Raw genomic sequence first — 56,262 nt, 5'->3', positions numbered from 1 at the left:
GCACGCACGAGGTGACCAACCAGCCGCCGGAGCGGGTGGACGTCAACGAGTACCTCGACTTCCCGGTGCTGCGCGACGCCGCGCACGCCTTCGGCGGCGGCTGGGGCGAGGAGCGGCTCGTCGAGGCGGGGGCGCACGTGGGGAGCGCGGCGTTCCAGCGGGCCGCGGAGCTCGCGAACACCCACGAGCCGGTGCTGCGCACCCACGACCGGCGGGGACGGCGGATCGACGAGGTCGAGTACCACCCCGCCTACCACGAGGTGATCTCCGCGGCCGTGGCCCGCGGCGCGCACACGAGCGCGTGGGCCGACCCGCGGCCGGGGGCGAACGTCGTCCGCGGCGCCCTGTTCTCCCTGTTCGGCCAGGTCGAGGCCGGCCACGCGTGCCCGGTGTCGATGACGCACGCCGCCGTGCCCAGCCTGCGGCACGCCCCTGACCTGGCCGCGCTCTGGGAGCCGCGCCTGCTCGCCACCGGGTACGACGGCGCCCTCGCCGCGCCCGGCGCCAAGCCCGGCGCGCTCGTGGGCATGGCGATGACGGAGAAGCAGGGCGGCAGCGACGTGCGGGCCAACACGACCCGCGCCGTGCCGGCCGGGGACGGCACGCACGTCCTCACCGGACACAAGTGGTTCTGCTCGGCGCCGATGTCGGACGCGTTCCTCGTGCTCGCCCAGGCCCCGGACGGCCAGTCCTGCTTCCTCGTGCCGCGCGTCCTCGAGGACGGCACCCGCAACGTCTTCCGCCTCCAGCGGCTGAAGGACAAGCTCGGCAACCGGTCCAACGCGTCCGCCGAGGTCGAGCTGGACGGCACGGTCGGGCACCTGGTGGGGGAGCCGGGCCGAGGCGTGCGCACGATCATCGAGATGGTGCAGCGCACCCGGCTGGACTGCGTGCACGGCAGCGCGGCAGGGATGCGCCAGGGCGTCGCCGAGGCGCTGTGGCACGCGCGGCACCGGACGGCGTTCGGCGCCGCCCTCGTCGACCAGCCCGCGATGACGGCGGTGCTCGCCGACCTGGCGCTGGAGTCCGAGGCCGCGACGCTCACCTCGATGCGCCTCGCCGCCGCGCACGACGCGGACGACGAGGGCGAGCGGGCGTTCCGCCGCCTGGCCACCGCCGTCGCGAAGTACTGGGTGTGCAAGCGTGGCCCGCACCACGCCTACGAGGCGATGGAGTGCCTCGGCGGCAACGGGTACACCGAGGCGTTCCCGCTGGCCCGGCGCTACCGCGAGCAGCCGGTCATGGCGATCTGGGAGGGCTCGGGCAACGTCGTCGCGCTGGACGTGCTGCGGGCCATGACGCGCGAGCCGGCGTCGCTGGCCGCCGTCGACGCCGAGCTCGCGCTCGGCGCCGGCGCCCACCGCGACCTCGACGCGCACCTCGCCGCGACCCGCGCGGTGCTCACCGGGCTCGCCGGCGCGGACCCCGCCGAGCAGCAGGCCTCCGCGCGCCGCGTCGTCGAGGCCCTCGCCGTCGGGCTGCAGGCGTCGCTCATGGTGCGGTACGCCCCGGCGGCGTCGGCGGACGCGTTCGTGGCCGCCCGGCTGGGCGCCGACCGCGGCCACGGGTACGGCGTCCTGCCGCGCGGCATCGACGCCGCCGCGATCCTGCGACGGCACGCCGGGCCGTGACCGTGCGCGATGACCGCGCGCCGCGGGGGCCGCGTCAGTAGCCCCCGCCGCCGCCCGAACCGGGCATCGTGGTGATCTCGGAGCCGTCAGGCGCCACCACCCACCAGATGTCCTGGAGGCCCTGGCCCGCGACGTCCCCGGGCGCCGCGTCCCCCGCGTACAGGTACACGGGGCGGCCGTCGAGCGTCACCTGGGACACCCCGTCGTTGCCGGTGATCGTGCCGACCTCGGCCGTCACGCCCTGCACCTCCGGCGTCGCGCTGCCGGCATGCACCGGCGGCCACGCGGCCAGGCACTCGCCGGTGCACTCGCTCTTGCCCGACCCGGCCTCGTCGGGCGTGTAGTAGTAGACGGTCATGCCCTGGCCGTCGACGACGATCGTGCCCAGGTCGCTGTCGGCGGTGGACAGCGCGCCGGCGCTCCCCGACCCGCCGCCGGAGGACGAGCCCGACATGGTGTCGGTCGGGGTGCTCGCCCCGCCGCCGTAGCCGCCGCCCCCACCGCCGCCGCACGCGGCCAGGGTGGTGGCGAGCGCCGCCGCCGCGGCGAGGGCGGCCAGTCGTGACCTCGTGGTGCGCATGATGACTCCTCCGGCTCGGACTCTCCGCTCGGGTGCTGCTGTGAGGGACGACGAGATCGCGGCGCCGGCGGTTCACCTGAACCTTCGGGCGCGCTGCCTCGTCGTGCGGGATGGAGCCGCGCGGGCGGGCGCGGCCCGGGGCGGGAGGAGCGGTCGTGCGGTCACGGACGAAGGTGCTGGTGGGGGCGGGAGCCGGGCTGGTCCTGCTCGGCGGCGCCGCCGTGCTCGTCGGCCCCGGCCTGTACGCCGACCACGCCAACCGCGCCGCGGCGGAGCCCCCGACGCTCTCCACGTCGGGGGCTCCGCTCGCCGACCCCGCGGGCCTCGACGGCACGTGGACGGTGGCACCCGGGTCGGAGGCGGGCTACCGCGTGCACGAGGTGCTGCGGGGCGAGGACGTGACCGTGACCGGGCGGACCGACCAGGTGACCGGCACCGTGACCGTCGAGGACGGTGCGCTGACGTCGGGCGAGGTGACGGTCGACGTCGCGAGCATTCACACCGACGAACCGCCGCGGGACGCGTACTTCCGTGGCAGCGTGATGGAGGTGGGGACGTTCCCGACCGCGCTCTTCACGGTCACCGAGCCCGTGCCGCTCGCCGCCGGCGCCACCGAGGTGGACCTGCCGGGCGAGCTGACCGTGCACGGCGTGACGCGCGACGTCGTGGCCGCGGCCCAGGTCGCGGCCGTCGGGGAGGGCGTGCAGGTCGTCGCCGAGGTGCCGGTGACGTTCGCGGACTACGACATCGCTGCGCCGTCGCTCGGCTTCGTCCGCGTGGACCACGACGGTGCCGTCGAGATCTCGCTGGCGCTGGAGCGCTCATGAGGCCGCGCTCCCGCGCCGACGAGCAGCTCCTCGAGGCCATCCACGCCGCACACGCCCCGGACCTGCAGCGCTTCGTCGCGCGGCTGGTGCCCGCCGACGCCGACGCGCAGGACGTGGTGCAGGAGTCGCTGCTGCGCCTGTGGCGACACCCCGAGGTGCTGGATCGGCCGGAGGAGTCCGTGCGCGCCTGGCTGTTCACGGTGGCGCGCCACCTCGTGGTCGACCAGCTCCGCAGCGCGCGGCACGCCCGCGAGCGCGCCACCGGGCGCCTGCCCGAGCAGCCCGAGCCGGACCGGACCCAGGCCGTCCTGGACGCCTGGCTCGTCGCCGACGCGCTCGCCGACCTGTCGGCCGAGCACCGCGCCGTCGTCGTGGGCGCCTACTTCCGCGGGCGGTCCGTCGCCGAGCTGTCCGCCGAGCTCGACGTCCCGCCCGGGACCGTGAAGTCCCGCATGCACTACGCCCTGCGCGCCCTGCGGCTCGCCCTGCAGGAGAAGGGAGTGACGCCATGACCGCGCCGACCGACCCGTACCGCGAGTGGGACGCCGCGTACGTCCTGGGCGCGCTGAGCCCGGCCGACCGGCGTGACTACGAGGAGCACCTGGTCGGCTGCGACGCGTGCCGTGCGGCGGTCGCGGAGCTCGCGGGCCTGCCCGGGCTGCTCGCCTCCGTGCCCGCGGAGCACGCCCTCGCGTCGGACCCCCGGGGCACGGTCGCGGGCACGGCCGCGGGCGGGGTTGCGGGGGCGGGGGTGGGCGGGGGCGACGACGGCGACCTGGCGGACGTCGTGCCCCTCGCGGCGCTGGCGGGCGCGGCCCGGCGCTCGCGGCGCCGGCGCCGTTCGCTGGTCGCGGTCGCGGCATCGGCGCTGCTGGTGGGCGGGGTCGGCGCGGGGCTGGCGCTCGGCGGCGCGGGGGAGGGCCCGGGCCCGGCGCCCTCGTCGCCGGTCGCGCAGTCCACGGCCGTGGACCTCGAGCCGGTGGGCGCGGTCGACGTGCGGGCGTCGCTCACCGCGACCCCCCGCGCGTGGGGGACCAGCCTGGAGTGGAGCTGCACGTACCCGCCGCGCTCGGGCGGCTACGACGCTGCGGGGGCGCCGACCTACGAGCTCGTCCTCGTCGACCACGACGGCGGGCGCACGGTCGCCGCGACGTGGACCGGGTCGGGCACGGCCTCCACCGGCCTCGGCGCGGCGTCGTCGGTGCCGCTGGACCGGATCGCGCGCGTCGAGATCGCGCACGCGGGCGGCGGGACGCTGGCCGCCGCGGCCCTGTGACGCAGGTCAGGCGACGACGGCGGCCGTCGAGTCGCGCACCACGAGCTCCGGCCGGAACAGCAGCGAGGAGCCCTGGGACGCCGGGCCCTCGTCGGGGCCGTGCAGCGCCCGGAAGGCGGCGGCCGCCATCTCCTTCATCGGCTGGCGCACGGTGGTGAGGCGCGGCGAGTAGAGCTCGGCCAGCACGATGTCGTCGAAGCCCGCGACGGACACGTCCCGGCCGACCTCCATGCCCGCGTCGCGCACGGCGCGGCAGACGCCGATGGCGGTCATGTCGTTGACGGCGAAGATCGCGGTGGGCGGGTTCGGCCCGGCGAGCAGCTCGGTGGCGGCGACGCGACCGAGCTCGGCGGCCTCGACGTCGCCGAACGCGCCGTCGGCGCCGCTGCTGCCCGGCCAGGTGACGACGTCGGGCCGCGCGATGCCCGCCCGCTCCAGCGCGCGCAGGAAGCCCTCGAACCGCTCGGTGCGGTTGACCGACCGGATCGCCCCGGAGAGGAACGCGATGCGCCGGTGGCCCAGCGACACCAGGTGCTCGCCCATCAGCTCCGCGCCGACGGCGTTGTCGACGCTGACGTTCACGAGGCCGACCGGGTCGTCGGCCTGCGCGGTGCGGTCGAACGCGACGAGCCGGAGGCCGTCGTCGAGCAGGCCCGAGACGTGCTCCAGGGACGGCAGCGAGGAGCAGAGCACGATGCCGCGGATGCCGTCGGAGACCAGCTCGTCGACGTACTGGCGCTCGCGGGCGGGGTCGCGCTCGGAGTTGCACAGGAGCACGTGATAGCCCTCGGTGAGCGCGGCGGCCTCGAGGTACCGGGCGAGCGCGCCCCAGTACGGGTTGCCCACCGACGGCACGACGAGGCCGATGACCTGCGGCTTGCCCGTGCGCAGCTGGCGCGCGGCGCGGTTGGGGCGGTAGCCGAGCTCCTTGATGGTGCTCTCCACGCGCTCGCGGGTCTCGGGCAGCATGCGGCCGGTGCGCCCGTTCAGCAGGTTCGAGACGGTGCTCGTGGACACTCCTGCCGCACGCGCGACGTCCAGGATCGTGATGCCAGCCATGCGCTCGTGCGGCCTCCTCGGTTCCGGGCTCTTGCCCACCTCGCCAGTGCATCGATGGACTGTCTGGCGCCGATCATAGGGCATCAAAGGACCGCTTGACGGAGGTGAAGTCCCACTCTATGGTCAGTGCATCGTTACACCGGGAGCCGCCGTCGGCTCCCCCTCGCCTTCGTGAGATCAACGCCGATCGAAAGGGCTTGTCATGGAATTCAGCCGTCGCAGCTTCCTCACGGCCATGGGCCTCGGGACCGCGGCCGCCGTGGCGGGCTGCGCCACGACGAGCCCCAGCGGCTCGTCCGCCGCCGACCCCACCGGCCCGGTGGAGGGCGACATCACCTTCCTGTGCGCGCTGTTCGAGGGCGCCACGGGCAAGGAGACGCTCGAGGGCAAGCTGATCAAGCAGTTCAACGAGAAGTACCCGGACGTGAACGTCACCGTCGACTACACCGACTACGGCTCGCTGAACGAGAAGATCACCACCGGCCTGGCCAGCGGGCTCATGCCCGACGTCGTCACGCTCGGCGTCGGCTGGGTCCCGCCGTTCGCCTTCAAGAACGCGATCGCCCCGCTGCCCGAGTCGCTCGCCACGCGCTACACGTACGAGGAGCGCGTGCTGGAGCCGTCGCGGTTCGACGGCAAGCTCTACGCCCTGCCGATGGTGCTCGACACGCGCATCGTCGCGTACCGCAAGGACTTCTTCGAGGAGGCCGGCCTCACGGGCACCCCGAAGAACTGGGACGAGCTGCGCGACTACGCGAAGCAGCTCACGGTCAAGGAGGGCGGGAAGACCACGCGCGTCGGCTTCGACCCGTTCTCCATCGACCTGCGCCAGTGCTGGGAGACGTTCCTGTTCGGCAACTCCGGCGAGCTCTTCTCCGCGGACGGACGCGAGGTGCTCTTCGACAGCCCCGAGGGGGTCGCGTCGCTGCAGCTCTTCCTCGACATGATGGCTGACGGCTCGGCCGACTTCGCCCTCACCACCGAGGCGGGGCAGCCGACCACCCTCCAGCAGGGCACCTCGGCGATCATGATGACCAACAACTCGTTGTACGTGCAGCTGCAGCAGCAGTCGCCCGAGCTGGTCGACAAGATCGGCACCTTCGTGCTGGGCAACACGAACCCCGCGATGCTGCAGGGCGGCACGATGGTGTCGCAGTCGGCCACCACGAAGTACCCCGCCGCGGCGCGCGCCTTCGTCGAGTACATGGGCTCGCCCGACGCCGTCCTGGTCGCGAGCGAGCAGCGCGGCTCCGTCCCGGCGATCTCGGACCTCAAGGACAGCGACTACGTCAAGGGCAACCCGATGGTCGAGTTCGCCATCACCAACCTCGACAAGGCGCGGTCCGAGGGCGGCACCCCGGCCTGGATGGAGATCCGGGAGAAGATCAAGCCGACCCTCGAGACGGCGATCGTCGGGCAGCAGTCCGCGCAGGCGGCCATCGACCAGCTCGCCGGCATCGCGAACGACGCGATCGCCCGGCTGTGACCCGGTCCGTCCCATGACCTGGCATGACCCGACACACCGATCGATGAAGAGGGGGTCGTCGTGGCCGTCGTCTCCGCGCCGCGCGACGTGAGCGCACCACCCGTCGTCCCGCCCCGCTCGCCCGCGCCCCGGCGCCGGCGGGCGGGGGCGGCCCGCCGCCGCGCCGGCATGCTCATGGTGGCGCCGGCATTCCTGCACGCGCTGATCTGGATCGGCATCCCGGTGATCGCGGCGTTCGTGCTGTCGTTCACCAACTACGACGTGCTCACGCAGCCGCGCTTCAACGGGATCCAGAACTACGTGGACGCGCTGACCGACCCGGTGTTCCGCCGGGGCATGCTCAACACGCTGGTCTACGCGTTCTTCACCGTGCCGGTCGCGATGGGCATCGCGCTGCTCATCGCGCTGATGCTCGACACGCAGCTGCGCGCCCGGGCGCTGTTCCGCACCGCCGTGTTCATCCCGCAGGTGACGGCGACCATCGCCGTCGCGCTGGTGTGGCTGTGGATCTACGACCCGCGCAACGGCCTGCTCAACGCCGTGCTCGGCTTCTTCGGGATCCCGGCGCAGAACTGGCTGTCGTCGACCACGTGGGCGATGCCGTCGGTGATCGTCGTCGGCATCTGGCAGGGCATCGGCCTGAAGATGCTCATCTACCTGGCGGCGCTGCAGTCCCTGCCGAAGGACGTCTACGAGGCGGCGTCGGTGGACGGGGCGTCGAAGACGCGGCAGTTCTTCAGCATCACGCTGCCGCTGCTCAAGCCCGCGACGTTCTTCGTGTTCGTCACCTCGGTCATCTCCGCCTTCCAGGCGTTCGACCTCATCTACATCCTCACCGACGGCGGGCCGGCGAACACGACCACGATGATGACGTACGAGATCTACAAGTCGGCGTTCCGGGAGTTCCGCGTCGGCTACGCGTGCGCGCAGTCGATCATCCTGTTCGTCTTCCTGCTGCTCCTGACCCTCGCGAACCGACGGCTCAACGGAGGCGACAGTGGCCGGCATTGATCTCGCGGCGACCTCGCCGCGCACCACGCTCGACGTCGTCGGGCGCTCCCCGGCGACGCGCCGGCGGCTCTCGCGGACCGCCCTCTACGTGGCGCTGGGCGTCATCGCCGTCGTGATGGTGGTGCCGTTCGTGTGGATGGTGCTGACGTCGCTCAAGACGCCGGCGGACATCGCGGCGAGCCCGCCCACCTTCCTGCCCACCGAGTGGGCGTGGGGCAACTACGCCGACGCGCTGGCCGCGGCGCCGTTCCTCACCTACGCGCGCAACAGCCTGATCATCGCGGTGAGCCACACGACCATCAACCTCGTGGTCGCGTCGATGGCGGGCTACGCGCTGGCGCGGCTCCGGTTCCGCGGGTCCGAGCTGGTGTTCCTCGGGTTCGTCGCGGCGCTGATGATCCCCACCTACACGAAGATCATCCCCGAGTTCCTCATCGTGCGGTTCATGCCGCTGTTCGGGGGCAACGACATCCTCGGGCAGGGCGGCACCGGCTGGCTCGACACCTGGTGGGCGCTCATCGTCCCGGGCGCCGTGACGCCGTTCGCCGTCTTCCTGTTCCGGCAGTTCTACCTGGACCTGCCGGTCGAGCTGGAGGAGGCCGCCCGGCTCGACGGCGTGAGCGAGCTCGGCATCTGGGCGCGGATCATGACGCCCCTGGTGAAGCCGGCGTTCATCACCGTGGCGCTGCTGACCTTCGAGAGCTCCTGGAACAACTTCCTGTGGCCGCTGCTCGTGACGCGCACCGACTCGATGCGCGTGATCCAGGTGGGCCTGTCGGTGTTCCGCACCGAGAACGACACCCAGTGGGCCTTCCTCATGGCCGGCACCACCCTGGCGACCCTGCCGATGGTGGCGCTCTTCCTGCTGGGGCAGAAGTACTTCGTCCGCGGCTTCGCGAACGCGGGCATCAAGTGACGGGCGGCGACCGGTCGCCCGTCGGACAGAGAGGCAAGCGAATGGCGATGGACATGACGGACGCGAAGGTGCTCGTCACGGGCGCGGGGCACGGGATCGGGCGCGGCGTCGCGCTCGGGCTGGCCGCCGCGGGGGCGGACGTCGTGGTGCACTACGGCAGCTCGGCCGACGCCGCCGCGCGGACCGTGGCGGACATCGAGGCGCTCGGCCGCAAGGCGGTCGCGCTGCAGGCCGACGTCACCTCGACCGAGGACGTGGACCGGCTCGTCGCCGACGCGGTCGCCTTCCTCGGCGGGCTCGACGTCGTGGTGTGCAACGCGGGGCACCTGGTGGGTCGCGTGCCCGTGGCGGAGATGAGCGACGACCACTACGAGTCCGTGGTCGACGTCAACCTCGGGTCCACGTTCCGCACCTGCCGTGCCGCGATCCCGCACCTGCTCGAGTCGGACCGGGCGCGCATCGTGGCGATGTCGTCGCTGGCCGCGCACAACGGCGGCGGGCCGGGGTCGGTCGTCTACGCGGCATCGAAGGCCGCGGTGCGCGGCTTCGTCAAGGGCCTGGCCAAGGAGCTCGGGCCGCAGGGCGTCACCGTCAACGCGGTGGCCCCCGGGTACATCGCCGACACGGCGTTCCACGGCACCTTCAGCACCGACGAGGCGCAGCAGAAGATGGTCGCGGGCACGCCGGTCGGGCGGCCCGGCACCGTGGAGGACGTCGCGGCGGCGGTGCAGTACCTGGCCTCGCGCGAGGCGTCGTACATCACGGGCACCACCCTCGACATCGACGGGGGGACCTGGCCGCGATGACCTCCCTCGCCCCCGTCACCTCGGACGCCGTCCCCGCCGCCGACACCGTCGCGGCCGGCCTCCCGCGCGAGCGCGGGGGCTGGTGGCACGACCTCGTCTGCCCGACGCACGGCACGGAGCTCTCCCACGCGGGGATCCCCGGGCCGGTGCCGCCGGCGGGCGGCGTGCGCTGCCCGCACGGCTGCGCGGTCGACACGGAGCCGGTGCGCGGCGCCTGGCTGGTGCTCAGCCACCAGGCGTGGGCACGGCGGGCCCGGGTGCTCGCGCACCGGGCTGCCCGCACGGGGGACGAGGCGACGCGGGCGGAGGCGGTGCGCCTGCTCGTGGCCTACGCCGACGTCTACGCCGAGGTGACGGGCGGCGGCGAGCACGAGCGCGCGCAGGACTGGATGCTCCGCGGGCGGCTGTTCCACCAGGCGCTCACCGACGCCATCTGGGCGGTGTCGGTCGGGCACGCGGTGTGGTCGCTCGCGGAGGCGGACCCGGGGCGGGCGGGCGACCTCGCCCCCGTGCTGGGGATGCTCGACGCCACCGCCGAGGCGGCCCGCGCCGCGCGGGGGCGCCTCGTGGCCGACGGGAAGTTCACCTCCAACTACACGGCCTGGCTCAACGCCGCCGGCCGTGTGTGCAGCCGGGCCGCCGCGCTGGTGCGCGGCGAGGGGGCCGCACCCGCCGTCGCCGACGACGAGTGGCTGGCGGGGGAGCACGGGCAGCTCGCCCACGCGCTCGCCGCCAGCACCCGCGGCGGGTGGGAGTGGGAGGCGAGCACGTACTACCACGGCTTCGTGGTGCGGGCCTATCTCCTGTCGCTGCGCGGCACCGCCCCGGCGGAGCTCCCCGCGGCCGCCCGCGACCGGCTGGTCGCGATGGTCGACGTGCTCGCGGGCCTCGCGACCGACGGCGGCGTCCTGCCGTCGGTGCACGACGGCCCGTACTCGCGCCCGGCCCTCGCGCTGGAGTGGACGGAGCTGGCCGCGCTGGCAGACGGGTTCGTCGCCGACGCGGGGCTGGCCGCGGTCGCCGCGCACGCCCGCACGGAGGCCGCCGCCGGGGACGGCGACGACGAGCCCACGGACGGCCTCGAGGACGAGCTGCGCCGGACGGTTCCGGGCTGGTTCGCCGGGCCGCCCCTGGCCGTGGCGCGCGCGCCGCGCCCGGCGGTGACCGTGGACGAGGAGGTGGGGATCGCCGTCCTGCGCGGCGCGGGGATCCACGCCGTGCTCGACCACGGCCCGCACGGCGCGGGGCACGGCCATCACGACAAGCTCGCGCTCGCCCTGTTCGGGCGCAGCACCCCGTGGCAGCCCGACCCCGGCCAGGTGCCGTACGGGCACCCGGCCTGGCGGGCGCACTACGCGTCGGCGGCCGCGCACCCGGTGGTGCGGGTCGACGACGCCGACCCCGCCGAGGCGACCGGCCGTCTGCTGGCCCGCACCGACCGGTCCCTGACCGTCGAGGTCCGGGGCGACGCGACGTCCTGGTACGACGGCGCCCGCGCCGTGCGGCACGTCGTCCTCGGCGACGGGTACCTGCTCGACGTCGCGCACGCGCGCGCCGACCGGCCGCGGCGGCTCACGCTGGGGCTGCGGCCCGACGTGCCGCTCGGGGTGCGCGCGGACGCCGACGTCGTGCGCACGGCCTGGCGCGGCGCCGAGGCGCTCGACGGGGTGCACGCCGCCCGCGCGGCCGGGCGGGACGGGGCGGTGCCCGTGCGCGCCGTCGTCGTCCCGGGCCCCGGGCCGGCGGACGACCCGCAGCGCGAGCGCGCGCACGTGGACTGGGCGGCCGAGGCCGCGACGTCGGCGACGTGGGTGTCGGTGTTCCAGGCCGACGCCGAGGCGCGCGACGGCGGCGCGGACGTCACGCGCGTCGAGCTCGACGCGGCGGAGGTGCGGGTGCACCGCGCCGACGGCGCGGTCGACGTCCACCCGCTGCCGGCGGAGCTGGCCGGCTCGACGACGGACGAGGGGGCGACGGCGTGACCGGGACGATCGCGCCCGGGCGGATGCTGCTGCTCGGCGAGGCACGGCTCGCGGACCTGCGCGCGAGGCTGGACGGCGACCTGGCGCCGCAGTGGCGCCGGCTCGCCGAGCAGTGCGACCTGTACCGGCGCACCGCGCCCCCCGCGGAGCACCCGCTCGCGAGCATCACGTACCTGGGCCCGGCGGCCGCGAACCTCGCCCTCGCGTACCGGCTCACGGGCCAGCGGCACTACCTCGAGGAGGCGTGGCGCTGGATCTCCGCGGCCGTCTCGTTCGACCACTGGGGCCGCGCGCACCTGCCCGACCACGACCTCGACGCGGGCTGGATCCTGCACGGGCTGTCGCTGGCGTACTCGTGGCTGGGCGACGACCTCGACCCCGGGCGCCGGGAGGCGCTGCGCGCCAAGCTCGCGCTGCAGGGGGAGCGGCTGCACGACTTCGCCGTCGCGAGCGAGGGCGGCTGGTGGTCCAGCTCGTACTGGCAGAACCACCACTGGATCTGCCACACCGGCCTCGCGACCGTCGGGTACGCGCTGGGCGTGCCCGCCTGGACGGAGCGGGCCAAGGCGGCGATGGGCACCGTCGTCGACGTGCTGCCCGCCGACGGCTCCGACATGGAGGGCGTCGTCTACTGGCGCTACGGCGTGCCGTGGCTCGCGACGTACCTCGACCTGCTGCACGACGCCGAGGGACTGGACTGGTGGGACCGGTGCCGGTTCCTCGCGCGCACGTTCTTCTACCGGCTGCACCAGGCCGCGCCCGGCTACGAGGAGATCGTCGACCACGGCGACTGCCACGACCGGCGCAGCGGCCACAGCGTGGCGCTGTACCGGATCCTCGCCGCGCGGTACGGGATCGGCGAGGCGCAGTGGCTGGCCGACACCGTCGCGGACCGGTTCTTCTGGCGCGAGGCGTACGAGAGCGGCGTGAAGCCCGGCGTCCTGCCCGAGGCGTGGGCCGAGCTGCTCTGGTACGACGCGTCCGTCGCGCCGGTCGACCCGGCCGCGTCCGTGCCCGCGCAGGCGGCGTTCGAGGACCTGGGGCTGCTGGTGCACCGCACGTCGTGGGACGACGACGCCACGCTCGTGTCGTTCAAGTCCTCGCCGGGCGGCGGGCACACCGCGTGGGACACCTCGCGGCGGATCGACGCCGAGCGCGGCTGGGACACGCTCAGCGCGGGACACCACCACCCGGACGCGGGGTCGTTCGTGCTCGCGTCGCGCGGCGCGTGGCTGCTGGTCGACGAGGGGTACTCCAACCAGAAGCGCGCGGGCCACCACAACCTCGTCCTCGTCGACGGCCACGGCTTCGCGGGGGAGGGGCGGTACCACGTCTACGCGGACGCCCCGCCCGACCGCACCGCCGACATGGTCGACGTCCTCGCCGAGGGCGGGTTCCTGCACGGCCGCGCCCGCACCGGGCGGATGTACCCGGTCGAGCTGGGCGTCGAGCGGCTGGAGCGCACGCTCGTGGTCATGCCGTCCGGCCGCACCGTCGTCGTCGACCGGGGGCGCGCCACCGCGCCGCGCGAGTGGACCGTGCTGCTGCACGCGGACCACCCGTCCGACGCGGTGGACCGTGACGTCCCGCACGACGGGACCGGCGGCGAGGACGACGGCGGTGCCGGTGAGGGGACCGTGCGCCGCGTGCTGCGCAACGGCCGCGCGGGCGCGTGGCTCACGACCCACGCCGCGGGCGGCGCCCACGCCGAGCAGGTCGTCACCGACGTCGCGGCCAACCCGACGTCGAGCACCCCGTCGCTGGTCGTGACGCGGCGGCTGCACACGCTGCGCGTCACCCCGCCGGCGTCCCGCGACCTGCTCGCCGTCACGACGATCGAGCCGTTCGACGCCTTCCGCCCGACGCCGTCCACCGCCCGGGTTCGTTGTGGGTGGGATCGTGGCCCCGATTCGGCGCACGAAGGGGCCACGAGCGCACCCGCAGCGGGGGTGGGGGCGGACCTGGGCGGCGGGGAGCGGGTGTACCTCGCCGGGCCGGACGGCGCGATCGAGGCCGACGGCGTGACGGCGCTGGCGCGCGCGGTGCTGGTCGCGGGCGACAGGGTCGCCGTCGTCGGGGCGCGGCGCGTCGAGCTCGACGGCCGCACCGTCCTCGACACCACGGGCCGCGACGGCGACGCCGAGGTCACCGCCGTGCTCCCGCTCGCGGGGCGGCGATGACGGCCGCGCCGGCGCCCGAGCGGCAGGACCGCTCGCGCCGCTGGTCGCAGACCTTCCTCGGCTGGCTGGAGTGGCTCGCCCACCCGGTGGCCGCGGGCGCGGCGTTCGCGGTCCTGTGCCTCGGCGTCGTCACGTGGCTCCCGGCGCTCGCCGCCGTCGGCAGCACGCTGCGGGCCTGGCGCACCGACGGCGACGGCCGTTCGTTCACGGGCGTCTTCCGGGCGTTCGGCACGTACTGGCGGCCGCTGCTGGGGCACGCGGTCGCCTCGACGGCGGGGCTGGTGCTGCTGCTGGTCGACGTCGTGTTCCTCGTCGGGCGGTCCGGCCCGGCCGCCGTCGTCCTCGTGATGCTGGCGCTCGGCCTGCTCGTGGCGTCCGTGCCGTACCACCTGGCGCTCGCGGTGGTCGCGGCCGCGCGGCCCGACGGGTCGGTGCGCACCTGGGTGCCCGGCGCCCTGTGGTTCGCCTTCGGCTCGGTGCCCCGCGGCACCGCCCTGCTGGGCGCCGCCGTCGCGACGCCCGTGTTCTCGCTCGTGGTCCCCGCGGGCCCCCTGCTGCTGTGCGCGAGCGTCCCTGTCCTGGTGGGGCTCGTGATCCTCGACCAGACGGAGGACGACGCATGACCGGCACCACCGCCCAGGCCCTTCCGCGCACGAGCGCGGTCGCCCGGCGCTCCCTGCTCGCCGGTGCCCTCGCCACCACCGGCGCGCTGCTCCTCGCGCCGCGGGCCACGGCCCTCGACGGTGTCGCCGCGCTCGCGGGCACCGCCGCGGCCCGGACCCGCACGACGACCTGGGTGCCGTCGTGGACCACCGCCCACACCCGGCCCACCGCCACCGACCCGCTGGTGCTCGGCGGCGTCGCCGACCGCACGGTGCGGCACGTGCTGCGCCTCAGCGCCGGCACGGCCCACGGGGGAGCGCTGCGCGTGCGCCTCGCCGGCACGTTCTCCGCAGCGCCGGTGCGGGTGGGCGCGGTGACGGTCGCGCGCCGCGCGCCGGGACTGTCCGGCGCGGGCGCAGCCGTCGACCCGGCCACCGTCACGACCGTCACGTTCGGCGGCGAGCGCGGCGCGCTCCTCGCGTCGGGCGCGACGCTCGTCAGCGACCCGGCGGGGCTCGACGTGCCCGACGGCGGCGACCTCGTCGTCAGCCTCCACCTCCCGGGACCTACGGGCGCACTGAGCTTCCACCGCAACACGCACGCCACCGGCTACGTCGGTGCGGGCGACCTCACCGCCGACGCCGGGCCCGGCTTCGAGGGCGCGGAGACCACGCGGTCGGCGGTGCTGCTGGTCGGCGTGGACGTCGAGCGTCCCGGCGTGCCCGGCGTCGCCGTGCTGGGCGACTCGATCACCGAGGGCGTCGGCACGCCCGACGACGCCGACCAGCGGTTCGCCGACCACCTCGCCCGCCGTCTCGCGGAGCGCGGCGGCCCGGTCGGCGTCGCGAACCTCGGCGTCAGCGGCAACCGCGTGCTGCTCGACGACGAGCGGTTCGGCCCCAGCGGCCAGGCCCGCCTCGACCGCGACGCGCTGGCCCTGCCCGGGATCGACACGCTGCTCGTGGTGCTCGGCGTCAACGACCTGCAGCAGCCGCCCAGCCAGACCGACCCCGCCGTGCTGCTCGCCGGGTACCGCCAGCTCGTGCTGCGCGCCCGCGACCGCGGGCTGCGCGTGGTCGGCACCACGATCACGCCGTTCGGCGGCTGGCAGCGCTGGACGCCGGCGCTCGAGGAGGAGCGCCGCGTCGTCAACGCCACGCTGCTCGCGGAGGCGGGCCGCGGGGCGGGCGCCTTCGACGCCGTCGCGGACGTGGCCTCCGCGCTGGCCGACCCCGCCGACCCGGCGCGGCTGGCTCCCGCCTTCGACAGCGGCGACGGCCTGCACCCCACGCCCGCCGGCGCGGCGGCGATGGCCGCCGCCGTCCCGCGGCGCGCGCTCCTGGGCTGACCCTTCCCACCGCACCACCGCTCCACCCACCTGCTCGACGACGAGAGGGATCGTGATGGACATCGACACACCGGGTTCGACAGCACTGAGCATGCCCGCAGACCGCCCAGGCGCCCCCGCGCCCACCCGCCGCAGCGTGCTGCGCGGCTTCGGCGCCCTCGCCGGCGCCGCCGCGCTGGCGCCCGCGCTGAGCCTGCCCGCCCGGGCGGTGCCCGCCTCGACCACGGCCGAGCTGGTGGAGCGCTGGGCGGTGCTCCAGACCGGAGGCCCTGGTCTGGACCTGGCCGACGCGCACGTCAAGGCCGCCGTGCGGCGCGTCGACAGGGCGGCCACGACCGTCCTCGCGACGCTCGACCGCGCCTCCGGCCGCACGTCCCTCTGGCCCGACCTGGCCGACTGGACGAGGTCCAACACCGTCACCACGACGTTCAAGCGGCTGCGCTCGATCGCCGTCGCGTGGGCGACGCCGGGCACGTCGGTCGCGGGCGACGCCGCGGTGGCGGACGCCGTCGCCGACGGCATCACCTGGATGCACGACCACGTCTACGGGCCGGGCATCCCGCGCTTCGACAACGACTGGGACTGGGAGATCGGCTCGGCGTCGGCCCTCGCGGACACGCTGGTCGTGCTGCGCGCGCACCTGGGCGACGCCCTCGCCCGCAGCACGGCCGCCATCGACCACTACACGCCGGACCCGAACCTGTGGCGCGCCGACCGGCAGATCGCCACGGGCGCCAACCGGGTGTGGATCGCGACCGTCGTCGCCGTGCGCGCGTCGCTCGACGGCGACGAGGCCGCGCTGCTGCGCGTGCGCGACGCGCTCAGCGACGTCGAGGGCGGGGGCGCGAACAGCGTGCTGGCGTTCGTCGACGGCGGCACCGCCGAGGGCGAGGGCACGGGGGAGGGCTTCTTCCGCGACGGCTCGTTCCTGCAGCACTGGAAGCACCCGTACAACGGCGGCTACGGCAAGGAGCTGCTCGGCACGCTGTCGTCGCTGCTGCACCTGCTCGGCGACTCGCCGTGGCAGGTCACGGACCCGGCGCTGGCGAACGTCTACGCGTGGGTCACCGACGCCTTCGACCCGCTCATGGCGCGCGGCGACATGGTCGCGTCGGTGTGCGGGCGCGAGATCGCGCGGCCCAGCAAGCAGGGGCACGCGCCCACGCAGACGGTCGTCGAGGGCACGCTCCGGCTCATCCCGTCGGCTCCGGAGTCGCAGGCCGCGACCCTGACCTCGCTGGTGGCGCAGTGGATCGTGGAGGACACCTACCGCGACTTCCTCGCGGCGACGACGCCCGCGTCCGTCGTCGCGGCGAACGCGCTGCTGGCGACGTCGCCGACGCCGCGCGGCGCGCTCGTCGCGCACCGGCAGTACCCGGCGATGGACAAGGCGGTGCACCACCGCCCGGGGTTCGCGGTGAGCGTCAGCGCGTACTCGGCCCGCGTGTACAACTACGAGTCGATCCAGAACGAGAACCTGCACGGCTGGCACCTGTCGGACGGCATGGTGCTGCTGTACACCGACGACCTCGGCCACTACAGCGAGGACTACTGGCCCACGGTCGACCCGTACCGCCTGCCCGGCACCACGGTCGACACCGCGCGCCTCGCGGACAGCGCGCACTTCCGCGAGACGAACGGCGCGACCTGGGTGGGCGGGGCCGCCGTGCCCGGCGCCACGGTCGGCGCGTACGGGCAGGACCTGCGCGCCCGCGGCTCCGACCTGCGGGCCCTCAAGAGCTGGTTCCTCGTCGACGACGCCGTGGTCTGCGTCGGCTCCGGGATCACGGCGCCCGCTGCCGGCGGCGTCGAGACGGTCGTGGAGAACCGCAAGGTGCGCGACGGCGCCGCGCTCGTCGTCGACGGCGTCGCGCAGGGGATCGGCGACGGCTGGTCGGCCGCGCTCGACGACGTGCGCTGGTGCCACCTGTCCGGCACGGCGGGCTACGTGTTCCCCGGCGGCGCGCGGCTGCACGCCCTGCGCGAGGACCGCACGCACACCTGGCGCGAGATCAACGTCAAGTACGGCACGGACACCCCGGTGACCCGCCCCTACGTCACGGCGTGGCTCGACCACGGGCCAGCGCCCGCCGGGGCCACGTACGCCTACGTCATGCTCCCGGCGGCCGACACCGCGGGCACCCGCGCGTTCGCGGAGGCGTGCGGCACCGCGCCGGGGCTGCGGGTCCTCGGGCAGGACGACGACGTCCACGCCGTCGCGCTCGGCGGCACCCTCGCCGCCAACTTCTGGGCGGCGGCGTCCGTCCCCGTCGGCGCGGGCGAGCCCGGGGAGGGCGGGTCGCTGCACGCCGACGGCCCGGCGTCCGTCGTCGTGCACGAGACGGGCGGCCCGGGCGGCACCGAGTGGACCCGGCCCACCACCGTCGCGCTGAGCGACCCGACGCAGGCCCGCGACACCGTCGTCGTCGATCTGAACCGCGACGGGCTGCGGTTCGTGTCCGCCGACCCGGGCGTCACCGTGACCAGGCGCGGCGCCGGCTGGCGGATCGTCGCCGCCACCGCCGGCCTGGCCGGCGCCACCGTCACCGCCTCGTTCGTCTGACCGTCGCGAGAACCCTGGAGGAACCATGAAGAAGCACCTCGCGCTGCCTCTCGTCCTCGCCCTCGGGCTGACATGCGGCGTCGCGGCGCCCGCCGTGGCAACCGCGGCGGCGCCCCCGGCGTCGGGCTCCGCGGCCGCCGCGGAGGACGCGGACCCCGCGCCGCTGCGCACCGTCCGCGTGAGCACCAGCGCCGAGCTGGCCGCCGCGTTCAAGGCCGCCCTGCCCGGCGACCGCATCGTGCTGGCCGACGGCGAGTACACGATGGTCAAGCTCGCCGACAAGGCGGGCACCGCCGACGCGCCGGTCGTCGTGGAGGGCGCCACCCTCGGCGGCGCGGTCGTCACGGGCGGCCAGCTCGAGGTCGCCCGGTCGAGCCACGTCGTCGTGCGCGGGCTGACCTTCCGGAACGCCACCACGCTGAAGATCACGGCGTCCACGCACGTGCGGTTCACGCGCAACGACGTCGCGCTGCGGTTCGAGCCGCCGGCCGACCCGACGTCGTCCCGCCACTGGCTCCAGATCTCGGGGGAGGGCAGCGGCTACCACCGCATCGACCACAACGCCTTCCACGACAAGACGCTGATGGGCAACTACGTCACCGTCTACGGCGGGGCCACGCAGATCTCCCAGCACGACCGGATCGACCACAACTGGTTCGGCGACAGCCCCGCGCAGCCGGTCAACGGCGGCGAGGCGATCCGGCTCGGCGTCTCCGCGCTGTCGGACTCCAGCTCCTTCGCCGTGGTCGAGCACAACGTGTTCGAGAACACCGACTCCGACCCGGAGATCGTCTCGATCAAGAGCGACGACAACACGGTGCGCTTCAACACCGTGCGCCGGTCGGCGGGCGCGTTCGTCGCCCGCCGCGGGGACCGCAACGTCATCCAGGGGAACGTCTTCCTCGGCGAGGGCAAGCCCGGCACGGGCGGCGTGCGGCTCTACGGCGACGACCAGCTCGTGTTCGACAACTACTTCGAGGGCCTGCGCGGCTCCGGGTACACCGCGGCGCTGCAGATCGACGGCGGCGACGTGGACGGCTCCGGCTCGACGTCGGCCCACTGGCGCGTGCACCGCGCGACGGTCGTGCACAACACGTTCGTCGACAACACCTCGAACGTCGAGGTCGGCGCGAACTACGTCCTCCCGCCGGTGGACTCGCTCGTAGCCGACAACCTCGTCGTCGGCTCGGCCGGCCCGCTGTTCCAGGAGCTCAAGCAGCCCGCCGGCGTCACCTACTCCGGCAACGTCTCGTGGCCGACGGGCGCCGCGACGCTCGGCATCGACGCCGCGCCGCGCGAGGTGCGCGTCGTCGACCCGCTGCTCGTCCGCTCCGGCGGGCTGTGGCGGCTGCGCCCCGGCCCGGCGATGAACACCGCCGTCGGCACGTACCCGTTCCTCGCCGACGACGTCGACGGCCAGCCCCGCGACGTGCGGCCCGACGTCGGCGCCGACGAGGTGTCGTCCGCGCCCGTCACCCGGCGGCCCCTCGACCGGGACGACGTCGGACCCGCCGCACCCTGACCGACCCCGCCCGCACCCTTCGTCCCGCCACGACCCAGGAGCACCCGCATGGCCTTCTTCGACAAGCCCCTCGACGACCTGCGCGCCTACCGGCCCGAGCCCGAGGAGCCTGCGGACTTCGACGCGTTCTGGAAGCAGACGCTCGACGCCGCGGCGGCCGCCGCCACCGAGCCGGAGCAGGCGCCCTTCGACGCCGGGCTCGCGACCGTCGAGGTGCGGGACGTGACGTTCTCCGGCTGGGCCGGGCAGCCGATCAAGGCGTGGCTGATGCTGCCGCGCGAGCGCAGCGGGCCGCTGCCCGCCGTCGTCCAGTACATCGGGTACAACGGCGGGCGCGGCGTCCCGTGGGAGTGGCTCACGTGGTCGGCGGCCGGGTACGCGCACCTCGTGATGGACAACCGCGGCCAGGGCGGCGGCGGCAAGACCACCGCCGACACCCCGGACGTCGCCCCCGAGGGCCACGGGTCGTCGTCTCCCGGCTTCCTCACCCGCGGCATCGAGGACCCGGCGAAGCACTTCTACCGGCGTCTGATCACCGACGCCGTGCGCGCCGTCGACGCCGTCAAGGCGCTGCCCGAGGTGGACCCGACCCGGGTCGCGGTGGTCGGCGGCAGCCAGGGCGGCGGGCTCGCGCTCGCCGTCGCCGGCCTGCGCGACGACCTCGCCGGGGCGATCGCCGACGTGCCGTTCCTCAGCCACTACCGCCGCGCGTCGCAGATCACGGACGAGGGTCCGTACGCCGAGATCGCGCGCTACCTCAAGGGTCACCGGTTCGAGGTCGAGGACGTGATGCGCACGCTGTCGTACTTCGACGCCACCAACTTCGCGGCGCGCGCCCGCTGCCCCGGGTGGTTCTCCGTGGCGCTCATGGACAAGATCTGCCCGCCGTCCACCGTGTTCGCGGCCTACCACCGGTACGGCGGGCCCGCGCAGATCGAGGTCTTCCCGTACAACGGGCACGAGGGCGGGGCGGCGTACGACATGCCGCGCAAGCTCGCGGCGCTCGCGGGGGTGCTCGGCCCGCGGTGACGGCCCCCGACGGGACCGCGCCGCGGGGCGCGATGCTCGCCCTGTACGGCAACACGTTCGTCATGGCGACGGGCTTCTACGTGCTGGTGCCGCTGCTCGCCGTGCACCTGGCCGACGGGCTGGGCTTCGGCCTGGCGCTGGTCGGGCTGCTCGCCGGGATCCGTGCCGGCGCGCAGCAGGGGCTCCAGCTCCCGGCGGGGGTCCTCGCCGACCGGTGGGGCGTGCGGCGGACCATCGTCGCGGGCGTGCTCGTCCGTGCCGCAGGCTTCGGCGCGCTCGCCCTCGCGACGACGCCGCTCGCGGTCGGCGCGGCCGGCGTCGCCGTCGGCCTCGGCGGCGCCCTCTTCCACCCCGCGTCCTACGCCGCGTACGCGCGCCTCGGCGGCGCCCGGCCCGACGTCTTCGCCCGGCGCGAGGCGCTGAGCAACGCCGGGTTCGTCGTCGGCCCGCTGCTCGGCGGCCTGCTCGTGGCCACCGGGTTCGACGTGGTGTGCGGGGTGGCGGCAGGCCTGTTCCTCGCCGCCGCGCCCCTGACCTGGTGGGGCCTCGGGCGCGCGGCCGAGCCGGCGGCCGCACCCGAGGAACCGCTGGCGCCCGACGCCGAGGGGCACCCGCCGTCGTCCGGCGGGATGCGGCGCGAGGCGCGGCGCGCGCTCGTCGCGCTGTGCGTTCTCAACGCGGCGGCGTGGGCGATCTTCACGCAGCTGCAGCTCGTCGTGCCGCTGCGGCTGGACGCCGTGCTGGGCAGCAGCGTCGGCGTCGGCGCGGTGTACGCCTCGGCCGCCGTCCTCGTGCTCGTGCTGACCGTGCCCGTCACGCGGTGGCTGCAGGCGCGGCTGCGGCTGCCGGTGGTCCTCGCGCTCGGGGTCGCGACCATGGGGGCCGGGATCGCCGTCCTGGGCGGCGGGCCCGGAGTCGCGGCCCTGGTCGCCGGGATGGTCGTGTTCACCCTCGGGCAGATGGTCTTCCAGCCCGCGATGAGCGCCGTCGTCGCGGCGGGAGCGCCCGCCGCGTCCGTCGGCACCCGGTTCGGCGTCAACGGCCTGGCGCTCGCCGTGGGCGGCGTCGTCGGGTCGTCCGTCGTGGGTGCGCTGCTCGCCGGGCCGCTCTCCCACGGCGGGTGGGCGTGGGCGGGGTTCGCGCTCGCCGGCGTCGCCGTCGCCGTCGGCTACGGCCGGGTCCGGGTCGGCTGAGCGGCCGAACCGGACCGCGGGCCTCGGCGGGAGTCAGGCGGGCACGACGGGCGGGACCGTCCAGGTGGCGAGCTCGTCGAGCCGCGGTCGGTACAGGCGGACGGTGAAGTTCCACCCCTCGGGCAGCGGGATGCGGTGGGGCGTGTCGTCGGGCCAGTCGCCGAGGTGGATCGTGACACGGCCGTCCGGGTCCGGCGTCGCGAAGACGGAGTTCACGTTGGTCAGGCCGCTCGGGCCGGGCTCGAAGTAGCCGTCGGCGTTGTAGACGCTGAGGGACCAGAACGCGTCGGCGGGGACGTCGTCGAACGTGATCGTGTACCGGCCCACCGGGAGCCGCGGCTCGACGTTCAGGTACGACGCCTCGGCGTCGGGCAGGCCGCCCCACCCGAGGGCCGTGCCGACGAGGTGCCGCACCGGGTCGACGTCCTCCGCCCGGCCGAAGCAGTGCTCCAGGCCGCCCATCGTGCGGCCGAGGGTGAGCAGGGCCCCGCGCACCTCCTGGTGGCTGGCCGGGTCGTACTCGGGGCGCACGAACTCGCGCTGCTCGGCGGTGGCGAGGGCGAGCCCGTCCTGGAGGCGGTGCACCTCCTCGACGTCGGCGGGGCTCGTCGGGTCGAAGAGCGTCCGCGCCGCCACGACCACGTAGTCCGTGCCGAACTCGTCACGGGAGAGGACGGACGAGCCGGCCTCGCGGACCACCCGGTTGATGTGGTGGTCCTGGTTGATCACCATCACCGACAGGTACCGGTCGCCGACCTCGGGCACCGTCAGCGTCGCGTCTCCCGCGCCCAGGTCGACGATCGCCACCGAGTACAGCGTGTCCCGGTTCTGCCGGATCACCGGCTGCTCGTCGAGCGGAGCGAGGGCGCGGTCGTGGTGGAAGGTGCCGAGGCCGCCCACCATCGGCAGCATCCTCGCGATCATCGTGTCCGTCTCCGCGCGGGCGAAGTTGTCGATGCTGACCTGGACGGCCATGGCCGTACCTCCTCGGGGGTGCGGGCGACGTCCCGCGGGGAGCTGCGGGACAGGGGTGCGTGACGACGGCCGGGCCCCGCCGCAGGTGGCGCGGCCCGGTCGCGGTGTCACGCTATGGGTGCGCGGCCCGCGGCGCGCGCCGGACCACCGAGGGAGGGAACGTACGGATGCAGGGGTACGTGCTGAGGCGCTACGGCCACCCGGGCGTGATGGAGCTGCGGGAGGTGCCGCGCCCGGTCGCCGGGCCCGGCGAGGTGCTGGTCCGCGTGCGGGCGGCGGGCCTGAACCCGATCGACCACAAGACGCGCGACGGCGGCCTCCGGGTGATCACCAGGCTCCGGCTACCGCTGGTCGCGGGCAGCGAGCTCGCGGGCGAGGTGGCGGCGGTCGGCGCGGGTGTCACCCGGTTCGCCGTGGGGGACCGGGTCTTCGCGCGGGTCGACAAGCGGCGCCTCGGCGCGTTCGCCGAGTACGCGGCGGTCGCGGAGGACCTGGTGGCGGCGATGCCCGCGGCGGTCGGGTTCGTCGAGGCCGCCTCGCTGCCCCTGGCCGGGCTCACGGCCCTGCAGGCCCTGCGCGACGAGCTGCGGGTCGCCCCCGGCGACCGCGTGCTGATCACGGGCGGCGCGGGCGGCGTCGGCACCCTCGCGATCCAGCTCGCGGTCTGGCTCGGCGCGGAGGTCACGACGACGGCGTCCGCCCGCGGCACGGCCCTCGTGCGCTCGCTCGGCGCCGCGCGGGTGGTGGACTACCGCGCCGAGCGCTTCGCCGACGTCGTGTCCGACCAGGACGGGGCGTTCGACCTCACCGGCGGGCAGGACCTCACCGACGCCTTCACGATCCTGAGGCCGGGCCGGACCGTCGTCTCCGTGGCCGGACTCCCGGACGCGACGACGGCGCGCGTCGACCTGGACGCCGGCCCCCTCAAGGCGGCCCTCCTGTGGGCGGCGAGCACCGCCATCCGTCGCCGGGCCCGGCGCGCGGGCGTCCGCTACCGCTACCTCTTCATGCGCCCGAGCGGGGCGGACCTCGCCGTCCTGGCGGGCCTCGTCGACGACGGGCACCTGCGCCCCGTGGTCGACCGGACGTTCGCGTTCGCCGACATCGCCCGCGCGTTCGCCTACCTGGAGCGCGGTCGCGCGAAGGGCAAGGTCGTCGTGGAGCTCCCGGGCGAGTGACCGGGGCCCCTCAGGCGAGCCGTGCGACGAGGCAGGGGCCGCCCTCGTAGATGCCGCCGTCGACGGCGAGCGCGCGGCCGCCGGCGTAGGAGTGCGGCTCGGTGACGTCCGTGTACGCGCGGCCGAGCATCTCGGCGACGATGCTGTGCCCGTGCACGACCCGGTCACCACCGAGGTGGTCCAGCAGCTCTCGTACGGCCCGCGGGCCGTCCTCCCCGCGGAAGGCCGCGCGCGACGTGAGGTCCCGCCACGTCTCCCACCACACGACGAGGTCGTCGCTCGCCAGCCGGTCCCGCCCGGCGGCGTTCAGGTCGTCGAGCGTCCGGCCCCACCCGAGGTAGGCGAGGGTGTCCGAGTGCACCAGGAGCGCACCGGCGTCGTGCGCCGCCATCGGCAGGGCGCTCAGCCACGCGACGTGCTCGTCGGTGAGCCGCGCCTGGTCGCGGCCCAGGCCGCCGTTGCGGGCCCACGACCGCGCGAAGCTCCGTTCGGGCTCGCCGGGCGGCGGGACCGTCGTCGCCCCGAACCGCCGCATCCCGAGCGCCAGCACCTCGTGGTTGCCCAGGAGCGCCGCCACGGCGCCCCCGGACTCGTCGACGAGCCGCCGGACGAGGTCGATGACGCCGACGCCGTCCGGCCCGCGGTCCAGGTAGTCCCCGAGGAACCAGAGCCGGGCGTCCCGGCCGGCCCATCGGCCGTCGGCGTCCGTGAGCCCCTCCTCGGCCAGGGCACGCACCAGGACGTCGCGGTAGCCGTGCACGTCGCTGACCGCGTACACCCTCGTCATCTGCCGTTCGCTCCGTCCGTCGTCCGGCCGTGCGAGCGGCCCGTGGGGACCATCCGCCGGGGACGACCTTAACCGCGACCGCGCGCTCGGTCCCGAACGCGGCACCGTCGGTCGGGGCGACCAGAAATGCGTTGCCGAGGGGCCGGTGGTCGCTGCGACCCTGGGGAGCATGCAGACTCCCGCCCCGATCGACCTGGTCACCTGGCCGCGCCGGCAGCACTTCGCGCACTACCGGGCGTCGCCGTGCACCTACGCGATGACGGTGGAGCTGGACGCGACGGCGTTCGCGGCGGCGCTGCGCGCGTCGTCGCGCCGCACGTACGTGGCGCAGGTGTGGGCGCTCGCGACGGTCGTGAACCGGCACGACGAGTTCCGCATGGTCCTCACCGAGGACGGCGCGCCCGCCGTCTGGCCGGTCGTGCACCCGGCGTTCACCGTGTTCCACGTGGAACGGGAGACGTTCTCGTGCGTCTGGGCGCCCTACGACGCCGACTTCGGCGCGTTCCACGACGCCGCGACCGCGGTGCTGGCCGAGCACGGGGGCTCGACGGACTTCTTCCCCCAGGGCGCGCCGCCGCCGAACGCGTTCGACGTGTCCAGCCTGCCGTGGGCGTCGTTCACCGGGTTCACGCTGAACATCCGCGACGCCTGGAACCACCTCGCGCCGATCGTCACCCTGGGCCGGTACGTCGAGCGGGGCGGCCGGGTGCTCCTGCCGATGGCCGTGCAGGTCCACCACGCCGCCGCCGACGGCTTCCACACGGCGCGCCTGGTCACCGAGCTGCAGGAGCTCCTCGACGACCCCTCGTGGGTGGGCTGAGCCACAGTCCGGGGGTCACCTGCCGGACGGCTCGACGCCCGGACGGCGAGACGGCTTACCCTCTAGTCCCGTGAGCGAGAACCTGGGATCCACCGGCTCGATCGAACGCGTGGTGGCACGCCACGAGATGCCCGACCCCCTGCGGGACGACATCCGCCTGCTGGGCGGGCTGCTCGGCACCGTGCTGAAGGAGGCGGGCGGTCAGAGCCTGCTCGACGACGTCGAGCGTCTGCGCGGCCTGACGATCCGCGCCTACGGGGCGGACGACGGCGGCGCGACGCTGGCGGAGGCGGCCGAGGTCGTGGCCGGCTTCACGCCGGAGCGCGCCGAGCAGGTCGCGCGGGCCTTCACGTGCTACTTCCACCTGGCGAACCTCGCCGAGGAGTACCACCGCGTCCGCGTGCTGCGGGCGCGCGAGTCCGACGCCGCGTCGGGAGTCGTCATCGAGGACTCGCTGCCGCAGGCGTTCACGCAGCTCGCGGAGGAGGTCGGCCGCGACGAGGCGCTGCGGCGCCTGGGCGAGATCGAGTTCCGCCCGGTCCTCACCGCGCACCCCACCGAGGCCCGACGTCGCGCCGTCTCGGGCGCCGTCCGCCGCATCTCGTCGCTGGTCGCCGACCGCGACACGATGCGCCCCGGCGGCACCACGCTCGCCGAGAACGAGCGCCGCCTGCTCGCCGAGATCGACACCATGTGGCGCACGTCGCCCATCCGCGCGCACAAGCCGTCCGTGCTCGACGAGGTGAAGACCGCGATGGGCGTCTTCGACGCCACGATGTTCTCCACCTTCCCCGAGGTGTACCGCCGCCTGGACGACTGGCTGCTCGACGGCGAGGCCGGCAGCGTGCCGCCCGTCGCGCGCCCGTTCGTCCACCTCGGCTCCTGGATCGGCGGCGACCGCGACGGCAACCCGAACGTCACCGCCGAGGTCACCCGCCAGGCCGCGACCCTCGCCGCCGAGCACGCGCTCGGCGCGCTCGAGAAGGCCGCCGTCGAGACGGGGCGCAAGCTCACGCTCGACGAGGAGGGCACGCCGGCGTCGGCCGAGCTCAAGGCGCTGTGGCAGCGGATGAGGCAGCTCTCCGACGAGCTCGTGACCCGCGCCGCCGCCGACTCGCCGAACGAGCCGCACCGCGCCGCCGTCCTCGCCGTGGCCGGCCGGGTCGCCGCGACCCGCCGCCGCGACGCGGACCTCGGGTACCGGGAGCCGGAGGAGCTCGTCGCCGACCTCGAGGTCGTGCAGCGCTCCCTCGTCGAGGCGGGCGCCCCGCGTGCCGCCTACGGCGACCTGCAGAAGCTCGTGTGGCAGGTGCAGACCTTCGGGTTCCACCTCGCCGAGCTGGAGGTGCGCCAGCACTCGCAGGTGCACGCCGCCGCCCTCGCCGAGATCGACGAGAAGGGCGTCCACGGCGACCTCTCCGAGCGCACGGTCGAGGTGCTCGACACCTACCGCGCCCTCGGCGCCGTGCAGAAGCGGTTCGGCATCCGCGCCGCCCGCCGCTACATCGTGTCGTTCACGCAGGCGCCCGAGCACCTGGCCGCCGTCTACCGGCTCGCCGCGCTCGCCTTCGAGGGCAGCGACGACGCCCCCGTCGTCGACGCCGTGCCGCTGTTCGAGACCTTCGACGACCTGGAGAACTCGGTCGACATCCTCGAGGCGATGCTGAAGTTCCCCGAGGTGCAGCGCCGCCTCGCGGAGAACGGCCGGCGCGTCGAGGTCATGCTCGGTTACTCGGACTCGTCGAAGGACGTCGGCCCGGTCGCCGCGACCCTCGCCCTGCACAAGGCGCAGTCGCGGATCGCCGAGTGGGCGCAGCGCCACGACATCACGCTGACCCAGTTCCACGGCCGCGGCGGCTCGCTCGGCCGCGGCGGCGGCCCTGCCAACCGCGCGGTGCTCGCCCAGCCGCCGCACTCGGTGGACGGCCGGTTCAAGCTCACCGAGCAGGGCGAGGTCATCCTCGCCCGCTACGGCGACCCGACGATCGCCGCGCGGCACATCGAGCAGGTCGCCGCGGCGACGCTGCTCGCCTCGGCCCCGACGGTGGAGAAGCGGAACGCCGACGCCCGGGAGCGGTTCGCGCCGCTGGCCGCCGCGCTCGACGAGACGTCGCGCGCTGCGTTCCACGGCCTCGTGAAGTCCGAGGGCTTCCCGCAGTGGTTCTCCCAGGTGACGCCGCTGGAGGAGGTCGGCCTGCTGCCGATCGGCTCCCGCCCGGCCAAGCGCGGCCTGTCGGTCAACTCGCTGGACGACCTGCGCGCCATCCCCTGGGTGTTCTCCTGGTCGCAGGCGCGCATCAACCTCGCGGGCTGGTTCGGCCTCGGCACCGCGCTGCGCTCGGCGGGCGAGCAGCCGGGCGGGCTCGAGGAGCTGCAGGCCGCGTACCGCGAGTGGCCCCTGTTCACCACGCTGCTCGACACCGTGGAGATGGGCCTCGCCAAGACGCAGGAGGACATCGCCGCGCAGTACCTGGCCCTCGGCGACCGCGACGACCTCGCGGACCTCGTGCTCGGCGAGCTGCGGCTCACCCGCGAGTGGGTGCTGCGGGTGACGGGCAACGAGTGGCCGCTCGCCAACCGCCGCGTCCTCGGCCGCGCCGTGCAGCTGCGCTCCCCGTACGTCGACGCGCTGTCGCTGCTCCAGGTCCGCGCCCTGCGCGCGCTCCGCAGCCAGGGCGTCAGCGAGGGCCTCACCGTGGACGACGGCGAGTGGGTGGACGGCGGCCACAAGGACCGCTGGCAGCACCTGCTGCTGCTCACCGTGAACGGAGTCTCCGCGGGCCTGCAGAACACGGGCTGACCCGGTCCGTCGTCGTGGGCGCTCGTTCGGCGCCGTTCCTCAGAGGAATGGCGCGAACGAGCGCCCACGACGTTCTAGGGTGACCGCTCATGAGCCTGGTGACGTTCAAGGACCTGTGCGTCGACGCCGTCGACGCCGCTGCTCTCGGACAGTTCTGGGGGCGGACCCTCGGGCTGCGGGTCGAGCCGCTCGACGGCGGCGACGTCGTCCTGCGCGACCCGGGCCCCGACCCCGCGACGGCGCGGACGATCTGGGTGAACACCGTGCCGGAGGCGAAGACGGTGAAGCACCGCGTGCACCCCGACGTGCGCGCCCGGTCGCTCGACGAGTTCCCCGACCTGCCGCGCCTCAGCGAGCCCGGTCGGTTCCACTACACGACGCTGGCGGACCCCGAGGGCGGCGAGCTCTGCGTCTTCACCGCCGACGAGGTGCCGGCCTACCGGCTCAAGGACATCGTCGTGGACTGCGCGGACTACCGGACGGTCGCGGCGTTCTGGCACGGGCTCCTGGGTGGCACGCTCACCCAGGACGACGCCATGGACTACGCCTACCTGGACGAGGGCGCGGGCGTCCCGTTCGAGTCGTTCGACTTCGTCCCCGTGCCGGAGCCGAAGACGGTCAAGAACCGCTGGCACTGGGACGTGACCCTGAACGACGGCGTCACCGTGGACGACCTCGTCGCCCGCGGCGCGCGGGTGGTGCGCGCGCAGGACGACGAGATCGGCTGGACCGTCATGGGCGACCCGGAGGGCAACGAGTTCTGCGTCTTCCAGCCCTGACCCGCCCGGGCCGGGGTGCGGCTCAGGGGCGGGCGGCGAGGGCCGCGAGCACGCGGTCCACGCTGCTGCGGATGCCCCACCGCTCGGCGAGGGTGTCGAGCGTCTCGGGGTCCTTCGCCGCACGGGGCAGCGTCGCGTCGACCTCCCCGACGGGGGCGTCGTGCGCGACCTGCACCACCGTGGGCGCGACGTCGAGGTAGGGGGCGGCGTCGAGCAGCTTCTGCCGCTGGGTCGGGGTGATCCCCTTCGCACCGTGCTCCGCCGCGGCGCGCAGCCCGGCCAGGTCGCCGAACGCGGCGAGCAGCTTGGCCGCCGTTTTCTCGCCGATGCCGGGCACGCCGGGCAGGCCGTCGGACGGGTCGCCGCGCAGCGTCGCCATGTCGGCGTACGCCTGCCCGCTGGGCACGCCGTACTTCTCCGCGAGCCTCGCCTGGTCGACGACGTCGGGGTCGCGCACGCCGCGCGCCGGGTACAGCACGCGCACGCCGGCCGCGTCGTCGACGAGCTGGAACAGGTCGCGGTCGCCGGTGACGATGTCGACGCTGGCCGGCATCACCATCCCGACGGCGCCGGCCACGGGCAGTGCGGTCGCCGCGCTGCGCGCCACCTCGCGGGTGACGAGCGTGCCGATGACGTCGTCGGCCTCGAAGCCCGGTGCCCCGACGCGGGCGATGCCGAGCGCGGCCAGCACGTCGACGATCACGGGGACCTGCGGCGTGAGCGCGTCGGGCACCTCCTCGACGTCGGGCTCCCCGGCGGGCGTGACCGCCGCGACCCGGTGCTCCTTGTACGACCCGATCGCCTCGACGCGGAACGCCGGACGCCAGTCCTCGTCCCAGCACGCCACGAGCCGGTCCGGCCCGTGCTCCGTGACGAGGAACGCGATCATGTCCAGCAGGCCGCGCACCGCGTTGACGGGCTTGCCGTCGGGGGAGCGCAGCGAGTCGGGCAGGCCGAAGAAGGCGCGGAAGTACAGGCTCGCGGAGTCCAGCAGCATGAGGCTCACCGGGTCAGCGTGCCACAGCCCCCCGACCCCGAGCTCCCACGACGTCCTAGAGCAGCCGGCCCAGGAGGACGCCGAGGCCGATGCCGACGACGACGGCCGCCAGCGTGAGCGCCATGGTGCCGAGGGCGTTGGCCAGGGCCAGCCGGGGCCGGCCGGAGCGGGCGAGGCGGACGGTCTCGACCATCGCCGTGGAGAAGGTGGTGTAGCCGCCGCAGAACCCGGTCGCGACCCCGAGGCGCCAGGACTCGAGGTGGGCAGGGTCGCCGGCGCCGAGCAGCACGCCCGTGACGAGGCCGATGAGCAGCGATCCGGACACGTTCACCACGACGGTGGCCCACGGGAACGCGGCGCCGGGCGTCCGGGCCCGCACCGCGCCGTCGACGACGAACCGGGCGGCGGCGCCCAGCCCGCCCGCCACGGCGACGAGCAGCAGCGTCGCGGCGGCGCTCATCGCGGCCCCCTCATCGCGACCTCCGGCGAGAGCCGAGCAGCACGCCCGCGAGGCAGGCGAGATACCCGAGCGCCAGCGTGCCGAGGGCGTACGCGAGTCCCTGCCCCACGGATCCCGAAGCCAACAGCCGTTCGGTCTCCAGGGCGAGGGACGAGAACGTGGTGAACCCGCCCAGCACGCCCGTGCCGACGGCCAGCCGTACCCGCTGCACGACGGGCGTCTCCGGTCCACGGGCCGCGAGCGACTCCAGCAGCCAGCCCAGAACGAACGCACCGAGCACGTTGGCGGCGAGCGTCGCGACCGGCCACCCGTCGACGGCGGGCCACGCCTGCGCCAGCCCGAACCGGGCGACGGTGCCGACGGCACCGCCGGCCGCGACCAGCGCGACCGGACCGGGGCGCCGGTGGGCCGGGCGTACGCGTGCGGGCGGGCTGCCCGCCGTCACGACGCGTCGCCCGCGTGCCGGTCGGGCAGCACGACCACCGGCCGCGGCTGGTCGTGGACGAGGTGCCCGGCGACGGTGCCACCGACCAGGTGCGTGGCCCAGCCCCGCAATCCGGGGCGGCGCGCGCCCACCACGATCAGGACGGCGTCGTGGACGGCTGCGACCCGGGCGAGCTCCGCCGCCGGGTCGCCGGCGGCGCGCTCGAGCCGCCAGCGCACGGGGCTGTCGGCCAAGGCGGCGGCGACGGCGTCGGACAGGCCGCCGTCGTCGGCGGGGGAGCCTGCGTCGGGGTCGACCGGCACCACGGCCCCGGACGGCTCGCGCACGGACGCCTCGTCCACGGCCACGCACACCAGCTCGGTGCCGAGCGCGGCCGCCAGGTCGGCGGCGCGCCGGGGCACGCTGGGTTGGCGGTCGTGGGGCACGCCCACCAGCACCGGACCGGTCATGCCGCCATCGTAGGCAGCGGGCCGGTCAGGAGGTCCGGTCGAGCACCGGGAGGCCGTCGTCGTCCAGCCGCTCCTGGTCGTCGGAGCGCACCCCGAGCAGCTTCGCCATGGGCGTGCCGGTGAACCCGTACACGATCGCGGTGAGCAGCACGACGCCGAAGATCACCGGCACCAGCTGGGGGAACGGCTCGCCGGCGTCCTCGAACCGCAGCGCGAACACCGAGGCGGTGGACGCGGCGACGATGCCGCGCGGCGCCATCCAGGCGATCATCGCGCGCTGCGACCAGGGCAGGCCGGTGCCCAGCGTGGAGACCGACGCCACGAGCGGCCGCAGCACCAGCACCAGCAGTGCGACGATCCCGATGGTCGGCAGCGCGTACCGGGCCAGCGCGTCCAGGTCGATCCGCGCCGACAGCACCACGAACAAGGAACCGATGAGCAGCAGCCCGACGTGCGTGCCGAACTCGTGCAGCGGCTCGGTGCGCGCCACCCGCTGGTTCGCCAGGGCGGCGCCGAGGGCGGTGGTGGCGAACAGCCCCGCCTCGTCCTGCCCGGCCTCGGCGAGCGCGTAGGCGCCGAGGGCGAACGCGACCGCGAGCACGACCTCCGTCTCCTTCGGGACCCCGCCGAAGCGGATGATCAGCACGAGCAGCGCTGCCGCGACGATGCCGACGAGGAGGCCCCACGCGGACGTCAGCAGCAGGCTCGTGCTCTCGGCGTGCAGGACGACGTTCGCGACGGCGAGCGCGACGGTCGCCCCGATGGGGTCGATGAAGATGCCCTCGAACGCGAGCACCGACTCCGCGGGCTGCTTGGGGCGGATGATCGCGAGCAGTGGCCCGACGACGGTGGGCCCGGACACGATGAGGATCGCGCCGATGACGGCGGCCCGCCCCCAGGACAGGTCGAGGAACAGGTGCGTGATCACCGTGGCGCCCAGGCCGGTGAGCAGCGCGCCGGTGGTCACCAGCCCGAGGACCGGGCGGCGCGCGCCGCCGCGGAGGCGGCCGAAGTCGAGCTTGAGCGACTCCTCGAAGAGCAGCAGGCCCACGGCCATCGAGACCAGCGGGAAGAGGGCGTCGCCGAAGACCTCGTCCGGGTCGAGCCACCCGAGCACGGGGCCCACGAGGAGGCCCAGCACGAGCAGCAGCAGGATGGACGGCACCCGGAGCCGCTTGGCAGCGACCTGTCCGGCCACGCCCACCGCGACGACCAGCGCGATCCCGCCGACGAGGTCCATGCTCACTCCTCCGCGCCGTCGCGCCGCCGGGCCTCCGCCTCGCGGGCGGCGCGCTCGCCGGCCTCGAGGTTGCGGCGTCGTCGTGACGACCACACGCCCTCGCCGCGGCCGGACGGCTGGTCGGGGTCGTGCAGCAGCGTCGAGTCGACGAGCTCGTGCCGCTGCAGGTAGGTGTTCCCGAGGGCCTGCACGGTCGCGAGGATCGGCAGGGCGAGGAACGCGCCGAGCGCGCCGAAGACGGCGCCGAACCCGAGGACGCCGACGAACGACACGGCCGGGTTCATCTCCAGCGCCCGGGCGCTGACCTTCGGGGAGAAGATGAGGTTCTCCACCTGCTGGTACGCGACGATGAAGATCAGCACGGCGATCGCCTGCGGCAGCCCCTGCGCGGCGAGCGCGACCGCCACCGGCAGGGCGCCGCCGATGTACGTGCCGATGGTGGGCACGAACTGCGACACGACGCCCGTGAACACGGCGAGCGGCAGCGCGTACGGCGTCTGCACGATCACGAGGAAGACGAACGTGAACACGCTCGACAGGGCGGCGAGCACGACGCGGGAGCTGATGAAGTCGGAGACCTTCACCTGCGTGATCTCCCACAGCGTCAGCACCTCCTGCTGCCGGTCGGGTCGCAGCCAGGCGCAGATGGCGGCGCGGAACTTGGGGCCCGCGGCCATGAGGTAGTACGTGATGAGCAGGATCGTGGTGATCGCGAACAGGACGCCCACGATGGAGACGCCGACGCTGATCGCACCCGTCGCGACGTCCTGCCCCCACTGGTCCAGGGCCTGCGCGACGAGGTCGTCGGAGTCGGGGACGGTGACGTCCCAGCGCGACTCGATGCCCTGCTGGATGCTCGTGTAGAGGTCGGGCAGCGACGAGACGAGCTGGATCAGCTGCTGCACGAACAGGTTGCCGAACAGCGCGAACACGGCGAGCACGACGACGATCGCCCCGCCCAGCGAGACGCCCGCGGCCGCCCCGCGCCGCCACCCGTGCCGCACGAGCCACACGACGATCGGCTCGAGCGCGAGTGCGACGAAGAAGGAGATGAGCACGTTGACGGCCAGCCCGCCGAGCTGGCCGAACGCGTACGAGAGGAAGGTGGCGACGAACACGGCCACCACGACCATCACCAGCGCACGCGGCAGCCACCGCGGCGGGTTCTTGCTGTCGTGCTGGACGGGACGGACGGAGTCGTCGACCTCGTCGGACTCGCCCTCAGGGTGCTGGGCGTCCGTGGTCATGCCGGAAACGTAGCCCAGCGCGGCGTGGGGGGCGCGCTGGGCCGCAGGTCAGAGGGCGGGCAGCCGGTCGGGCAGGCCGAACCGGGGGAACCAGGTGGCCGTGTCGAGGAACGTGGTGATGCCGGTGATCCGGCCGCTGCCGTCGTCCTCCAGCACGGCGAGCCCCCACGGCGACCAGCCGCCGGTGGGGTCGCGCCGGTACTGGCCGTACGCCATCGAACCGTTCGCCTGCACGGGCACGCAGCGCGACCCCTCGCAGCCGGAGCCGGGACCCGTCATCCATCGGATCACCTCGGAGCGCCCGTGCACCCACATCGTGTAGGGCGGCATGTTGAGCACGGCGTCCTCGTGCAGCAGCGCCACCAGGGCGTCCATGTCGTAGCGCTCGAACGCGTCCAGGTACCGCTCGAGCAGCGTCTGGTCGATCTCGTCCCACTCCGGCTCGGGGGCGTCGGCGCCGTCGTCGCCCGCCCGACGCAGGCCCTTGCTGCCGAGGGTGGCGCGGGCGCGCTGGAGCGCGCTGTTCACGGAGGCGACGGTGGTGTCGAGGAGGGCGGCGACCTCGGCGGCCGACCAGCGCAGCACCTCGCGCAGCACCAGCACGGCGCGCTGCCGCGCGGGCAGGTGCTGCAGCGCGGCCACGAACGCGAGCCGGATGGACTCGCGGCCCACCGCGACGTCGGCCGGGTCGCCCTCGCGCGGCAGGACGGCGTCGTCGGGCACGGGCTCGAGCCACCGGTCCTCCGCGAGGACGTCGCCGAAGTACTGCTCCTCCGCCGGCTGCGGCCCGCCCAGCCCCATGGGGCGCTCGCGCCGCTTGGACGACCCGAGGTGGTCGAAGCACACGTTGGTCGCGATGCGGTACAGCCACGACCGCAGCGACGACCGCCCCTCGAACCGGTCGTACGAGCGCCACGCGCGCAGCAGCGTCTCCTGGACCGCGTCGTCGGCCTCGAACGCGCCGCCGAGCATGCGGTAGCAGTAGCCGGTGAGCTCGCGGCGGTACGGCTCGAGCAGGGCGCCGACGTCCTCGCCCTCGCCGTCGGACGTGGGGGAGGCGTCGGTCGCCGTCGCCCCGGGTCGGGACGGCGCGGCGGCGCGCTGGGCGGCGTGTGTCACGTCTCACACCGTACGTCGTACCGCCGACACCCGGGAGGGGTGTCGCCCGGGGCGACGGCGGGGGGTCAGCGACGGTCGTCGCGCAGCACGCGCTCGACCAGGGGCACGGCGCCGGTGGCGGGCGTCGGCGGGCGTACCCGCTTGACGGTGCCGGTGAGCGGCCGGGCCGCGCGGTCGATCTCGAACCACACGGTCTTGCCCTCGACGACGCCGGAGTGCCGCCCGACGGCGTCGGAGCCGTCGTGCAGCTGGACGCCCCACCGGGACGCGAGGCGGTCGAGGAAGAGCACGCCGCGGCCCGACAGGTCCTGCGGCCGGGGGGACTGCAGCTCCGGCTCGGCGATGCTGCCGTCGCGGACCCCGACGCGCAGCCGGCGGCCGTCCACCTCGACCGTCGCCGTGATCGGTCCCTCGCCGTGCTCCAGCGCGTTGGTCAGCACCTCGCTGGTGAGGAGCATCGCGGTGCGCCGCTGCTCGTCGGACACCTCGCACGACTCGAGCACGTCGTCCACCCACCGGCGCGCCGGGCCGAGGTCGCTGAGGTCGTCGTCGGCGACGCGCCGCTCCGCCTTGGCGGGCCCGGCCGACGACGGCGGCCCGGACGGGGCGGGGACGCGCACCCGCAGCGCCAGCACGGCGACGTCGTCGCGCTGCGCGTCGCCCACGAGGCCGCGCACCAGGGCGCGCGGGACCGCGGACGTGGCCTCGCCGTGCGCGGAGCGCAGCACCGTCTCCAGGTCGGACAGCCGCTCGTCGCTCGGGACGCCGCGGCGCTCCACCAGCCCGTCCGTGTACAGCACGAGGGTGTCGCCCGGCAGGAGGCGGACGGAGCGGTCCACGCGCGGCGTGGTGGGCACCACGCCCAGCAGCAGGTCGGGGGTCTCGGACAGGCGCTCGACCCGCCCGTCGCGCCGCAGCACCATCGGCGGCGGGTGCCCGGCCACCGACCACGTGAGCGTGTACGCGCGCTCGGGCCGCTCGGCCGGCGGGACGCCCTCGAGCGCCTCCGTCGGGCACGGCGCCGGGTCACGGTCCAGGCGCGCGACGACGGCGGTCGCCATCGCCCGCGGGCCGAGGCGCGCGTTCGCCTTGTCGAGGCGGGTCAGCAGCCCGGCGGGCGACTCGTCGTGGCTCCACGCGAGCGCGCGGAGCATCGAGCGCAGCTGGCCCATCTGCGCGGCGGCGTGCACGTCGTGGCCCGCGACGTCGCCGATCATGACGATCGCCGTGCCGTCGTCGCGCACCACCGCGTCGTACCAGTCGCCGCCCACCTGGTCGGTGCGCGCGGCGGGGGCGTAGGTGGTCGCGATGTCGAGGTGCGCCACCGTGGGCGGCGCGGTGAGCATCGACTCCTGCAGCGTGGTCGCGACCCGCCGCCGAGCCTCCAGCAGCGCCACCCGCTCCAGCGCGAGCGCCACGTACCGGCTGATCGTCGACTCGAGCGCCGCGGTCTCGGCGTCGTGCTCGCGGGCCTGGTCCCACACGCAGGCGATGACGCCCACGACCATGCCGTTCGACATCACCGGCAGGAACGACCGCGCGCCCTCCGACACGGACCCCACGGGGCCCATCTCCGGGTAGGTCGCGACCATCTCCGCGTGGTCGCGGAACCGCAGGGCGGCCCGGCTGCGGACGACGTGCGTGTCGGGCCGGGGCGCGTCGAGCCGTGTGCTGCGCAGCGCCGGCTCGCCCGGGTGGTGGTGCCCCACGGTGAAGAACGACAGGTGCCGCCGGTCGGCGTCGACCAGGGCCAGCGACACCCAGCGGGCGCCCGTCCCGGTGCCGATGACGTGCGCGATGGCGTCCTCGACCTCGTCCAGCGTGGTGACGCGCGCGAACCGCTCCGACAGCCCGAGCAGGAACCGCGACCGGCGGTGCGCGCGGAACGCGACCTGCTCGGCAAGCCGCGCCCGCTCCCGCTCGGCGCGCAGCCGCAGCTCGCCCGACGCCGCGGCCGACAGGTCGGCGAGGGTGGCGAGGTCCGTCTCGGTCCAGGTGCGCGGCACGGACGACACCGCCCACAGCGCGCCGACCACGTGGCCGCGGGCGTCCTCGATCGGGTACCCGGCGTACGCGGCGAGCACGAGGCCGCCGATCCTGTGCCGGCCGCCCACCCGCGGGTCGTCGTCGGCGTCGCCCACGACGAGCGGCGTGCGGGTGCGCGCGACGATCGCCGTCAGGGGCCGGGGGAGCTCGAGGCGGCGGCTGCGCTGCGCGTCCTCCGGGAAGCCGACGGCGCCCGGCAGCGTCTTGACGTCGCCCTCGTCGGTGAGCATGACGACGGCGGCCGCGGGCACGCCGAGCTGGCGGTGCACGAGCCGCGCGATGCGGTCGAACACCTCGTCTGCGACGGGCTCACCGTTGGCCGGGCCGGGCGGCGGGCCGGGCACGCGGTCGGACGCGGGACCGGGCACGGGGCCGGGCGACGGGCCGGACAGGGAGCCGACAGCCTGGGCTTCCGGCACGGGCCCAGTATGGACCTCGATCGGTCAGACGCCGATCAGCCCGCGCCGGTGCGCGACGGCGACCGCCTCGGCCCGCCCCGACACGCCCAGCTTCGCGAGCAGGTTCGACACGTGCACGCTGACCGTCTTCGTGGAGATGTACAGCCGCTCGCCGATCTGACGGTTGCTGAGCCCCTGCGCGACGAGCACCAGCACCTCCTCCTCGCGCTCCGTGAGGACGGACGTCGTGCGGCGGCCGCCGGGCAGCGGCACGCGGGCGCGACGGCCCCACGCGTGGATCGCGTCGGCGAGGGGCGCGGCGCCCATGTCGACGGCCTCGCCGAGCGCCTCGGCCGCCTCCACCTCGGCCGCCGGCACGTCGCCGGACGCCCGCAGCGCCTGCGCCCAGCGGAACCGGGACCGGGCCACCTCGTAGCGGTAGCCGAAGTCGAACTCCTTGACGGTCGCCTCCCACAGCCCGGGGTCGACCGCGGTGTCGGTGAGCGCGGCCCGCAGCCGGGAGTGCTCCGCCGCCGCGCGGCTCAGCCACGCCCGGCCCTCGGGGCCGAGCCGCCCGCCGCGGGGGCGCCCGCGCCGCGCGGTCTCCTGCGCGACGGCGAGGAGGGCGTCGCCGCGGTCGAGCAGCTCCTGGGCGGGGCCGACCGCGTGGGGGCCGCTCTCCGCGTGCTCCGCGAGCGCGGCCAGCGCCAGCGCGGACAGCCAGATGCGGCCGAGGAAGAACTCGGACCAGGTGGCGCCCAGGTGCGTGGCGACCTCCTCGGCCGTCGTGACCGCCTCGTCGTAGCGGCCGGCCCACGTGAGCGCGTCGGCGTGGGTGCCCCCGGCGATGAGGGCGATCTGCCCGTCGCTCCCCCAGTGCACGCGCATGTCCTGCGCCGCGCCGATCGCGTCCCCGCCCTCGCGCGCGACCTGCGCGTACAGCCCGCCCGCGGCGAGGTACGGCACGACGCTCGCGGGGGCGCCCTCGGGCACCGGCCACGGGGACAGGTCGCCCGTGAGGTAGGCGCGGATCTGCGCGAGGTCCACCATCTCCAGGCCGTACGCGCCCCACGTGACGCCGGTCGACCGGGCGCGCGCCATGCCGGCGTCGAGCACCTGCGCGGACAGGTCGAGGTGGCCCGCGTAGAAGTGGGTGGCGGCCAGGTTGTACCAGCAGCGCATCTCGGTGCGCAGGTCGCCCGCGGCGACGGCGCGCTCCCGGGCACGCTCGAGCAGGTCGGCCGCGGTGTCCGGCGTGCCGACCTCCAGCATCGCGAGGGTCGTGAGGGCGTCGGCCTCGGCGTCGGGCGCGTCGGCCCGGCGGGCGACGTCGACCGCCTGCCGGGCGAACCCGCCGGCCTCGTCGTCGCGGTCGTTGTTGAGCAGCACCCGGGCGTGCACGGCGAGCGTCCACGCCAGCTCGGGCGTCGCGGCGTCGTCGGACACCTCGACGTCGGCGAGGGCGGCCGGGCTGCCGGCGTCGGTGGCGCCGGGCAGCAGCACGTCGAGCGCCGAGCTGGACTGGTCCAGGGCGTCGACCAGGTCCTCCAGGTCCAGCACGTAGCGCACCAGCACGTGCCGCAGGCGGGCCTGCCGCTCGGGGTCGCCGTCGAGGCCCTCGAGGGCGCGCCGCGCGAGCTGCTCCGCGCGCGACGCCTGGCCCGCGGAGCTGGCCGCGGCCGCGGTGTCGAGGGCGACCGCGACCCGGTCGGTGCCGAGCAGCTCCGCGGCGTCCGGCACGGACTCCCACAGGGACAGCACCTGCTCCAGGTGCCGTGCCTCCTCCGCGGGGGCGAGCATCGTCGCGGCGCTGCGGGCGGCGTCGCGGGACGCGACGAGCGCGGCGGGCAGGTCGTGCCCCTCCAACGCGTGGTGGGCGCGCTTGGCCGCCTTCCCGAGGCGCGGGTCCGCCGTCAGCGCGTCGAGATACGCGCGGTGCATGGTGGTGCGCTCGCCCGGGAGCAGGTCGAGCACGAGCGCCTCGGCGACCAGGGCGTGCCGGAACGCGACATGCTGGCCCTCGACGCGCAGGACCTGCTGGGCCACGGCCTCGCGCAGGGCGGCGTCGGTCGCGCCCGGCGCGTCGAGCCCGCGCAGGTGCGCCGCGGCGGCGCGCAGCAGCGCCTCGTCCACCTGGCGCCCGGCGACGGCGGCGAGCCGCACGAGCTGCTGCACGGCCGGGTCGAGGCGCTGCAGGCGCGCGTGCAGGACGTCGGCCAGGGACCACGGCAGGCCGGTCGACGACTGGCCCGCGTCGAGCAGCTCCTCGGCGAAGAAGGCGTTGCCGTCCGACCGGCTGCGCACGGCGTCGAACTCGGCCTCGCCGAGGGGCTCGCCGCGGGTGGCGGTGGTGAACTCGCGCAGCTCGTCGGAGGTGAAGGGGGACAGCTCGACGTGCTCCACCGGGCGCTGGCGGTACAGCTCCGCGAGGACGGGGCGCAGGGGGTGGCGGCGGTGCAGGTCGTCGCTGCGGTACGTCGCGACGACCAGGAGGTGCTCCGACCGCATCCGCGCGACGACGAACCGCAGCACGTCGCGCGTCGACTCGTCCGCCCAGTGCACGTCCTCGACGACCAGCACGAGCGGGGAGCCCGCCCGGCCGGCGGCGGCGAGGCTGCCGGCCACGCCGTCGAGCAGCTGCAGGCGCTCCGCGTGGTCGGCGTCGCCGTCCGCACCGCCCGCCGGGTCGAGCAGGCGCGCGAGGGCGGGGCGCGCGGCGACGACCTCGGCCACCGCGGGGACGCCGCGCAGCTCGGTCAGCGCCTCCGTGAACGGCAGGTACGGGATGCCGACGTCGCCCAGGTCCACGCAGTGCGCGACGACGACGCGCGCGCCGGCGTCGCGCGCGACGTCGGCGAGGTGGGTGACCAGGCGGGTCTTACCCACCCCGGCGTCGCCGCCGAGCAGCAGGACGCCCGGCTCGCCCTCCGCGGCGCGCTCCAGCGCACCGCGAAAGGCGGTGACCTCCTCCTGGCGGGCGATCAGGGGCACCTCGCTGGAACGTCGCACGAGGTGATCGTCCCACCGAGCACCCACACCCGCCCCAGGTTTTCCGGGCTCGCCGACCCGCCCCGTGGCCGCCTCGACCGCGGTGCGGGCCCCCGTGCCGCCCACGGTCAGGCGGCCCGGCGTCCGGCGCCGTCCTGCGGGCGCAGTGCGTCCAGCCCGTGGGCGATCTGGTCGGCCCGGCGGGTCACCTGGAGGTCCCACGCGCGGGCGTCGGTCCGGGCCGCGACGGCGTCGAGCGTCGAGCCGAGCCGCTGCACGGCCTCGCGGTCCGCGGCCCGCGACCGTGCCCGGCGGGCCAGGTCCCGGACCGCGCGGCCCACCGTGCGCATCCACGCCGGCGTCCCGCGCTGGTAGGTCTCGGCCATCCGCTCGCGCCGGTAGTCCAGCTCGGCCAGGACGGCCAGGTCCCGCGACGTCATCTGGTTCATGTCCTCGTCCCCTCACCGGCCGGTGTCCCCGGCCTTCGTGCCGGCCACCGCCGGCTCTCCGATCTCGTGGTGACCACGGTCGTCCTGAGGCCCCCGGCGGGGGATCGGGCAACCGCCCCGTCTTCGGCGTCGGGGGTACCTCAGACGGCGCGGCGACCAGGGCCTTCGCCCGTCTGAGGTACCCCCAGGGCGGGGCCGCGGGGCCCCGGGGCAGGGGCCGGGCACGCCTTCGCCCGCGCCAGCCGTTGCGACCTGGGTCACAGCGGTCGCACACTGGGGAGACCGGACCTATACGGGGGTGGACTCGTGGCTGGATCTGTTGCAGGCGCCTTCGACGCGCTGCCGATGCTCGGGCGTGGCAAGCACCGCAACCCCAAGAAGGGCGCGTGCTTCATGGAGCTGGCGTCGTTCCTGGCCGGTGAACGGTGGAGCGACCATCCGCAGTGCACGCACCCGCTCCTCGCGATGCTGGCCCGTGCCGTGAACGACCTGACCTCCGACGGGAACCGGCCGAAGCTCGCGCCGCTCATCCCGTCCGTCATCGGGCTGACCAGCGGCGACCCGCGCTGGGACGTGCGGATCGCGCTGCGTGCCGCGCAGACGGCGCTGCCGGTCGCGCCCGCCGACCGGCAGCAGACGCTGGCCGTCGCCATCATCGGCGCGGAGCGCATGCTCGACGCCCTGGACGGTCGACCCGAGGGGACCCTCGACCCCGCCAGCGCCGACGCGCTCGCCGCGTCGCCGAAGACGGCCGAGTGGGCCTACCGGTTCTGCGAGGGCACCCGGGTGCGGCCCAAGCGGTTCGTCCGCGACGCCGCGCCGTCCGTGGTGTCCACCGCGGTGCAGGGCATCAGCGAGGCGTTCGTGCCCGACACGGACGCCCGGCTGCGCGGCCTCCTCGCCGCCACGATCGAGGACGCCCGGCGCTGGGCCGGCCACACCGACGAGGACCGCCCGGCCCTCGTCGAGGAGCAGTGGGCCCCGGTGGTGAGGACGGTCCCGTCCGCCTGACCCGTGCCGAGGTAGTACCCCTCGCGCCGAGGTAGTCCGCGGCCGCCTCTGGTAGACCGGAGCCGTGACCGACAACCCTCTGGAGCAGCTCACCCTCGACGACCTGCGCCGTCGTACGTCCGTGAAGTGGCGCGCCTACCCGCCGGACGTGCTGCCGCTGTTCGTCGCCGAGATGGACACGCCCGTCGCCCCGCCCGTCGTCGACGCCGTCCGTGCCGCGCTCGCCCTCGGCGACACGGGGTACGACGTCGGAACCGCGTACGCCGAGGCGCTCGGGCCGTTCGCGCGAGAGCGGTGGGGCTGGGCCCCCGACGTCGCGTCCAGCCGCACGATGCCGGACGTCATGGTCGCGATCGTCGAGGTGCTGCGCGTCCTCACCGCCCCCGGCGACGCCGTCGTCGTCACGCCGCCCGTGTACCCGCCGTTCTACGGCTTCCCCGGCAACGAGGGGCGGCAGGTCGTGGAGGCGCCGCTGGGCGCCGACCTGCGGCTCGACCTGGGCACGCTCGAGGCCGCTTTCGCGCGCGTCACGGGCGCCGCCGCCCACGGCACAGGGCCCGGCTCCGGCCGGCGCGCCGTGCTGCTGCTCTGCAACCCGCACAACCCCACCGGCACCGTGCACACCCGCGCGGAGCTCGAGGCGGTGCTGGCGCTCGCCGACCGGTACGGGGTACGGGTGGTGGCCGACGAGATCCACGCCCCCTTCACGTTCGAGCGCGTGGCCGCCGGCGCGCCCGCGTTCGTGCCGCTGCTGTCCGTGGCGGGGTCCGAGCGCGCGATCGTCGTGCAGTCGGCGTCGAAGGCCTTCCACCTCGCCGGGCTGCGGGCGGCGGTCGCGCTCGGCGGGCCGGACGCCGCAGACGACCTGCGCCGGATCCCCGAGGAGGCGGGCCACGCCGTCAACCACCTCGCGGTGCTGGCGCACGCGGCGGCCTACCGCGACGGCGGGCCGTGGCTGGACGCCCTCCTCACGGGCGTGCACGCGAACCGCGGGCTGCTCGCGCGCCTGCTCGCGGAGCACGCGCCCGCCGTGCGGCTCCAGCCCGCCGACGCCACCTACCTCGCCTGGCTCGACCTGCGCGCCACCCTGCCCGGCGGGGTCCCCGCCGCCGACGCCGCCGCGTTCGTCCTGGAACGTGGCCGCCTCGCCCTCGAGGACGGCGTGCGCTTCGGCGCCGGCGGCGCCGGGTGGCTGCGGCTCAACCTCGCGACGTCGACGGCGGTGCTCACCGAGGCCGTCGAGCGCCTCGGCCGCGCCCTCGTCGCGCCGGTGTAGCACGGACCGTGCCGAGGCAGTCCCGTGCCCCAGGCCCGGTACTACCTCGGCACGGTCCGTACTACCCCGGCACAGTCCGTGCTACGTCGGCGGGAGGGGGCTACCTCGCCGAGGCGTAGTCGGGCGCCGGGTCGACGCCGAAGGCCTCCTCCAGGGTGGTGGTGCCGGCGAGGCGCATCGGGACGGTCAGGCCTGTGCCGACGTAGCGCAGGTGCCAGGGCTCCGGGGCGTAGCCGGTCACGGCCTGCCGGCCCTCCGGGTAGCGGACGACGAACCCGTGGCGCCACGCCTGCGTGGCCACCCAGCGCCCGGTCCGGGTGCGCCCGAACTCGGTGTACGGGGTGCCGGCCTCGGCGACGTCGGCGGCGAGGCCCGTCTGGTGCTCGGAGTACCCCGGGCGCGCGGAGAAGGCGTCGGCGGCGCGGCGTCCGTGCGCGTCGACGTACCGGGCGTACAGCCGCCGCTGGTAGTCCGCGGACCGGTAGCCGGAGGCGAGGACGAGCTCGTGGCCCGTGGCGGCCTCCGCGTCGGCGGCGAGGCGTTCCAGGGCCCGCGCGGCGTCGGCCTGCAGCAGGTCGTGCTCGCCGAGGGAGGCCACGTCGGGGCGCACGAGGTCGTCGGGCGACCAGTCCGCCGGGGTCACGGGGTGGGTCTTGTTCACCAGCACCGTCGGGTCCGCGGGGTCGTGGCCCGGCGCCCACGTGCGGCTCAGGAGCGGCGCGCCGCCGGGCCGCGGATCGGGGAGCGCGGCGCGCCCGTCGCCCGCCGGGACGACGGTGCCCGCGACGGTCAGCACGCCCGCCAGCGTGCCCGCCACGGCAGCGCCACGAAATCTATGCAGGACCGTGACCGCGACACGGGGGGACATGCCGACAAGGTTGCCAGGGAGCCGATAATCTCGCCAAGGTGCGCCGCCGACACCGCCTCGCCCTCGCCGTCCTGCTGACACCTGTCGTCGGGGTGTCCCTGGTGGCGTGCACCGGGACCGACACGCCGTCCGCCGAGCCCGCCGCCGAGGCGCTCGCGGCCGCGCTCCGGGCGGGCGACGTGAAGGACCTGCCGCTGCAGGCGCCCGGCTCCGTCGACGTGCAGACGCAGCTCACCCAGGTGCTGGAGCCGCTCGTGGACGCCTCGGGCGAGCGCGAGCACACGGTGACGGTGGCCGACGTCGGCAAGCCGGTCACGAAGGACGGCTCGACGACGGCGGTGGCCACGCTGGACTGGTCGTGGCCGGTGGGCCGCGCCGTCACGTGGAAGTACAGCACCGACGTCGACCTCGCCTACACGCCGCCGGAGAGCGGCGACGGCGAGGGGGCCTGGCGCGCGGTGTGGCGGCCTGACGTGCTGGTGCCCGACCTGGAGCCGGGCGAGCGGCTGACGGTCAAGACCCTCGAGGCGGACCGCGGCGACCTGCTCGACGGCGACGGGAAGCCGATGATGACCGAGCGGGGCGTGTGGCACATCGGGGTGGACAAGACGGCGGTCGAGGGGCTCGGCCAGGAGTCCGCGGCGCGCGACCTCGCGCAGCTCGTGGGCCTCGAGCCGAACGAGTTCTTCGCGCGCGTCGACGCGGCCGGGGAGAAGGCGTTCGTCGAGGCGATCACCATCCGCCAGAAGAACCCTGGCGTGGACTTCACGGTGGAGGACGCGCAGGACATCATCGGCGTGCGGGCGGTCGAGGACTCCCTCGAGCTCGGTCCGACGAGCACCTTCGCGTCGCCGATCCTGGGCCGGGTCGGCGAGGCGACCAAGGAGGTCATCGAGGAGTCCGACGGCGCGGTGCAGGCCGGCGACGTGGTGGGTCTGTCGGGCGTGCAGCGCGCCTACGACGACCAGCTCACCGGCTCCCCGGGCGTCCTCGTGAGCGTGGTCCCGGCCGGCGCCGGCGACGTGGGGCTGGACGGCGAGCCGGAGGAGGACGCGGACGAGGGCCGGGAGCTGTACCGCGTGGACGCCGTGGACGGCACGCCGGTGGCCACCACCCTCGACCAGCACCTCCAGAAGCTCGCGGAGAACGTGCTCGACGACGTCGACCCGGCCAGCGCGATCGTCGCGATCCGGCCGTCGGACGGCGAGGTGCTCGCCGCGGCGAGCGGGCCGGGCAGCGAGGGCTGGTCCACCGCGACGCTCGGGCAGTACCCGCCGGGGTCGACGTTCAAGGTGGTGGACGCCCTCGCGATGCAGCGGGCGGGGATCACCCCGGACACGAAGGTCGCCTGCCCGGAGCACCTCACCGTGGACGGCCGGACGTTCGGCAACGTGCCCGGCTACCCGGCGTCGGCGACCGGGGAGGTGCCGCTGCGCACGGCGTTCGCGCACTCGTGCAACACGGCGATGATCGGGCAGCGCGACAAGGTGGCGCAGGCGGACCTGGCGACCGCGGCGTCCGACCTCGGGCTGGTCGACGACGAGGTGGCGACGCCCGTGCTGGGCGTGCCTGCGTTCCTGGGCGCCGTGCCCGCGAAGGCGGACGGCACCGAGCACGCGGCGTCGATGATCGGCCAGGGCAAGGTGCAGGCGTCGCCGCTGGGGATGGCGACGGTCGCCGCGAGCGTCGCCGCCGGCCACCGGGTGCAGCCCGTGCTGGTGCGCGACGAGACGGGCGACGAGAAGGAGGCCTCCGCCTCGCCGTCGGCCGACGAGGAGGCGCCGGAGAAGGCCCCGAAGGAGCCCTCGACGCCGGGGGTGGCGGATGACGAGGCGGCGGTGCTGCGCGACCTGATGCACGGCGTCGTCACCGAGGGCAGCGCGGACATGCTGCAGGGCGTGCCCGGCATCGTCGGTGCCAAGACCGGCACCGCGCAGTACGGCGACGGGTCGAAGCAGCACGTGTGGATGCTCGCGATCGTCGACGACCTCGCGGTGGCCGTCTTCGTGGAGGACGGCCACCGCGGGTCGGACACCGCCGGCCCGCTCATGAAGGACTTCCTGGCGGGCCTGTGACCGGTCAGGCGCCGTGCTTGTGCGGCACGCCCGCCACGAGCCCGCCGTCGACGACGAACTCGGAGCCGGTGGAGTAGCTGGACTCGTCGCTCGCGAGGAAGACGATGGTCTGGGAGACCTCCTCGGGCCGCGCGCCGCGGCCGAGCGGGATGAGCAGGTCGCCCGCGTCGATGCCGGCGGTCATCGGCGTCTCGATGAACCCGGGGTGCACGGAGTTCACCCGCACGCCGTGCGGCCCGAGCTCGAGCGCGACCGACTTCGTGAGCCCGCGGACGCCGAACTTGGAGGCCACGTAGCCGTGCAGGCCGCGGCTCCCGCGGAGCCCCTCGACGGACGAGATGTTGATGATCGACCCGGAGCCGGCCTTGACCATGACCGGCGAGACGGCCCGGATCCCCAGGAACACCCCGGTGAGGTTGATGTCGATGATCCGGCGCCAGGCGTCGGTGTCGAACTCGGTGATGGGGCCGCCGTTCGCGATGCCCGCGTTGTTCACGAGGACGTCGATCCGGCCGAACTCGTCCAGCGTGAACGCGACGGCCTTCGCCCAGTCGTCCTCGCTCGTGACGTCGAGGTGCACGTAGCGGGCGACGTCGGTGCGGTCGCCGCCCAGCTCCGCGGCGAGGGCCTCGCCCTTTGCGTCGTCGAGGTCGGCGACGACGACCTTGGCGCCCTCGGCGGCCAGCGCGCGGGCGTGGGTGACGCCCATCCCGCCGGTCCCGCCGGTGACGATCGCGACCTTGTTGTGGACGCGGCTTCCTGTGCTGACGGCCATGTCGGCCCTCCTTCGTGGTTCTGCGGTGGTGCGTGCACCGGGTGGGTGCACCTGCCCGCCCGGGACGCGACGGTCCCGGGACGGAGGGGACGTCAGGGGGACGGCGTGGTCCACCAGGCGGGCAGGGCGTCGTGGGCGACGCGCGGGAAGAACCCGGGGTCGCGGGGCGGGGGAGCGGCGAGCCAGACCTCGAGCGCGCCGACGGTGCCGAGCCCGACGTACGTCGCGAACGCGCGGGCGTAGCGGTCGACCTGGGCGGCGGGGGTGCCCGGGGGCAGGGGCATGAGGCCGGGGTGGGCGCGCAGGTGGTCGGTGAGGGTGCCGGCCACGTGATCGGCGAGCAGGCGCGCCAGCGGGGCGCTGAGGCCGCCCTCGAGGGCCCGCTCGTACACGGGCAGGTGCGCCTCGACGTGGGCCTGCAGCGCGCCGGTGTACCGGGCGACGACCTGCTCGGCGTCGCCGTGGGTGGCGTGACCGGCGACCTGCCGCACGGCGGCGTCGAACTCCGCGCGGATGCGGTCGAGCTCGGCGCCGAGGACGCGGGCCAGCAGGTCGGCCGGGCTGGCGGCGTGGTCGTAGAACGTGGCCCGGTTGATGCCCGCGCGGGCGGCGACGGCGGACGCGGTGAGGGCGGCGACGTCCTGCTCCGCGGCCAGGTCGAGGACGGCGGTGCGCAGCGCCTCGGCGGTCCGCTCGACCCGCTTGTCCATGCCGCGCACCTCCCGTCGGGCTCGCGGGAGGCGGCGCTCCCGACGTCCTCGACATTACGCTCGGGAAACCAGTTAGGCAACAGGTGTCGTCTAACTCGACTTCACCCGCCTCCCCAGGAGTGAGCCCGTGGCCCCCGACCTAGTCTCGAAGGCGCCGCATCGCCGTCGTCGAGGGGGAGCGCCATGGTCAGCAGGACCCGAGGGAGCGGCCGTCGCCGCGTCCGCAGCGGGGACGTCGAGCTCAACCCGGTCTTCGTCCGCCCGGGGGAGACGCGCTCGGTGCCGCGCGACCGCCTCCCCGCGGGGGAGTCGTTGCCGGAGACGGCGTTCCAGATCGTCCACGACGAGGCCATGCTCGACGGCAACGCGCGGCTCAACCTCGCCACCTTCGTCGGCACGTGGATGGACGACCATGCCGCCCGCCTCTACCTCGAGGCCGCGGACAAGAACATGGTCGACAAAGACGAGTACCCGGCCACGGCCGCCGTCGAGGACCGCTGCTGGCGCATGCTCGCCGACCTGTGGCACGCCCCCGACCCGCACCACGCGATGGGCACCTCCACCATCGGCTCGTCCGAGGCGTGCATGCTCGCCGGGCTGGCGCTCAAGCGGCGGTGGCAGCAGGCCCGGCGCGACGCCGGGAAGCCGGTCGGCACCCCCAACCTCGTCATGTCCAGCGCGGTGCAGGTGTGCTGGGAGAAGTTCTGCAACTACTTCGAGGTCGAGGCGCGCTACGTGCCCATCAGCGAGGAGCACCGCGTGCTCGACGGCCACGACCTGGAGAAGTACGTCGACGAGGACACCATCGGCGTCGTCGCCATCCTCGGCGTCACCTACACGGGCATGTACGAGCCGGTGACCGAGATCGCCGCCGCCCTCGACCGCATCCAGGCCGACACCGGGCTGGACGTGCCGATCCACGTCGACGGCGCGTCCGGCGCGATGGTCGCGCCGTTCGTGCAGCCCGACCTGGTGTGGGACTTCCAGGTGGAGCGCGTCGCGTCGATCAACACCTCGGGGCACAAGTACGGCCTCGTGTACCCGGGGCTCGGCTGGGTGGTGTGGCGCGACGAGGAGGCCCTGCCCGAGAGCCTGGTGTTCCGGGTGAGCTACCTCGGCGGCGACATGCCCACGCTCGCGCTGAACTTCTCCCGGCCCGGCTCGCAGGTGCTGCTGCAGTACTACATGTTCCTGCGGCTGGGGCGGGCCGGGTACGAGGCCGTGCAGAACGCGTCGTCCGACGTCGCGCGGTTCCTCGCCGACGGCGTCGCGAAGATCCCCGCGTTCGAGCTGTGGAACGACGGCTCCGACATCCCCGTCTTCGCGTGGCGGCTGAGGCCGGGGCACACGGAGAACTGGAACCTGTACCACCTGTCCGACCGGCTGCGCACGCGCGGCTGGCTCGTGCCGGCCTATCCCATGCCCGACGACCTCACCGACGTCACCGTGCAGCGCGTCGTCGTGCGCAGCGGGCTCAGCCAGGACCTCGCGGCGTCGTTCCTCGCCGACCTCGAGGAGGAGACCCGCTACCTCGACGCCCTCACCGGCCCCATGCCCACGGAGGGGCAGCGCACCGGATTCATCCACTGACGGTCAGCGGCCGAAGCGCTCCCCGCGCTCGCGCACGCGGCCCGCGCCGCGCCCGCCGTCGGCGTCGCGGTCCCAGGTGTACACCTCGGTGCCGGTGACGAAGACGTGCTCGGCGCGCGAACCCACGTCGAGCGGGTCGCCCGACCAGACGACGACGTCGCCGTCGAGCCCGGGCGCCAGCGCGCCCACGCGGTCGTCGAGGCCGAGGAACGACGCCGGGTTCACGGTGAGCGCCTCGAGCGCGACCTGCGGGTCCAGGCCCTGCTTCACGGCGAACGACGCCTGGTGCACGAGGAAGTTGATCGGCACCACCGGGTGGTCGGTCGTGATGGCGACGCGCACGCCGGCCTCGGCCAGGCGCGCCAGGTTCCCGATGTCGCGGTGGCGCAGCTCCACCTTGGAGCGCGACGTGAGCATGGGCCCGAAGATCACCGGCACGTCGCGCTCGGCGAGCACGTCCGCGATCGCGGCGCCGTCCGTGCCGTGGTTGACGACGAGGCGGTAGCCGAACTCGTCGGCCAGCCGCAGGGCGGTGGCGATGTCGTCCGCGCGGTGGGTGTGCTGGTCCCAGGCGAGCTCGCCGGCGAGCACCCGCCCCAGGGTCTCCTTGCCGAGGTCGCGGGCGAACGGCTCGCCCTTGTCCTCCGCCGCGTCGCGCTGGGCCACGTAGTGCTGCGCGTCGAGGAACGCCTGCCGGATGACGGCGGCCACGCCCAGGCGGGTGGACGGGGCCTTCTTCTGCTCGCCGTACACGCGCTTGGGGTTCTCGCCGAGGGCCGACTTCACGGAGACGGCGTCGCTGATCACCTGCTCGTCGACCGTGCGCCCGCCCCACGTCTTGATCGCGACCGTCTGGCCGCCGATCGGGTTGGCCGACCCCGGCTTCACGACGACCGACGTCACGCCGCCGGCGAGGGCGTCGCGGAAGCCCTCCTCCTCGACGTTGATCGCGTCCAGCGCGCGCAGGTGCGCGCCGTCGGGCCCGGTCTTCTCGTTGGTGTCGTCGCCGGCCCAGCCCTCGGCCTCCTCGTGCACACCCACGTGCCCGTGCGCCTCGACGAAGCCGGGCAGCACCCACCGGCCGCCGGCGTCGAGCGTCGGCACGCCGTCGGGCACCGCGACGTCCGCCCCGACGGCCTGGATCACGCCGTCGACGACGAGGACGGTGCCGCCGTCGACGGGCAGGCCGTCCACCGGGACGACGTAGCCGTTCGTGATCGCGACGGACGAGCGGGCGGTGCGGATCGGAGAGGTCATGCCCGCCATCATGCCGTCGCACCGTAGCGCCGAACAGGCGGCTACAGGTAGTGCCCGACGACGGGGGCCGGCTTCCAGCGGCCGGTCGCGGTGATGTCGAGGATGCGGCGCGTCGTCAGGCCCTCGATGCCGTGCTCGAGGACGGCGCGGCGCGCCACCTCGCGGATCTCCGCGCCCGTCGCGCCGTCGAGGCTCCCGGCGATCGCGGCGAGGTCGAGCCCCTCGCCCTGGCGCGGCAGGTAGATCCCGAGGATGGCGACGCGGCCCTCCTGGCCGGGCAGCGGCACCTCGAGGATCGTGTCGAACCGGCCGGGGCGCTTCACCGCCGGGTCGAGGGAGCCGGGGTCGTTGGTGGTCGCGAGCGTGAGGACGTCGTTGCGCACGCGCGCGCCGTCGAGCGCGTTGAGGAACTCGGAGAACCCCGACGAGCTGCGCATCTCCGCGTGCGCGACGCCGTCGATGTCCTCCATGACGACGAGGGTGGGGCCGAGGCGCTCGACCTCCTTGTAGAGGTTCTCCGACGCCTGCCGCAGCACGTCCGGCTCCACGATCATCACCGTCATCGCGCCGGCGACCTCCGCCGCGAGGATGCGGCCGAGCTTCGTCTTGCCGACGCCGGGCTTGCCCGCGAGCAGCAGGCCGCGCGTCGTGGGCAGGCCGAGCGAGAGCAGGTCGGCGCGGCGCGTGGTGCCGGACGCCAGGAACAGGTCCACCTCGCCCCAGACGGCGTCGGCGAGCACGAGGTCCGCGCGCGTCTCGTGCGTCGCGGGCACCGGTTCGAAGCCGACCTGGTTGCCGTAGCTGCTCACCGACACCTGGAGGATCCGGCCCCGGTACGGGTTCCCCTCGCCCTTGAGCGCGGCGAGGAAGTCGTCGAGGACGGCCTCCGCGAGGTCGCGCCGACCCTTGCCGGCGTAGACGGTGATGTCGGCGGGGTGACCGCCGCAGATGTGGATCGCGACCGGCTCGTCGCGCAGGGTGCCCGCGGGGAAGAACACCGACAGGTGGAACGGGACCGACACGGTGTGGTCCTCGCCGAGGCTCAGCGGCCGCCACTCCGGCGTGCTGCCGTGGGGGCCGAGGATCTTGACCGCGCCCTCGTGCTCCCTCATCCAGCGGGCGAGGACGTGCCCGTGCAGCAGCAGCTGCGAGTCGGAGAGCGCGCGCTTGACCTCCGACAGGGCGGCCTTCTTCACACCGAGCTTCCGCGCCGCCCAGCCGGAGCTCGACGTGGGCGTGCCCTTCTTCTTCTTGCGCGGGGCGCCGAGGATCTCCGCGAGCACGCGGATCGTCTCGCGGACCTCGGTCGGGTACGGGCCGAGCTGGGGCCACAGGAGCCGGTCCTGCTGCCGCTCGGGCGTCGCGACCCCGTTCGTCGTCGTCCTCGAAGGCTGTCGCTCGCTCATACCGCTCCCCGCGCTCCTTGCCGCCGCCCCCGGTGGGACGGCCCGCAGCACCGTATCCGCCGCCGCCGACGCCCTGCCTGCACCGACGCCGAGCCGATAGCGTCGGCGCATGCCGACCCGACACCTGCACGTGCTGCGCCACGGCGCCGCGGACCCGTTCGGCGAGCTGACCGACCTGGGGGAGCGGCAGGCGGAGCTCGCCGGCCGGCGCCTCGCAGCCCTGCCCGTCGACGCCGTCTGGCACTCGCCCCTGCCCCGGGCGGCGCGGTCCGCCCAGGTGCTGGGCGACGAGCTCCCCGGCGTCCCGGTCGCCGAGGCGCCCGAGCTCGTCGACCACGTGCCGTACCTGCCCGACCCGATCCCGCCCGCGTGGGCGGGCTTCTTCGACGGCGAGGACCGCGCCGAGGCCGCCGAAGGAGCGCGCCTGGCCGCCGCCCTCACCGCCCGGTTCGCGCGCCCCGCCGACGTCGAGACGCACGAGGTGCTGGTCACGCACGCGTTCCAGGTCGCGTGGCTGGTGCGCGACGCGCTCGCCGCCCCGCCGGAGAGCTGGCTGGGGCTGTCGTACGGCAACGCCGCCCTCACGACGATCGAGTACCGCGACGACCGCTCGACGTCGCTGATCGTCTACAACGACATGGGCCACCTGCCGCCCGAGCTGCGCTGGACGGGGTTCGGTCCGGCGGCGCGCCCCTGAGTCGCCGTCCGGCTCACACCGTCGTCGGGACGTTCTCCTCCAGCTCGGCGAGCCAGGCGGCGGCGGACGCGTCGGACGGCATCCGCCAGTCCCCGCGCGGGGAGAGCGAGCCGCCGGCGGCGACCTTGGGCCCGTTGGGGATGGCGGAGCGCTTGAACTGGGACGAGAAGTAGCGGCGGAAGAAGGTGACCTCCCACTTCCGGATGGTCGCCAGGTCGTAGGCGGACCGCTCGTCGTGCGGGAAGTTCGGCGGCCACTCGCCGGCGTCGGGGTCGCGCCAGGCGTGCCAGGCGAGGAACGCGATCTTGGACGGCCGCAGGCCGTGCCGCAGCGTCCAGTACAGGGTGAAGTCCTGCAGCGCGTACGGGCCGATGGCGGCCTCGGTGGACTGCGGCGCCTCGCCCTCGCCGGCCGGGACGAGCTCGGGCGAGATCTCCTGGCCCAGGATCTCCAGGAGCAGGGCGTTCGTGTCCGCCTCGATTTGGCCGGAGTCCGCCACCCACCGGATGAGGTGCTGGATGAGCGTCTTCGGCACGCCGGTGTTCACCGCGTAGTGCGACATCTGGTCGCCCACGCCGTACGTGCACCAGCCGAGCGCGAGCTCCGACAGGTCGCCGGTGCCGAGCACGATGCCGCCGCGGTGGTTCGCGAGCCGGAACAGGTAGTCGGTGCGCAGCCCGGCCTGCACGTTCTCGAACGTGACGTCGTAGACCTTCTCGCCCGCGCCGTACGGGTGGCCGAGGTCGCGCAGCATCTGCTCGGCCGCCGGCCGGATGTCGAGCTCCTCGAAGTGGACGCCGAGCGACGTGGCGAGCCGGGTGGCGCGGTCCTTCGTCTCCGACGACGTCGCGAAGCCGGGCATGGTGACCGCGTGGATGTCGGTGCGGGGCCTCCCGAGCCGGTCCATCGCTCGGGCCGCGACGATCAGCGCGTGGGTCGAGTCCAGGCCGCCCGAGACGCCGATGACGATCTTCGGCTGCCCGATCGACCGCAGCCGCTGCTCCAGCCCGGCCACCTGGATCGAGTACGCCTCGTAGCAGTCGAGCGCCAGGCGCTCCGGGTCGTCGGGCACGAACGGGAAGCGGTCCACCTTGCGCCGCAGGCCGATGTCGCCCGCCGGCGGGTCGACGGTCCACCCGACGGTGCGGAACCCCTCGACACGGGAGCCGAGCGCGCGACGGTTGTCGTCGAACGACCCCTGCCGCAGCCGCTCCTGGCGCAGCCGGTCGAGGTCGACGTCGGCCACGGAGCGGCGCGCGCCGTCGGGGAAGCGCTCGGTCTCGGCGAGCAGGTCGCCCACCTCGTAGACCATCGTCTGGCCGTCCCAGGACAGGTCCGTGCTCGACTCGCCCTGCGCCGCCGCGTACGCGTAGGCGGCCAGCCCGCGGTGCGACGCGGAGCGCACCATGAGCCGCCGGTCCTCCGCGCGCGCCACCGTGATGGGGCTCGCGGACAGGTTGAGCAGCACCGTCGCGCCGGCCAGCGCGGCCTCCGCCGACGGCGGCACGGGCACCCACAGGTCCTCGCACACCTCGACGTGCACGACGAGCCCCGCGACGTCGTCGGCCGCGAACAGCAGGTCGGGGCCGAACGGCACGGGCCCGTCCGCGAACGGGAGCGTGACCGTGGCGCCGCGACGGTCGTCGCCGGGCGCGAACCAGCGCTTCTCGTAGAACTCGCGGTAGTTCGGCAGGTACGACTTGGGCGCGACGCCGAGCACGCGGCCGCCCTGCACGACGACGGCGCAGTTCAGCAGCCGGTTCCCGACCTCCAGCGGCGCCCCGACGACCAGCAGCGGCCGCAGGTCGGCGCTGGCCTCGACGATCGCCGCGAGGGCGTCCGACGTCGCCTCCAGGAGGGTGTCCGCGAGGTGCAGGTCGTCGATCGCGTACCCCGAGACGCAGAGCTCGGGGAAGACGGCGACCGCGACGCCGTCGTCGTGGCACACGCGCGCCTCGGCGAGGATCGCGGCGGCGTTCGCGCGGGGGTCGGCGACGGTGACGGGGACGGTGCAGGCCGCCACGCGGGCGAAGCCGTGGGCGTAGGCCGAGGTGAAGTCCACCCCCCGAGTGTAGGAACGCCGCCCGTGCCCGCGAGACTTGTCAGGGCGAGCGCCACAGCTCGGGCGGGCGGGTCGCTAGGGTCGGGCCGTGCACCCGAACCTCGCGCGGCGCCGACGCGCCCTCGCCGTCCTGCTCGCCGCCGCGCTGACCCCCGTGCTCGCCGTCGCCGTCGCGCAGCCCGCCAGCGCGCACGACCGGCTCCTGTCCTCGGACCCGGCCGACGGAGCCACCGTGGACGAGGTGCCCACGCGGCTCACCCTCGTGTTCAGCGCCGACGTGCTGGCCGCGGGCGCGCAGGTGGCGGTCACGACGCCGGACGGCACCGTCCCGGCGGAGGTCACCGTCGACGGCGACGAGGCCGTCGCCGCGCTGCCCGACGACCTGCCCGGCGGCGACTGGGACGTGTCGTGGCGTGTCGTCTCCTCCGACGGACACCCGATCGAGGGCGAGCTCGCGTTCACGGTCGACGCCGCGTCGCCGTCCCCGAGCGCCTCCCCGAGCGCCTCGCCGTCGAGCACACTCTCGAGCCCGACGGCGTCCGAGGACGCGACGGCGTCGTCCGGCCACGTGCACGACGGCGGGGGCACGCCGGGCGTGGACCTGGACGCCGACGGCGAGGCGGGGTGGGCGACGGCGTGGCTGTTCCCCGTGGCCGTGCTCGCGGTGGTGGGCGTGGCGGCCGCCGTCCTGCTGCAGCGGCGCCGCCGTGCCGCCGAGGACGCGCACGACGCCGGTGACGGGCCGCACACGACGGGCGAACCGCGCGAACCGGGCGACACGCCCGGCGACCCGACCTCCTGAGGGATGCCCGCCAGCCCGCGATCTGTCCCGCCATGGCGGCAGATACCGGGACAGATCGCGTGCACGAAAGGTTCCCGATTCGAGGTGTCCGGCACGCCACGCGCGCAAAAGTCGCAGGAATCCGCGGATGTTCCCTAGTGTGTTCCCCGTCCTCCCGGCGCGAGCCGGGGTGGCGTACGAACGTGACGACGCGCGGGTCGCGTGCGTCGTGAACCGGAGAAGGGATGCACATGTCGCTGAACAAGTCCGAGCTGGTCTCGGCCATCGCCGGCAAGGCTGAGCTCAGCAAGGCGGACGCGGAGAAGTTCCTCAGCGCCTTCCAGGAGGTGCTCGAGGAGTCGCTCGCCAAGGGCGAGGCGGTCAAGGTCACGGGTCTGCTCTCGGTCGAGCGCGTCGAGCGCGCGGCCCGCACCGGCCGCAACCCGCGCACGGGCGAGGAGATCCAGATCCCGGCCGGCTTCGGTGTGAAGATCAGCGCCGGCTCGCTGCTGAAGAAGGCCGTCGCGAAGTGATCCTTCGCTGACACGACGCGTCGTGTCAGCGC

Annotated in this window: 47 protein-coding genes (1 of these 47 only partly in view); 27 read left to right on the top strand and 20 right to left on the bottom strand. The window is 75.0% G+C overall.

Translation table 11 applies throughout. The features are described from left to right. On the top strand, positions 1 to 1,631 hold the 3' portion of the coding sequence (locus ACFQ8T_RS00235; protein WP_430544565.1) for an acyl-CoA dehydrogenase family protein. Its footprint begins 37 nt before the window's first position; only the last 1,631 of its 1,668 coding nucleotides appear in the window; its start codon lies off the left edge, out of view; the stop codon is at positions 1,629 to 1,631. 34 nt (positions 1,632 to 1,665) lie between these two features. Here ACFQ8T_RS00235 and ACFQ8T_RS00230 read toward each other — a convergent pair whose 3' ends face one another. Then, a complete protein-coding gene (locus tag ACFQ8T_RS00230; RefSeq protein ID WP_430544564.1) occupies positions 1,666 to 2,211 on the bottom strand; it encodes a hypothetical protein in 546 nt (181 codons plus the stop codon). Positions 2,212 to 2,366: 155 nt separating this feature from the next. On the opposite strand from ACFQ8T_RS00230, the gene ACFQ8T_RS00225 reads away from it, so the two are divergent. Genes ACFQ8T_RS00225 through ACFQ8T_RS00215 form a run of 3 tightly spaced genes read left to right on the top strand, consistent with a single transcriptional unit; the run spans position 2,367 to position 4,314 of the window. Beyond that, positions 2,367 to 3,038, top strand: a complete 672-nt coding sequence (locus ACFQ8T_RS00225) for a YceI family protein (protein ID WP_430544563.1) — start codon at positions 2,367 to 2,369, stop codon at positions 3,036 to 3,038. After that, positions 3,035 to 3,550 carry a sigma-70 family RNA polymerase sigma factor gene (locus tag ACFQ8T_RS00220; protein WP_430544562.1) on the top strand — a complete coding sequence of 172 codons (516 nt, stop codon included), beginning with the start codon at positions 3,035 to 3,037 and terminating at the stop codon, positions 3,548 to 3,550. Before ACFQ8T_RS00225 ends, ACFQ8T_RS00220 begins: the two co-directional genes overlap by 4 nt. Next, positions 3,547 to 4,314 carry an anti-sigma factor family protein gene (locus tag ACFQ8T_RS00215; protein ID WP_430544561.1) on the top strand — a complete coding sequence of 256 codons (768 nt, stop codon included), beginning with the start codon at positions 3,547 to 3,549 and terminating at the stop codon, positions 4,312 to 4,314. The genes ACFQ8T_RS00220 and ACFQ8T_RS00215 overlap by 4 nt, the downstream gene beginning before the upstream one ends. 6 nt (positions 4,315 to 4,320) lie before the next feature. Here ACFQ8T_RS00215 and ACFQ8T_RS00210 read toward each other — a convergent pair whose 3' ends face one another. Further along, positions 4,321 to 5,373, bottom strand: a complete 1,053-nt coding sequence (locus ACFQ8T_RS00210) for a LacI family DNA-binding transcriptional regulator (RefSeq protein ID WP_430544560.1) — start codon at positions 5,371 to 5,373, stop codon at positions 4,321 to 4,323. Positions 5,374 to 5,575: 202 nt separating this feature from the next. Here ACFQ8T_RS00210 and ACFQ8T_RS00205 point away from each other — a divergent pair, with 202 nt between their 5' ends. The 12 genes from ACFQ8T_RS00205 to ACFQ8T_RS00150 all read left to right on the top strand — a co-directional run bounded on the left by ACFQ8T_RS00205 (position 5,576) and on the right by ACFQ8T_RS00150 (position 22,012). Then, on the top strand, positions 5,576 to 6,859 hold the full coding sequence (locus ACFQ8T_RS00205) for an ABC transporter substrate-binding protein (protein WP_430544559.1): 1,284 nt from the start codon (positions 5,576 to 5,578) through the stop codon (positions 6,857 to 6,859). Between the two features lie 60 nt (positions 6,860 to 6,919). Then, the gene (locus ACFQ8T_RS00200; RefSeq protein ID WP_430544558.1) at positions 6,920 to 7,870 is read left to right on the top strand and encodes a carbohydrate ABC transporter permease; all 951 of its coding nucleotides are present in this window, start codon (positions 6,920 to 6,922) and stop codon (positions 7,868 to 7,870) included. Further along, positions 7,857 to 8,786: a carbohydrate ABC transporter permease gene (locus ACFQ8T_RS00195; protein ID WP_430544557.1), complete on the top strand. Its 930-nt coding sequence runs from the start codon at positions 7,857 to 7,859 to the stop codon at positions 8,784 to 8,786. Before ACFQ8T_RS00200 ends, ACFQ8T_RS00195 begins: the two co-directional genes overlap by 14 nt. Positions 8,787 to 8,839: 53 nt before the next feature. After that, positions 8,840 to 9,592 carry an SDR family NAD(P)-dependent oxidoreductase gene (locus ACFQ8T_RS00190; RefSeq protein WP_430544556.1) on the top strand — a complete coding sequence of 251 codons (753 nt, stop codon included), beginning with the start codon at positions 8,840 to 8,842 and terminating at the stop codon, positions 9,590 to 9,592. Then, on the top strand, positions 9,589 to 11,574 hold the full coding sequence (locus tag ACFQ8T_RS00185) for a heparinase II/III family protein (RefSeq protein WP_430544555.1): 1,986 nt from the start codon (positions 9,589 to 9,591) through the stop codon (positions 11,572 to 11,574). The genes ACFQ8T_RS00190 and ACFQ8T_RS00185 overlap by 4 nt, the downstream gene beginning before the upstream one ends. After that, on the top strand, positions 11,571 to 13,754 hold the full coding sequence (locus ACFQ8T_RS00180) for a hypothetical protein (RefSeq protein ID WP_430544554.1): 2,184 nt from the start codon (positions 11,571 to 11,573) through the stop codon (positions 13,752 to 13,754). The genes ACFQ8T_RS00185 and ACFQ8T_RS00180 overlap by 4 nt, the downstream gene beginning before the upstream one ends. After that, positions 13,751 to 14,377, top strand: coding sequence for a DUF624 domain-containing protein (locus ACFQ8T_RS00175; RefSeq protein ID WP_430544553.1), 627 nt, complete (start codon positions 13,751 to 13,753; stop codon positions 14,375 to 14,377). Before ACFQ8T_RS00180 ends, ACFQ8T_RS00175 begins: the two co-directional genes overlap by 4 nt. Next, positions 14,374 to 15,705 (top strand): GDSL-type esterase/lipase family protein, encoded by a 1,332-nt coding sequence (locus tag ACFQ8T_RS00170; RefSeq protein WP_430544552.1) that lies wholly within the window; start codon positions 14,374 to 14,376, stop codon positions 15,703 to 15,705. The genes ACFQ8T_RS00175 and ACFQ8T_RS00170 overlap by 4 nt, the downstream gene beginning before the upstream one ends. A gap of 91 nt (positions 15,706 to 15,796) precedes the next feature. Next, a complete protein-coding gene (locus tag ACFQ8T_RS00165; RefSeq protein ID WP_430544551.1) occupies positions 15,797 to 18,268 on the top strand; it encodes a polysaccharide lyase 8 family protein in 2,472 nt (823 codons plus the stop codon). 25 nt (positions 18,269 to 18,293) lie between these two features. Beyond that, a complete protein-coding gene (locus ACFQ8T_RS00160) occupies positions 18,294 to 19,790 on the top strand; it encodes a polysaccharide lyase 6 family protein (RefSeq protein WP_430544550.1) in 1,497 nt (498 codons plus the stop codon). Positions 19,791 to 19,838: 48 nt separating this feature from the next. Next, positions 19,839 to 20,819: an acetylxylan esterase gene (locus ACFQ8T_RS00155; RefSeq protein WP_430544549.1), complete on the top strand. Its 981-nt coding sequence runs from the start codon at positions 19,839 to 19,841 to the stop codon at positions 20,817 to 20,819. Continuing rightward, positions 20,816 to 22,012 (top strand): MFS transporter, encoded by a 1,197-nt coding sequence (locus ACFQ8T_RS00150; RefSeq protein WP_430544548.1) that lies wholly within the window; start codon positions 20,816 to 20,818, stop codon positions 22,010 to 22,012. Before ACFQ8T_RS00155 ends, ACFQ8T_RS00150 begins: the two co-directional genes overlap by 4 nt. Before the next feature lie 33 nt (positions 22,013 to 22,045). On the opposite strand, the gene ACFQ8T_RS00145 is transcribed toward ACFQ8T_RS00150, so the two are convergent. Further along, the gene (locus ACFQ8T_RS00145) at positions 22,046 to 22,987 is read right to left on the bottom strand and encodes a DUF1254 domain-containing protein (RefSeq protein ID WP_430544547.1); all 942 of its coding nucleotides are present in this window, start codon (positions 22,985 to 22,987) and stop codon (positions 22,046 to 22,048) included. A gap of 167 nt (positions 22,988 to 23,154) precedes the next feature. On the opposite strand from ACFQ8T_RS00145, the gene ACFQ8T_RS00140 reads away from it, so the two are divergent. Beyond that, on the top strand, positions 23,155 to 24,165 hold the full coding sequence (locus tag ACFQ8T_RS00140; RefSeq protein ID WP_430544546.1) for an NADP-dependent oxidoreductase: 1,011 nt from the start codon (positions 23,155 to 23,157) through the stop codon (positions 24,163 to 24,165). Between the two features lie 10 nt (positions 24,166 to 24,175). On the opposite strand, the gene ACFQ8T_RS00135 is transcribed toward ACFQ8T_RS00140, so the two are convergent. Further along, positions 24,176 to 24,952 (bottom strand): metallophosphoesterase family protein, encoded by a 777-nt coding sequence (locus ACFQ8T_RS00135; protein WP_430544545.1) that lies wholly within the window; start codon positions 24,950 to 24,952, stop codon positions 24,176 to 24,178. Positions 24,953 to 25,121: 169 nt separating this feature from the next. On the opposite strand from ACFQ8T_RS00135, the gene ACFQ8T_RS00130 reads away from it, so the two are divergent. The 3 genes from ACFQ8T_RS00130 to ACFQ8T_RS00120 all read left to right on the top strand — a co-directional run bounded on the left by ACFQ8T_RS00130 (position 25,122) and on the right by ACFQ8T_RS00120 (position 29,351). Beyond that, on the top strand, positions 25,122 to 25,772 hold the full coding sequence (locus ACFQ8T_RS00130) for a CatA-like O-acetyltransferase (protein ID WP_430544544.1): 651 nt from the start codon (positions 25,122 to 25,124) through the stop codon (positions 25,770 to 25,772). A gap of 127 nt (positions 25,773 to 25,899) precedes the next feature. Then, the gene (locus tag ACFQ8T_RS00125; RefSeq protein WP_430545077.1) at positions 25,900 to 28,572 is read left to right on the top strand and encodes a phosphoenolpyruvate carboxylase; all 2,673 of its coding nucleotides are present in this window, start codon (positions 25,900 to 25,902) and stop codon (positions 28,570 to 28,572) included. Positions 28,573 to 28,661: 89 nt separating this feature from the next. Beyond that, positions 28,662 to 29,351: a VOC family protein gene (locus ACFQ8T_RS00120; RefSeq protein WP_430544543.1), complete on the top strand. Its 690-nt coding sequence runs from the start codon at positions 28,662 to 28,664 to the stop codon at positions 29,349 to 29,351. Positions 29,352 to 29,373: 22 nt separating this feature from the next. Here the strand turns inward: ACFQ8T_RS00120 and ACFQ8T_RS00115 are convergent, their stop codons facing one another. The 10 genes from ACFQ8T_RS00115 to ACFQ8T_RS00070 all read right to left on the bottom strand — a co-directional run bounded on the left by ACFQ8T_RS00115 (position 29,374) and on the right by ACFQ8T_RS00070 (position 41,189). Further along, positions 29,374 to 30,348 carry a 5'-3' exonuclease H3TH domain-containing protein gene (locus ACFQ8T_RS00115; RefSeq protein WP_430545076.1) on the bottom strand — a complete coding sequence of 325 codons (975 nt, stop codon included), beginning with the start codon at positions 30,346 to 30,348 and terminating at the stop codon, positions 29,374 to 29,376. 55 nt (positions 30,349 to 30,403) lie between these two features. Further along, a complete protein-coding gene (locus ACFQ8T_RS00110) occupies positions 30,404 to 30,808 on the bottom strand; it encodes a fluoride efflux transporter FluC (RefSeq protein WP_430544542.1) in 405 nt (134 codons plus the stop codon). 10 nt (positions 30,809 to 30,818) lie between these two features. Continuing rightward, positions 30,819 to 31,253: a fluoride efflux transporter FluC gene (locus tag ACFQ8T_RS00105; protein WP_430544541.1), complete on the bottom strand. Its 435-nt coding sequence runs from the start codon at positions 31,251 to 31,253 to the stop codon at positions 30,819 to 30,821. Continuing rightward, on the bottom strand, positions 31,250 to 31,702 hold the full coding sequence (locus ACFQ8T_RS00100; RefSeq protein ID WP_430544540.1) for a universal stress protein: 453 nt from the start codon (positions 31,700 to 31,702) through the stop codon (positions 31,250 to 31,252). Before ACFQ8T_RS00100 ends, ACFQ8T_RS00105 begins: the two co-directional genes overlap by 4 nt. A 25-nt stretch (positions 31,703 to 31,727) precedes the next feature. Further along, positions 31,728 to 32,942: a cation:proton antiporter gene (locus tag ACFQ8T_RS00095; RefSeq protein WP_430544539.1), complete on the bottom strand. Its 1,215-nt coding sequence runs from the start codon at positions 32,940 to 32,942 to the stop codon at positions 31,728 to 31,730. 2 nt (positions 32,943 to 32,944) lie between these two features. Continuing rightward, positions 32,945 to 34,189 (bottom strand): AI-2E family transporter, encoded by a 1,245-nt coding sequence (locus tag ACFQ8T_RS00090; protein ID WP_430544538.1) that lies wholly within the window; start codon positions 34,187 to 34,189, stop codon positions 32,945 to 32,947. A 48-nt stretch (positions 34,190 to 34,237) separates the two neighbouring features. Beyond that, positions 34,238 to 35,308 carry a sigma-70 family RNA polymerase sigma factor gene (locus tag ACFQ8T_RS00085; protein ID WP_430544537.1) on the bottom strand — a complete coding sequence of 357 codons (1,071 nt, stop codon included), beginning with the start codon at positions 35,306 to 35,308 and terminating at the stop codon, positions 34,238 to 34,240. A gap of 65 nt (positions 35,309 to 35,373) precedes the next feature. After that, complete coding sequence (locus ACFQ8T_RS00080; RefSeq protein ID WP_430544536.1) at positions 35,374 to 37,773, bottom strand: SpoIIE family protein phosphatase; 2,400 nt, start codon at positions 37,771 to 37,773, stop codon at positions 35,374 to 35,376. Between the two features lie 24 nt (positions 37,774 to 37,797). Beyond that, on the bottom strand, positions 37,798 to 40,761 hold the full coding sequence (locus tag ACFQ8T_RS00075; RefSeq protein WP_430544535.1) for an AAA family ATPase: 2,964 nt from the start codon (positions 40,759 to 40,761) through the stop codon (positions 37,798 to 37,800). A gap of 107 nt (positions 40,762 to 40,868) precedes the next feature. Continuing rightward, positions 40,869 to 41,189 (bottom strand): hypothetical protein, encoded by a 321-nt coding sequence (locus ACFQ8T_RS00070; RefSeq protein WP_430544534.1) that lies wholly within the window; start codon positions 41,187 to 41,189, stop codon positions 40,869 to 40,871. A gap of 306 nt (positions 41,190 to 41,495) precedes the next feature. Between ACFQ8T_RS00070 and ACFQ8T_RS00065 the strand changes: the two genes are divergently transcribed. Both ACFQ8T_RS00065 and ACFQ8T_RS00060 read left to right on the top strand, forming a co-directional pair. Continuing rightward, the gene (locus ACFQ8T_RS00065; RefSeq protein ID WP_430544533.1) at positions 41,496 to 42,200 is read left to right on the top strand and encodes a hypothetical protein; all 705 of its coding nucleotides are present in this window, start codon (positions 41,496 to 41,498) and stop codon (positions 42,198 to 42,200) included. Between the two features lie 64 nt (positions 42,201 to 42,264). Further along, complete coding sequence (locus ACFQ8T_RS00060; RefSeq protein ID WP_430544532.1) at positions 42,265 to 43,476, top strand: MalY/PatB family protein; 1,212 nt, start codon at positions 42,265 to 42,267, stop codon at positions 43,474 to 43,476. 100 nt (positions 43,477 to 43,576) lie between these two features. On the opposite strand, the gene ACFQ8T_RS00055 is transcribed toward ACFQ8T_RS00060, so the two are convergent. Beyond that, the gene (locus ACFQ8T_RS00055; protein ID WP_430544531.1) at positions 43,577 to 44,344 is read right to left on the bottom strand and encodes a M15 family metallopeptidase; all 768 of its coding nucleotides are present in this window, start codon (positions 44,342 to 44,344) and stop codon (positions 43,577 to 43,579) included. Positions 44,345 to 44,382: 38 nt separating this feature from the next. On the opposite strand from ACFQ8T_RS00055, the gene ACFQ8T_RS00050 reads away from it, so the two are divergent. Then, entirely contained in the window at positions 44,383 to 46,419 is a 2,037-nt protein-coding gene (locus tag ACFQ8T_RS00050) for a penicillin-binding transpeptidase domain-containing protein (RefSeq protein ID WP_430544530.1), read from the top strand. A gap of 4 nt (positions 46,420 to 46,423) precedes the next feature. Here ACFQ8T_RS00050 and ACFQ8T_RS00045 read toward each other — a convergent pair whose 3' ends face one another. Continuing rightward, a complete protein-coding gene (locus ACFQ8T_RS00045) occupies positions 46,424 to 47,194 on the bottom strand; it encodes a glucose 1-dehydrogenase (protein WP_430544529.1) in 771 nt (256 codons plus the stop codon). Positions 47,195 to 47,286: 92 nt separating this feature from the next. Further along, positions 47,287 to 47,904, bottom strand: coding sequence for a TetR/AcrR family transcriptional regulator (locus ACFQ8T_RS00040; RefSeq protein WP_430544528.1), 618 nt, complete (start codon positions 47,902 to 47,904; stop codon positions 47,287 to 47,289). Positions 47,905 to 48,087: 183 nt separating this feature from the next. On the opposite strand from ACFQ8T_RS00040, the gene ACFQ8T_RS00035 reads away from it, so the two are divergent. Then, positions 48,088 to 49,494: a glutamate decarboxylase gene (locus ACFQ8T_RS00035; RefSeq protein WP_430544527.1), complete on the top strand. Its 1,407-nt coding sequence runs from the start codon at positions 48,088 to 48,090 to the stop codon at positions 49,492 to 49,494. A 3-nt stretch (positions 49,495 to 49,497) separates the two neighbouring features. On the opposite strand, the gene ACFQ8T_RS00030 is transcribed toward ACFQ8T_RS00035, so the two are convergent. Next, positions 49,498 to 50,751 carry an amidohydrolase gene (locus tag ACFQ8T_RS00030; RefSeq protein ID WP_430544526.1) on the bottom strand — a complete coding sequence of 418 codons (1,254 nt, stop codon included), beginning with the start codon at positions 50,749 to 50,751 and terminating at the stop codon, positions 49,498 to 49,500. A gap of 41 nt (positions 50,752 to 50,792) precedes the next feature. Continuing rightward, positions 50,793 to 52,157: an AAA family ATPase gene (locus tag ACFQ8T_RS00025; RefSeq protein WP_430544525.1), complete on the bottom strand. Its 1,365-nt coding sequence runs from the start codon at positions 52,155 to 52,157 to the stop codon at positions 50,793 to 50,795. A 109-nt stretch (positions 52,158 to 52,266) separates the two neighbouring features. Between ACFQ8T_RS00025 and ACFQ8T_RS00020 the strand changes: the two genes are divergently transcribed. Beyond that, a complete protein-coding gene (locus tag ACFQ8T_RS00020; RefSeq protein ID WP_430544524.1) occupies positions 52,267 to 52,854 on the top strand; it encodes a histidine phosphatase family protein in 588 nt (195 codons plus the stop codon). Positions 52,855 to 52,867: 13 nt separating this feature from the next. Here the strand turns inward: ACFQ8T_RS00020 and ACFQ8T_RS00015 are convergent, their stop codons facing one another. After that, positions 52,868 to 54,916 carry an NAD(+) synthase gene (locus ACFQ8T_RS00015; protein WP_430544523.1) on the bottom strand — a complete coding sequence of 683 codons (2,049 nt, stop codon included), beginning with the start codon at positions 54,914 to 54,916 and terminating at the stop codon, positions 52,868 to 52,870. An 88-nt stretch (positions 54,917 to 55,004) separates the two neighbouring features. Here ACFQ8T_RS00015 and ACFQ8T_RS00010 point away from each other — a divergent pair, with 88 nt between their 5' ends. Beyond that, the gene (locus ACFQ8T_RS00010) at positions 55,005 to 55,718 is read left to right on the top strand and encodes a copper resistance protein CopC (RefSeq protein ID WP_430544522.1); all 714 of its coding nucleotides are present in this window, start codon (positions 55,005 to 55,007) and stop codon (positions 55,716 to 55,718) included. Between the two features lie 230 nt (positions 55,719 to 55,948). Further along, the gene (locus tag ACFQ8T_RS00005) at positions 55,949 to 56,230 is read left to right on the top strand and encodes an HU family DNA-binding protein (RefSeq protein WP_429763137.1); all 282 of its coding nucleotides are present in this window, start codon (positions 55,949 to 55,951) and stop codon (positions 56,228 to 56,230) included. Positions 56,231 to 56,262 lie beyond the last annotated feature (32 nt).

Origin of the sequence: Isoptericola sp. NPDC056618 (assembly GCF_042792715.1) — a bacterium.
Lineage (GTDB): Bacteria > Actinomycetota > Actinomycetes > Actinomycetales > Cellulomonadaceae > Isoptericola > Isoptericola nanjingensis.
Note: the sequence above shows the minus strand (reverse complement) of the source record. Positions and strands in the feature narration are given on the sequence as shown.

What these genes read in the sequence shown, in the direction of transcription:
- ACFQ8T_RS00230 (WP_430544564.1), bottom strand. Translation starts at nt 2,211, where the DNA reads ATGCGCACCACGAGGTCACGACTGGCCGCCCTCGCCGCGGCGGCGGCG.
- ACFQ8T_RS00220 (WP_430544562.1), top strand. Translation starts at nt 3,035, where the DNA reads ATGAGGCCGCGCTCCCGCGCCGACGAGCAGCTCCTCGAGGCCATCCAC.
- ACFQ8T_RS00215 (WP_430544561.1), top strand. Translation starts at nt 3,547, where the DNA reads ATGACCGCGCCGACCGACCCGTACCGCGAGTGGGACGCCGCGTACGTC.
- ACFQ8T_RS00210 (WP_430544560.1), bottom strand. Translation starts at nt 5,373, where the DNA reads ATGGCTGGCATCACGATCCTGGACGTCGCGCGTGCGGCAGGAGTGTCC.
- ACFQ8T_RS00205 (WP_430544559.1), top strand. Translation starts at nt 5,576, where the DNA reads ATGGAATTCAGCCGTCGCAGCTTCCTCACGGCCATGGGCCTCGGGACC.
- ACFQ8T_RS00190 (WP_430544556.1), top strand. Translation starts at nt 8,840, where the DNA reads ATGACGGACGCGAAGGTGCTCGTCACGGGCGCGGGGCACGGGATCGGG.
- ACFQ8T_RS00185 (WP_430544555.1), top strand. Translation starts at nt 9,589, where the DNA reads ATGACCTCCCTCGCCCCCGTCACCTCGGACGCCGTCCCCGCCGCCGAC.
- ACFQ8T_RS00175 (WP_430544553.1), top strand. Translation starts at nt 13,751, where the DNA reads ATGACGGCCGCGCCGGCGCCCGAGCGGCAGGACCGCTCGCGCCGCTGG.
- ACFQ8T_RS00170 (WP_430544552.1), top strand. Translation starts at nt 14,374, where the DNA reads ATGACCGGCACCACCGCCCAGGCCCTTCCGCGCACGAGCGCGGTCGCC.
- ACFQ8T_RS00165 (WP_430544551.1), top strand. Translation starts at nt 15,797, where the DNA reads ATGCCCGCAGACCGCCCAGGCGCCCCCGCGCCCACCCGCCGCAGCGTG.
- ACFQ8T_RS00160 (WP_430544550.1), top strand. Translation starts at nt 18,294, where the DNA reads ATGAAGAAGCACCTCGCGCTGCCTCTCGTCCTCGCCCTCGGGCTGACA.
- ACFQ8T_RS00155 (WP_430544549.1), top strand. Translation starts at nt 19,839, where the DNA reads ATGGCCTTCTTCGACAAGCCCCTCGACGACCTGCGCGCCTACCGGCCC.
- ACFQ8T_RS00145 (WP_430544547.1), bottom strand. Translation starts at nt 22,987, where the DNA reads ATGGCCGTCCAGGTCAGCATCGACAACTTCGCCCGCGCGGAGACGGAC.
- ACFQ8T_RS00140 (WP_430544546.1), top strand. Translation starts at nt 23,155, where the DNA reads ATGCAGGGGTACGTGCTGAGGCGCTACGGCCACCCGGGCGTGATGGAG.
- ACFQ8T_RS00135 (WP_430544545.1), bottom strand. Translation starts at nt 24,952, where the DNA reads ATGACGAGGGTGTACGCGGTCAGCGACGTGCACGGCTACCGCGACGTC.
- ACFQ8T_RS00130 (WP_430544544.1), top strand. Translation starts at nt 25,122, where the DNA reads ATGCAGACTCCCGCCCCGATCGACCTGGTCACCTGGCCGCGCCGGCAG.
- ACFQ8T_RS00125 (WP_430545077.1), top strand. Translation starts at nt 25,900, where the DNA reads ATGCCCGACCCCCTGCGGGACGACATCCGCCTGCTGGGCGGGCTGCTC.
- ACFQ8T_RS00120 (WP_430544543.1), top strand. Translation starts at nt 28,662, where the DNA reads ATGAGCCTGGTGACGTTCAAGGACCTGTGCGTCGACGCCGTCGACGCC.
- ACFQ8T_RS00115 (WP_430545076.1), bottom strand. Translation starts at nt 30,348, where the DNA reads ATGCTGCTGGACTCCGCGAGCCTGTACTTCCGCGCCTTCTTCGGCCTG.
- ACFQ8T_RS00110 (WP_430544542.1), bottom strand. Translation starts at nt 30,808, where the DNA reads ATGAGCGCCGCCGCGACGCTGCTGCTCGTCGCCGTGGCGGGCGGGCTG.
- ACFQ8T_RS00100 (WP_430544540.1), bottom strand. Translation starts at nt 31,702, where the DNA reads ATGACCGGTCCGGTGCTGGTGGGCGTGCCCCACGACCGCCAACCCAGC.
- ACFQ8T_RS00095 (WP_430544539.1), bottom strand. Translation starts at nt 32,942, where the DNA reads ATGGACCTCGTCGGCGGGATCGCGCTGGTCGTCGCGGTGGGCGTGGCC.
- ACFQ8T_RS00090 (WP_430544538.1), bottom strand. Translation starts at nt 34,189, where the DNA reads ATGACCACGGACGCCCAGCACCCTGAGGGCGAGTCCGACGAGGTCGAC.
- ACFQ8T_RS00070 (WP_430544534.1), bottom strand. Translation starts at nt 41,189, where the DNA reads ATGAACCAGATGACGTCGCGGGACCTGGCCGTCCTGGCCGAGCTGGAC.
- ACFQ8T_RS00055 (WP_430544531.1), bottom strand. Translation starts at nt 44,344, where the DNA reads ATGTCCCCCCGTGTCGCGGTCACGGTCCTGCATAGATTTCGTGGCGCT.
- ACFQ8T_RS00045 (WP_430544529.1), bottom strand. Translation starts at nt 47,194, where the DNA reads ATGGCCGTCAGCACAGGAAGCCGCGTCCACAACAAGGTCGCGATCGTC.
- ACFQ8T_RS00040 (WP_430544528.1), bottom strand. Translation starts at nt 47,904, where the DNA reads ATGGACAAGCGGGTCGAGCGGACCGCCGAGGCGCTGCGCACCGCCGTC.
- ACFQ8T_RS00035 (WP_430544527.1), top strand. Translation starts at nt 48,088, where the DNA reads ATGGTCAGCAGGACCCGAGGGAGCGGCCGTCGCCGCGTCCGCAGCGGG.
- ACFQ8T_RS00030 (WP_430544526.1), bottom strand. Translation starts at nt 50,751, where the DNA reads ATGACCTCTCCGATCCGCACCGCCCGCTCGTCCGTCGCGATCACGAAC.
- ACFQ8T_RS00025 (WP_430544525.1), bottom strand. Translation starts at nt 52,157, where the DNA reads ATGAGCGAGCGACAGCCTTCGAGGACGACGACGAACGGGGTCGCGACG.
- ACFQ8T_RS00020 (WP_430544524.1), top strand. Translation starts at nt 52,267, where the DNA reads ATGCCGACCCGACACCTGCACGTGCTGCGCCACGGCGCCGCGGACCCG.
- ACFQ8T_RS00005 (WP_429763137.1), top strand. Translation starts at nt 55,949, where the DNA reads ATGTCGCTGAACAAGTCCGAGCTGGTCTCGGCCATCGCCGGCAAGGCT.